The following is a 46,777-nucleotide window of genomic DNA, read 5'->3' as shown; positions in this document are numbered from 1 at the left end:
CAGCAGCCGGATCATGGCCAATACATGCCCGGAGGCTATGAGCAGGGAGGCGTCTGGCCGCAAGGCTTTGCGCCGCAGCCTTACGGGCCGCAGGCTTTTACGGCCGGTCTGGCGTCTATCCCTCCAATGACGGGCAAGAAAGATTGCGGCTGCGGCTGCGGGGGAGCCAAGAAAGGGCACGGTCGGGCACCGGAAGCGGCAAACTTCCAGACATTCCCGTCCGGCTTCGCTCCTTATGCCGGTGGCGCGCAACAATCGCCGTACACGCCGTTTACAAGTTACGGCCAGCCGGATTGGGAACGGATCTGCCCACCCGCGTTTCTTGCCCCGTACGGCTACGGGACCGAGCAGGAAGGAGCGGTGAATCCCTACGCCCAGTTTCCTCAGCCGGCTTACGCCGTTTCGGGTCCGCAGGATCAGGAGACCGCTAACCGTATAGAGGGCCTCCGGGAATCCGCACAGGGAACCGGAGAAAACGAAGCCCGGATTCATCTGGTCGATGAGGAAGAGGAATCGGGCTCCTTCTTCGAACCTGAGGCCAGGGCCAAGAAAACGTCCGCTCCCAAAAAGGCCAAAACTTCCAAGAGCTCCGCACGCACGGTCATCCGCAAAGCGGGCCGCAGTGCGCCCAAACAGGCGGTTAGTGCAAATGTTCCTTGGATGAATGTTTAAGACCTTTGCTTACAGGCTTTGCGTATCAAGCAATAGTGAGCTTCCGCTCCGGCGATTCCTTCTGGGACGCCGGAGTTTTTCTTTTATGCCTACAACGAAAAGGTCTTGGAATTTCCTGCCCGCAGCCTCGCATCCTGCCCGCTGGAAATACATGTATAAGCTTTTCGGCTGGGGGAACAATAAGGGAAAACAGAGGATAGAAGGGGATTGCCGTGATGGTTTTCAACTTGCTGAAGCAATTGAAGAAAAAAATCCGTCTTAAACGCAAACGGCTGATATTCGGCAGTTACGTTCTGCTTGCCGCAGCCGCATACCTGCTGATTGCCTATGAATTCCCCAAGCCGGCTTACCGGGAAGCCGGCGCACCGCTCGGACAAGCTGCCGCGCCGGAAATCGATCGGGTTCTGAAAGCGCAGCAGGAACAAACGCTGCGGCAAATCCGCTCTGAAGGCGGTCAGCGGCTGACTTATATACAGCGCTCGTATGTATGCGGAGAGGAACAGCAGGAGCTGGGGCTGAAATCCGCGGAGGAGATTACGGCTTTGAACGGAGAACACCCCGACTGGATTGTAAGCTTGAATTCCGGGGGAAGTGTCATCTTTACCCAGCATATCGACGATCTGTCGCCGAAATGCAAACAGAGCGCTTACTTCGGCGTAGACGAGAGCGGAAACTTGTCTTTGTTTGACGGACTGCCGGCCAATGATAAAGTGATCCGTACTTTTTTCCAGCTCAATATCCAATACCTCGAAAGTACCCTGCCCAAAGAAACGGTCCATCAGCTTCACGAAGGAATACGGGTGTCGGATGTGGCGGAGTTCAACAGTGTCTTGTCCACATTCAGCGATTATGCCGTACAGGAGAGCGAAAAGGCGATGTCGCCCAATTACTAAAGCTGTTACGGGACAGGCCGGCATTTTCAACAAATTCTTTAAAAGGTTCCGCTCTGAAGGCGGAGCTTTTTTGTGTGAATATATATTTTGTAAAATTATATTGTGTACAATGTAATAGTGTGTTATTATTCAATCAGACAACGAAGCGCCTCCTGCGGCGCCTCCACTTCAAACTTTTAAAGGGATGGTGTTTGACCATGGAACATTTATACACAGCGGTAGCAACGGCCCAAGGCGGACGGAACGGGAAAGTAACTTCGGATGACGGCGTGCTGAACCTGGAGGTCAAAATGCCCAAAGAGCTGGGCGGTCCCGGCGGAGCGGCAACAAATCCCGAGCAGCTTTTTGCGGCGGGTTACGCGGCCTGCTTCGACAGCGCCCTGAACCTTGTGATGCGCCAAAAACAGATCCGTTCCGAAACACAGGTGACGGCTCACGTAACGATCGGTAAAGACGAGGCGGACGGGGGCTTCAAGCTGGCTGTCGAACTCAATGTGAGCATTCCCGGGGTGGAAATGGGAACGGCTAACGAGTTGGTCGCCGCCGCACACCATGTCTGTCCTTATTCGAAGGCTACACGGGACAATATCGACGTGTTTATCGATGTTGTCCAAGCGTAAATTTACAGCGAAACGAGACGGCTTCCGCGAGGGAGCCGTTTTTATTGTTGCAAGAGCGGTAGGGTTGTTGCGGGACTTCTATTTAGTTCAGGATTGGACCGAAGATGTTCGGAACATACCTGTAATTCAGACGGCGGACAGACCGCGAACAAGTGGGAGAATATTTACGGTTTGTCCAGCCTTTAAACACGCTATCCCTTTCGGCGAGAATTTGCTATAATGGAAAGTGATACATATGTTCGCTTTTTGGGGCATACAGGGGATGGGAGAGAACTTCTTTTGCGTATTCTGGGAATCGACCCGGGCATTGCGATCGTCGGTTTCGGGTTTATCGACAAGACCGGCAGCAAACTAACGCCCGTTCAGTACGGCTGTATACAAACCGAGGCCCATACCGATCCGGGTCTTCGGCTAAAGCAGGTTTATGATGCGGCCTGCCAGCTCATAGACAAATATAAACCCGACGCGATGGCTGTCGAGAAACTGTTCTTCAACCGGAACGTGACGACGGCCTTCACCGTCGGCCAGGCGCGCGGCGTGATTATACTCGCAGCCGTTCAGCGCGGAATACCCGTCGGCGAATACACGCCGCTCCAAGTTAAGCAGGCCGTTGTCGGCTATGGCAAAGCGGAGAAAATCCAAGTGCAGGAAATGGTCCGCATGTTTCTTAAGCTGTCCGCGATACCGAAGCCGGATGACGTGGCTGATGCGCTCGCCGTAGCGATCTGCCACGCACATTCATCCACGCTGCACGATAAAATCAAAGAGGTTACCAAACGATGATTGATTTCTTAAGAGGCAAATTAGCTGCGCGTGAAACGGAATACGTCGTTCTCGACGTGAACGGAGTCGGCTACCGCGTTTTTTGCGCCAACCCGTACGCGTTCGGATTGAAAGAAGACGCCGATGTCACGCTGTATACGCATTATCATGTGCGCGAAGACGCACACCTGCTGTTCGGCTTCCCGACAAGGGAGGAGCAGATGCTGTTCCGGCAGCTTATCGATGTCAGCGGCATCGGGCCCAAAGTCGCGCTCGGCATTCTTGCCGGAGGCCGCCCGGAAACGGTAGTCGCGGCTATCCAGCAGGAGAATATCGCTTTTCTTACCAAGCTGCCGGGTATCGGCAAGAAAACCGCACAGCGGCTTATTTTTGATTTGAAAGAAAAGCTGGGCGCACTGCCGGTTACGGAGCGCGATCTGGCCGTTTCGTTCGGCTTAGTGGACCCGTCGGATGAATTCGGCACCCAGGGAGTCTGGGGCGAAGTCAAGCAGGGTCTGCTCGCGCTCGGCTACACGGAAGCGGAAGCGGACCGCGCGTGGTCCCGCATCCAGCCGAAGGTTAAGGATACCGATCCTGCCGATGTCATCATGAAACAAGCCCTCCAGGCTCTGTTTCAAATGTAAGTTTTGGGGGAGATGACGATGGAAGACCGTATTATATCCGCGAACTTGATGATGGAAGACGAGATCGTGGAATTTTCCCTGCGCCCCCGGTACCTGGCGGAATATATCGGACAGACGCAGGCGAAGGAAAATCTCAAGATTTATATCGAAGCGGCCAAAATGCGCAAAGAGGCGCTTGACCACGTTTTGCTTTACGGACCTCCGGGGCTCGGAAAAACGACCCTGTCGAATATTATCGCCAACGAGCTTGGCGTCAATATCCGCACGACGAGCGGCCCCGCTATCGAGCGGCCCGGCGACCTCGCTGCGATTCTGACGAATCTGCAGGAAGGCGACGTGCTGTTCATCGACGAAATCCACCGCCTCCACCGGACGGTGGAGGAAGTGTTGTATCCGGCGATGGAGGATTTTGCGCTCGATATTATCATCGGCAAGGGGCCGAGCGCGCGTTCCGTACGGCTGGATCTGCCGCCCTTCACGCTGATCGGCGCGACGACTCGCGCAGGGCTGCTGTCGGCTCCGCTGCGGGACCGCTTCGGCGTAATCAGCCGGCTGGAATTCTACACCGTCGACGAGCTGTCGTATATCGTCAGCCGCACCTGCGACATTCTCCAGGTGCAGATCGTCGGAGAGGCGTCGCGCGAAATCGGGATGCGCTCCAGGGGCACGCCGCGTATCGCGAACCGGCTGCTGAAGCGGGTACGCGATTTCGCCCAGGTCAAAGGAGACGGGATCATTACCGTCGATCTGGCCCGCGAATCGCTCCGGCACATTCAGGTGGACGATCTCGGCCTTGACGAGATCGACCACAAAATGCTGAGAGCGATCATTACTTCGTTCCGTGGAGGCCCGGTCGGACTTGATACGATCGCAGCCACCATTGGCGAGGAAAGCCAGACCATCGAGGACGTGTATGAGCCCTATTTGCTGCAAATCGGCTTTTTGCAGCGGACTCCCCGCGGACGGATGGTCACGCATCAGGCGTACAGCCATTTGGGGCTGCCGATTCCGGAGCAAAATTAACCGGTGCAGGCTGCTCTCGGGTGGATCGGCAATCAGAGTGATGGCTCCAACCTTGTGTTCCGGGAGCAAATCTATATGGGGCGTTAAGCTTAAGTCTTGAAGCCGCTAGGTCGTATGCTCGCCGGCAGTATAACCACACACATAACGTACATGCACAGACTGCGCGCCTTTGGTACAGGTCTGTGCGTGTACTTTTTTTCATACCTAAACCCTCGGATTGGCTTAAACTTGTTCCTCCTTGATGCATTGAAAATTTCCATCTGTAATTATTGGTATGAATATTCCCGGCGTTCGAGGCTGCCTGTCCCTTTGGGGGAGTATGGAAAACAAAAAAACAAACCCGGAGCAGTTGCACTCGAATGAGTCAACTTTCCGGGTTTATTCATTAACTAGTTCGTCGAAGCGAGAAATTTATTTCGTCCGAACGCCGTCAATTAATTCAGTTTTTTCCAGCATTCGATGAATGAGCACCGTGCTTTCGGCTCGCGTAATATCTCTCTTGGGCTGAAGTCCGGTATCTGTACCGTTGATCAGCTTACTTTTCACGGCTGCGCTAACGCCTTGTCTGGCCCATGCATCAACCGAAGCACCATCAGCGAATGAGGACAGAACGGATTTTATATCTGCATCATTAACGTTTGGCTCCAAACCCGCGAGTTTCATGGCTCTGACCATCATGACCGCTGCTTCCTCACGAGTAACCGTCTTCTCAGGCTGGAACCTGCCGTCTTCATAGCCGTCAATTATGCCGTATTCCTGTGCCTTTGCAATCGCAGGATTGAACCAATCGGTTGCAGCTACATCTTTAAAGGCCAAGGTTTTTCCTTTATTGTCCATGCCCAGTGCCCGGACGATAATTGCTGCGAACTCTGCCCGAGTGATTGGTGCGTTAGGCGCAAAGTGCGTATCGTCAACACCGTTTACCACCATCCGCGATGCCATGTCATGGATAATGTCTTTCGCCCAATGTTCTTCCACATCTGCGAATGTCTTCTGATGCGCGATCAGTAAATAAGTGCTGTTGGTTAAGCTCTTCACAACCGCGTAATGGATGCCACCGCGGGTTATGAAGCGCGTCGGTACTTGACGAATTGATCCATCGTCATTCAGAACGACTGCCGTCGTGATTTTACTAGGGTCGATGCCGCTAGGAATCGGAATTTCACGCTCAACAAATTTGCTGAATTGGTCCATACTTACCGTCTTGTCCTTATAAGTGGCTGAAACCGTAAAATCTACAGGCGCAACCATGACCGTGAATTGACCTTTATCCGCCGCTGATCCAATGAAGTTTACCTTGGTCGCCTCGCTCTTCGCAATATCCACGCGTATGGAAAGATCGCTAGGCTTCACTTGCTGGCCGAATTGAGCCGATAGAGCAGCAAAATCAATCTGTGCGGCAGGCAGCTTGTAGCTGCCGTTAGGCGTCTCAATAGCAATCACAGCTTGTTTGAAGTTGTCCATTGCTTTCACGGCGTCTCCGTTCAGAGTCACAGACACTTTATCCGCGTCTTGATTTACGGGGATGACGAATGTTTGTTTGTCTCCACCCTTCTCAAGCTGCTCGACCAGCTTGGCAGCATCAACGGATACGTTTATAACTTTTTGACCGTTTTCGAATGTTACGGTACCGGAAGCATTTTGATCAATCGTCGTCTGGCCGCCGCTTGGCGTACTCGGAGAATTGTCGGAACCGGACGAATTTCCTCCCGATGACGAGGATGCGGCCTCCCGTGTTACGTTAACCATATAAGTTTTCGTCGCTCCGTCCGCTGCAGTCACTTCAGCAGAGATGATATTGCTTCCTACAGCAAGATTAATGGGGCTGCTCTTTTGACCGCTCAGAACTGCCGCTCCATTCACCTTTAGCGTCGAAAGAGGATCGTAAACCGAAGCGGTCACCGTTAACGACGAGACGCTGTTCGGAACTTCGGCCGTGTAGGCGAGAGTCCTGAAATCGAAAGCAGGGGTAAGCGTTCCCTGAGACAAAGCCAATGTGTGCAAATCTGTTTTATGACCCGCCTGCGGCATGACACTCACTTCTGCCGAAAGCGGGCTGACTCCATCCGCATTGCCTGCCTGAACCGCAAAATAATAGGTTGAGGCATTCGAGAGGCCGGTAATGAGAGTAGAGTAAGTGGCTCCGCTCACCGTCACTGCCGAGGAGGAGCCGTAGCTGCCCGGTGATGTTCCTTGGTATACCTGATAATAAGTAGCGCCTGTAACACTATCCCACTGCAAGAACGCTTGTCCGTCTCCCGGTGTTGCAACAAGTCCCGTCGGGGGCGCCGGAATTACCGGATTAACCGGTGGTACCGACGGATCGGGCGGGATAATGGCTCCCGTATAACGAGCCATTCGTATTTGGTTAGACACCCCGTTATATTCAAACCAGGAAACGTAAAGATCACCGTTATGTACTTCCATAACAGGAGCTACTGCCCGTCTCGATGAATCCACATTTAGACCGTTCGCACCGCCGTCGTCAGCAGCATACCAACTTGTACCGTTAAACTGTTTAACGCGTACTCGTTCGGCCCGTCCAGTCCATTCCGTCCAAGTCGCAAACAGTGTATCGCCGTATACCTTCAGAGCAGAGAGACTTTTACCCCCGCTGGAATCCGCAATGTTCTCAACCGACTCCCATCTGGTTCCGTCGAAACGCTTTACTTTCAGAAGAATTCGATCACTGCTGTTCTCACCCCACACCACGTACAATTCATTATTGAACACGATTAAAGAGCTGGAAACGTCGTCGGTACCGCCAACCTCTCCGTTATCTGCATATACCCACTCTTGTCCATTAAACTTTTTAACTCTCGTTTGGTAACTGTTCCCGTTCAGCTCTAACCAAGATCCGTATAATTCGTTCTGGAACATGGCTAAGCTCGGATCGCCGAACGTATGCGAAGCGGCTCGACCAAGCGATCTCCAGGTTCCATCGAATTTCTTCACTTGAATGTCGTATCCCACACTGCCTGCTTCGGCCCATACCGCATACATTCCGTCATCCGTTGTCAATAGATTAGGGAACAAAGCTTCGTTGCGAGGATCGGCGTTTAATCCGTTTCTGCAACAATCCTCGTCGTTTATCCAAGTATATCCGTCCACGAATTTTTTGACACGCAGTACCCAGACGTTTGCATTGTCGCGTTCTATCCAGGATGCGTATAACTGATTTTGGAATACGGCAAGTTTCGGACTTGCAGCCTCTTTTGTCGGATCCACATTCAAGCCTTGGGACTCAGATACGGGCAAAACGATTCCATTGGAATATTTGTTAACTTTAATCTTCCCTGCTTCGACCCATGCGGCGTATAGTTCACCATTATATTCTTTTAAATCAGGATCATATGCGTCTATTAGATTTCCATTTAACCCGACATTAATCTCTTCATAAGCGGGTAACCATGTGGCACCATCATACTTCATGACCCTGACTTGGTTCTGATAGCCGTTAAATTCAATCCAAGCAGCGTATAGACTATCACGAGTTGCGGACAATTGGAGATGCATTGCATTAGGCTGCGACGTATTCATAGCGAAAATGCCCTGGCTAGCCTCACCCCAATTATTGCCGTCATATTTTTTAACCCGGATTTCTCCGCCAAAATTATTGCCGTTTACCTCCGACCAAATCAAGTAAAGTGTATTGTTGTAAACATCCAAAATAGGGAACCTTGCATTTTTCGAAGCGTTCACATTTAATCCGACACTGCCGCCGCCATCAGCAGATGCCCAACTCGATCCGTCAAACTTCTTTACCCGGAGTTGTTTTCCCGATCCGTTATCTTCAGAATATGCAGCATACAAATCGTTGTTAAATACTTTCAGACTAGGGCTTTCTGCATAGGAAGAATCGTTGTTATTCAAACCGTTAGGCCCGTCGACAAAAGACCAAGTTGAGCCGTCGTACTTTTTGACCCGCACTCGGGATTTAGGCCAGTCGCTTTCACTCCAAGATACGTATAAGTTACCGTTATATACAACTGACGCGGGGGAACCCGCATGCAATGAAGGGTTCGCATTTAATCCGTCGTCACCGCCGCCATCTGCCGATGTCCAGACCGAACCGTTAAATTTTTTTACTCTGATTTGATAATATCCATTGGTATCCTCGACCCATATAATGTAGAGTTCGTTTTTATAGACAACTAGATGAGGGATATACGCGACAGCGGGAGGATTCATATTCAGACCGGTGCTGCCTCCGCCGTCTACAAAGGTCCAATTAGAACCATTATACTTTTTGACTCTTATCTGATTACCTATGTTCGATAATTCATACCATGTTATGTATAGTTCATTATTGTAAACCGTCATGACAGGACCAGTTGCGGTAGCTGAGGGATTAGCATGGAAGCCAACGCCTCCGCCAACATAGTCCCATTTCGTACCGTCATACTTTTTGATATGAATCGTTTTCTGGGTGTAGCCCACAGATTCAGACCACGCTGCGTAAACTTCGTTGTTAAATTGAATGAGACTGGGACTTGACGTTTCTTGTGTAACGTCCACATTTAAACCGACTGTAGAGTTCCCAATCGGCTGCCAATTCGTTGCGGCCATAGCCTTGTTAATGCCAAACGGCACCGGCATAACAGATAAAAAGAAAAGCAGGAAAGCCAAAAACATAGGGGTTAATCTTCGTTTGCGCAATTTCAGGTTCATTGCTTCAACACCTTTCGCAGTATGACTGGATGATTATTCCAATAATTGATTCGCCTTTATCCAGCATTTTCCTCCAAAAAACGATAAAGTTCGACCATGAACGATACAATTGTGACGGAAATATGAATGGATTAGTAAACAAGCGCTTCTGGATCGTGCTTGCGACCGAGGCGGAATCGCTCATTCTTTCTCATGTAAACGTCGTTGCTCTCGGATTTATCCTTATTGTGCAAGTGAACGTGTAAAACGGAGTCAGTTACAAAGCACTCATTGATAGACAGAAATTTAGAAGGCCAGCCGAAAGCACCGGCTGGCCTTCATTCGTCCCAAACAGCTCTTGCATTTACGCATCCGTTAGCCGATATAAAAATATAGACACCCGGCTCGGTATTCGGACTTTTGCCGTATTTTGTCACAACTTATCGTTGAAAACTGCGTCTAATAGTTGATAGAATACTAGAGTTGGATTCATTTACCAGACTCATATCCCCAAACGGAAAGGATTGTTTGCACCTATGAAGAACAGCCGGATAAGCTGGAAAGTGGTCACGGCCGCCTTGCTGGCGCTGGTGCTGGCAGCGGGATTGTTCGGCAGCGCCGCGCTCCCGCTACAAGCAGCGGTTCCGAAACTCGATACGATTCGGGTCGGCCTTTTTATCGAACATGAAAGCTACCGTACTCCCGAGCAGGTGGTCACCCTCTCATCGGACAAAGGCTTTAAGCTGGGAGTGCGTACCCCCGCCGGGGTTGTGAACCTTGCGGCGGAGGGCGGCGCAACCCTGAAAGCCTCCCTGGACGGTTACGGGGTCCGCGTGCTGGAAACGGCGAACTGGAGTGAGGCGAAAGCCGCTTACGACAAGCTCCAGAGCTCGCCTTCCGATCGCGCCTACATCATCAACCGCTCCAAAAAGGGAGCTGCCGTGTATCAGGTATACTACGGCAGCTATGCGGCAAAGGAAACGGCCAACGCGGCGAAAGCCAAAGCGGTCAAGGCTACCGGTTCCGCGCAAGCGGTTCTGTCCGGGCCTCTGCATTGGTCTGCCGGCACGTATGCCACGGCCGCCGAAGCGGAGAAGCAGGCTGCGGCCGTCTCCCAGGCAGGAGCGGACGCCGACGTCGTCCTGACGTCGGACGGTTCGGGACAAGCCGGGTACAGTGTATGGGTAGGCGGCGAGGCGGACGAGGCCGGGCTGGCCGCCGTCAAAGCCGCTTTGCCGGGCGTAGCCCTGCAGCCGGCCGATACGGCATCGGCGTACCTGATCAAACGGGCGGACGCCACGGCCGCTGCAGCGGCGGTTCCCCATTATTTCTCGGGTGCGGGCTCGCAGAAAACCTGGCTTGACGGCAACGGTGCCGGAATCAAAGTAACCGAAAAGTCGAATCAGGTCTACCGGGGCAGCATGGAAATCAGCCGCTACAACGGCAAATTCGCACTTGTTAACGAGCTTCCGTTCGAAGAGTACCTGTACTCCGTGGTCAGCTCCGAGATGGACGGCAGCTTTCCGCTGGAAGCGTTGAAAGCGCAGGCGGTTGCCGCTCGTACGTTTGCGATTAAAAAAGGGATGAAATACGGCATCGCTCATCTTAGCGATTCGACTACAGACCAAGCTTATAGAGGAATGCTCCGCGAAGCCGAGATCGTCCGTCAGGCGGTCGATGCGACTAAAGGTGAAGTGCTGGTGGACAAGTCGGGGATTATCGGAGATCCTTTGTACTCCTCCAATTCCGGCGGGCAGACTGCCGACGCTTCCGAAATCTGGGGCAATGCGGTTCCCTATCTGAAAAGCGTAGCCAGTCCCGACGAGGGGGCGGCTAAAGGCAAGCCTGTCTGGTACCGGGTTGCTCTGCTTTCCGGAGAGACCGGCTATGTCAGCGGCACTTACCTGAAGAAAACGGGCGAGAAGAGCGCGGCCGGTCTTGAAATAGCCGCATCCACGCAAGGAGGCGTAAATGTCCGCACGCTGCCGAGCACGGACAGCGCCAGCTCTCCGGCAGTCGCCCAGCTTAAGGACAAGGAGCGTGTCACCCTGCTGGAACAGGTGACGGAGTCAAATTCCTACAGCTGGTTCAGGGTGTACGACCGCGCCCAGATGGAGAAGCTGCTCACAGGTGCGGGAGTCAAGCTGAACGGACCTCTCCAGTCGCTGGAAGTAAGCAAAAGAGGACCGTCCGGACGAGCTACCGAGCTGAAAGCAAACGGGGAAGTGGTGAAGGTCAAATACCCGAACGACCTGCGAAATGTTTTGGGCGGCCTGCCCAGTACCCTGTTTGAAATTGAGGAACCGGGAAGGTATACTATAGTTGGTGCAGACGGTAAACCGACCGCTCAAACGGCGGGTTCTGTCCAGGTTATCGGGGGAACCCAGGCCAAACCGCAAAAAGCGGGGGCCGACCTGTTCGTCATGGGAGCGGACAGCCAGGTGCGCAGCGTCGCATCGGGCGCGGCCGGCTTCGTGATCCGCGGGACAGGCAACGGGCACGGACTCGGCATGTCCCAATGGGGAGCCAGAGGTCTGGCGGAACAGGGGAAAACCTACACCGAAATTTTACAAACTTACTATACCGGAGTTTGGACGACTAAGGAATGAGAGACATAAATGGACGTACAAGATTTTGATTACGATTTGCCGGAAGAATTGATTGCCCAGACACCGCTCCTGGAACGGACGCAGTCCAGGCTGATGACGCTCGACAAGCAGTCGGGCGCCATCGCTCATCATACGTTTGAACAGTTGGCCGATTATTTGAAAGCCGGGGATCTGCTCGTGATGAATGACACGCGAGTCATTCCAGCCCGGCTTTTTGGCGTGAAGGCGGACACGGGGGCCAAAGTGGAGCTTCTGCTGCTCAAGCCGCTGGGCGAGGACCGCTGGGAAGCTTTGGCCCGCCCCGGCAAGCGGATTAAAACCGGCACCGAGCTGCTGTTCGGTGTACAGCCGGAGACGGCTGCGGACGGTACGCCGGTCGTTCCGAAGGAAGCACCGCTTTCGGCGGTGGTCGAAGCCGAAGGGGAGATGGGAGCGCGCACCGTTCGCTTCCGTTACGAAGGTATTTTTAACGAGATCCTGGATAAGCTGGGAGAAATGCCGCTACCTCCTTATATTAAGGAACAGCTGCCCGAGAAGGAGCGCTATCAGACGGTCTATGCCCGCCATGCGGGTTCCGCTGCCGCTCCGACCGCCGGCCTGCATTTTACCGGCGATTTTCTCGACAAGCTAAAAAGCCGGGGCATCCGTCTGGCCTTCGTGACTCTTCACGTCGGGCTCGGGACGTTCCGTCCCGTATCCGCCGACAAGGTGGAAGAGCACGAGATGCATGCCGAGTACTATGAGCTTCCGCAGGAAACGGCGGACCTCATCAACGAGACGACCGCCGCAGGCGGCCGCATCGTCGCGGTCGGCACGACCTCGACGAGAACGCTGGAAACCGCGGCCCGCCAGTCGCGGTCGGCATCGGAAGCGCAAGGCGGCTCCGTCCATACGGACAGCGGGAAGCCTTACATTCGCGCTTGCAGCGGGTGGACCAGCATTTTCATTTATCCGGGCGTGGAGTTTCAGCTTGTCGATGCGATGCTGACGAATTTCCACTTGCCTAAATCGACGCTGCTGATGCTGATTTCCGCCATGGCCGGCCGGGAGAGCATTTTGAACGCTTACCGCGAAGCCGTGGAGCGGAAGTACCGCTTTTTCAGCTTCGGCGACGCGATGTTTATTTATTGAATCCAGAAGGGAAGACAACTATGGCTGCGGTTACTTATGAACATATCAAGACCTGCAAGCAGACCGGGGCAAGGCTCGGTCGCGTACATACTCCGCACGGTGTGATCGAAACGCCGGCTTTCATGCCGGTAGGCACCCAGGCGACGGTAAAAACGATGAGCCCGGAAGAACTGAAAGCGATGGACGCTCACATTATTTTGAGCAACACGTACCATCTCTTCCTCCGGCCGGGCCATGAGCTTGTGAAAAAAGCAGGCGGCCTTCATAAATTTATGAACTGGGACCGCCCGATTTTAACGGACAGCGGCGGCTTTCAAGTATTCAGCCTAAGCGATATCCGTAAAATTACGGAAGAAGGCGTGCAGTTCCGTTCCCACCTGAACGGGGACAAACTCTTTATCTCGCCGGAAAAAGCCATGGAAATCCAGAACGCGCTCGGCTCCGATATTATGATGGCCTTCGACGAATGTCCTCCCTACCCGGCGACTTACGAGTATGTGAAAGACTCCCTGGAGCGTACGACCCGATGGGCGGAACGCTGCCTGAAGAGTCATGCCCGTCTGGGCGATCAGGGACTGTTCGCGATCGTGCAGGGCGGCATGTACGCCGATTTGCGCAAGCAGAGCGCGGAGCAGTTGACTTCCATGGATTTCCCGGGGTATGCTATTGGAGGATTGAGCGTAGGCGAGCCTAAGCACCTCATGTATGAGATGCTGGAATGCACGACACCGCTGCTTCCGACCGGGAAGCCCCGCTACCTGATGGGAGTGGGTTCACCCGACGCACTGATCGAAGGCGCTATCCGCGGCGTGGATATGTTCGACTGCGTACTGCCGACACGGATCGCCCGCAACGGCACCGTGATGACGAGCGCCGGACGTCTCGTTATCCGCAACGCGAAACACGCCGACGATCTCGGACCGCTTGATCCGGAGTGCAGCTGCTACACGTGCACGAACTACAGCCGCGCCTATATCCGTCACCTGATCAAGGCTGACGAGACCTTCGGCATCCGGCTGACCACGTACCACAATCTGCATTTTTTGCTTGAACTGATGAGGGGTGTCAGACAAGCCATCCGCGAAGATCGCCTCGGCGATTTCCGGGACGAGTTTTTTACAAAGTATGGTCTTCACGACAACGACAAAGGTTTTTAACTGAAGGAGGATCTCAACGATGTCCAATCTGGCCGCAGCAGCCAATGCTAGTCCGTACGGAAGCTTAGTGACGTACATTCCGCTTATTTTGATGTTCCTGGTTCTTTATTTCCTGCTGATCCGCCCGCAGCAGAAGCGGACGAAAACCCGCAACATGATGCTGGCTAACTTGAAGAAAAACGACAAGATCGTTACAATCGGAGGCCTGCACGGCACGATCCTGGAGATTACCGATGACATCGTCGTTCTGCGCGTTAACGATGCGACCAAAATGACATTCGACCGTTCCGCGATTAACACCGTTGTAACGAGCAGCGCGGTTGCAGAAGAGAAAAAATAAGAGCGAATCACATACACAAAAGGCGAGTTCCTCGACCGACCGGTCTAAGGAACTCGCCTTTTTTACGTATCCGCAAGCTACTTCACCAATTATTCGCTGACTTCCTGCTTCTGGAGCCTGCGCTGCGGCAGAAGAACTCTACTGAAGAACGGACGCTCTTCGCTGATGCTCAGGCCGAGACGGGCCGCGAACACACCGAGAAGGACACCGCCGCACATGTCGGTCAGCCAGTGGATTCCCAGGTAGAAGATCGAGAAGATAATCACCACGCAGCTGAGGAGGGAAAACCATTTCCAAAGCCGGTTCCGGGAACGGCTGGCAAGCAGCGCCATGGAAACGGAAATGGAAGTGTGCAGGCTCGGGAAACAATTGTCGAGCCCGGACAAAGGCCGGTATTCCGCTTCGAATTTAGGAAATACTTCCAAGATCAGCAGCTTTACGTTGGGATGGAACGCCCACACTTCCTGGACGGGGAAGAACAAATAAAACGGAATGGCGATGATGTAATTGATCATGACCGTATAGCAAAGCGCATAAAAAAGACGGTATTTCTTCTGGTACGTATAAATCAGAATCGATACGATCATGAGACAGGGAAATACGATCACATAAAAAATACTGGTAACCAGAGTGACGGTATTGTTATAGAACAAGTGCTGGAAACCTGCTACGAAGTCTCCTTCCAGCCCGTGTATTTTTGCCGTGAAATCGGCTGTGTAGTGCATTTTGGATTCAATCCAAAGCTCGACTTTGTTGAAAAAGAGAATAGCCATGACCGCCGCAAAATGAAAGAAAAACTTCCGCTTTGTGAAAAAGTCCTGTACGAATGCTCCTGCGACAAAAAACGGATTTTTCCGCAAAGACAAGTACAGGAGAACGTAGATGGAAATCACAATATATACGGTTGCGTGGGTCATGGATTGTAACGGATACATTGCATTTCCCCCTAAAATTCAAAAAGGTATAAGAGAACTAAGATATTATATCATAGTCGGAGTAGTAGGTGTGCAATTTCAGGGGTCGCTCCATTATTTACTGCTGGAATTAACGCCGATCATACCGCCGAGCGCACCGGCAACGAAAGCGAATCCGGCCAGGACTAGCGTTTTCAGATCGAATGCGGTATCAACCGCAAGGAAGCCGATAGTCCAGACGATCAGCGCATAGAAAATGCCCAGCATGCCGCCGTAATACCAGCCTTTGCGGCCCGCGCGTTTACCCGCAACCCAGCCTCCTACAAAAACGGAAAGCCCGTGTGTGATATAAGCCAGGGTGGAAAGCGAAGACTCTTGCGTACGGCTGAGAAGCAGGATCAGCGACGTTAATACAGTTCCCGCAACCAGCATAATGAACGCATAGAGAAGGCCGGAAAGAAATGGCGAAGATAGACGGACCTGGCTCACCTTATTAATCGGAATCATGACATAATCCTCCCTTTCCCTTAAGAACATTTCGGTATCATCATTCTATGGACCTGTTCATAAGAATAGTACAGGTTCCGCTTGTACGCGGTTCCGTGGGAAAGGGGGACGGGAACAAGATGCATGAAGCTGTGCAGAATGCCGGCTGGCAGGCAGCAGCGGCTGCAGTCGTCGCCCTGATGGCGGTAGGTCTGGGTCTGAAATTTGTCCGCTGCCGCGCCTGGTTTCCGCTGGCGGGAGCAGCTGTTTTATTGGCGGCCGGAATTGCGGGTCCCCCAGCCGCCGTGATAGAGACCGTCCCGTGGAGGGCGCTCGCGCTTGCGCTGACCATGGGAATAATCGCCGCCGTAATCGAAGAAGCGGGATGGCTCCAACTGACGGCGGTAAGATTTTACCGGCTGACTTCGGCGAATCCGCAAAAGATGCTGGCCATGTCCATGATGCTGGCCGCCGCCGCGTCGGCACTTCTGGACGGATTAACCGCCATGGCGGCTCTTCTACCGCTTCTCCTGGCTTTTACGAGAGCCTGGAAAATACCGCCTTCTCCGTTCGTAATCGGCATGATGCTGGCCTGCAACCTCGGAAGCGGCCTCTCCGTTGCCGGAACCATGCCGGCGCGGCTGATCGGGACTGCAGGCGAACTTGGCCTGACGGGCGTCTGGCTCGTGCTGGGTCCCCTCCATGCCGTTCTGCTTGTTCTCGCTTATCTGATGATCCGGACGGTGTATGCCGATAAGCTGAAGGTAGGCACGGAAAGGCTCCGGGAGCTTCAAACCGCGGCTTCCGGTATGGATGGAAGCAAGGGGGATATCCGCAATCCGGCCATCGCCCTGGGTTTGATCCTGCTGGCATATATTTGTGCCGATCTGTCGGGTCTTGACCTGATTTGGATTTCCGGAGCTGGTGCAGCCCTATTGTTCCGATCGGTAATTAAACGACGGGGAAGCCTCAAAAGTTTCGCGGCCGGCTTTGTCCCGCTCCTTGCGCTGACTGCCGGCTGGCTTCTTATCGCCGGTGCTCTCGTCCAGACAGGCGTGCTTGAGACCGCGGCCGGGTGGCTGATGAAGGCAAGCTCGGGAGACGATCAGCGGGCCGTGCTGGCCGTTCTCTGGATGTCCGCCGTCGGCGCGGCTTTTTCGGACGGGACGGCCTGGACCGCATTTTCCGTTCCCGTCGTTCAGATTGTGAGTGAACAATTGCAGGCCGTCTCTCCGGATCATGCGGGAAGGCTCTGGTATGTCCTGCTTTCGGGCATCCACTTAGGCGCCAATGCGACCAGCTTCAGTTCTTTTTCCAGTCTTCTGGCCTTCGGAGTCGCTTGCTCGCGGAAAAACGGGCTGACCTTCCGGGAATATGCACGGATCGGGGTGCCGTTTTCTCTATTTTCACTTACCCTGGCGTCCCTGTATTTAGTCGGATTCTGGTTTGGCAACAATTGAGGGACTTCGGGGCCGCATGAAGGGGAAGAGGGGCGGTCAGACTACCAGGTAAACTCCGAGAACGGACCTTCCGGGAGGATACCATGGAACTGCTGACGATTTTTTTACGCACCGTTATGATCTATTTTGTCGTTTTCGTCATGCTCCGTATTATGGGGAAACGCGAAATCGGCAAGCTTTCGGTTTTCGATCTGGTAATTTCGATTATGATTGCCGAAATTGCCGTATTTGTACTGGAAGACATACGCATGCCCATGGCTAACGGAATGGTGCCGATGATTACGCTCGTGCTCATTCAACTGCTGATGGCGTTCATTACGCTCAAAAGCCAGCGTTTCCGCACGTTATTCGAAGGCCGTCCCAGCGTCCTGATCGAACACGGGAAGCTTAACCGCGAAGAAATGCGCAAACAGCGCTACAACCTCGATGATCTGATGATGCAGCTGAGACAGCACAAGGTTATGAACGTGGCCGATGTCGAATTCGCTATCCTGGAGCCATCCGGTAAGCTGAGTGTGGTCGAAAAGTATCATCCCAGCCGCAAGCCCGAAATGGGACCGGTCGAGAGCGGGCGCATCCGTTATGCGGGGCTGCCCGTAGCTCTGGTCATGGACGGTAAAGTCCAGGAAGATAATTTGCAAAAAGTGGGCCAGACCCGTTTCTGGCTCAAGAGCGAGCTTAAGAAGAAGGGGATAGCCGATTTCAAGGAAGTTTTCTTCTGTTCCGTCGATCACCGGGGTTATTTGTATGTGGATAAAAAGGACCGGGTTTAAACAATGAAAAAGCCGGACTGCACAAGAATCTGTGCGTACCGGCTTTTCCGTATGGGGCGGCGGATCAAGGTTTGCGGATGATTTTCCGCCCGAGTGTAAGCAATCGGGACAAGTCCGATCTGTTAACGATTTTGAGCACCGTTACGGCCGCCAGATAGGCCGTTAAGGCGGCAGCCGAGGCGAGGAGGAAACTGACACCGGCGGGCAGGCTGCCGATGGACCGGTAAACGGCGTAGCAGCATAAGGAGGCGATGCCCATGGCGGCGGACACTTTGGCCACATCGCTGCCGCGCAGTGTAAACTTCAGATGCCGCAGCACACTTAACCCGTGGAGGAAGGTGACCAGGACAATGTTCACGCAGCTGGCCATAACGGCGCCGAGTATGCCGAACTCCGGTTTGCTCGCCAGCCATACGATCAGCAGAAGCTTGATGAGGGAGCCGATCAGCGTGTTGATGAGCGCGCTGCCGGGTTTGTCCAGCGCCTGCAGCGCGGCTTGAAGAGGAGCCTGCAGGTAGATGAAAATCGCGACCGGCGCCAGCATTTTAAGCATGACTGCGATGTCCTTCTGCCCGTACATGAGCAGACAAAGCGGGTCGGCCAGCACATACATGATGACGGCGAAAGGAGCGCCCGTAACAAGCGCCAGGCGTAACGACTGATGCATGCGTTTGTGAATGGTCTTCAGATCTTTGCGCGCCGCCGCCTCGCTGAGCGACGGAACGAGCGAAACCGAGAGCGAGGAAGTCAGGGCGCTCGGCAGCAGGATGATCGGAATGATCATCCCTTGGAGGGCGCCGTACTGCGCGGTCGCGAGTGCGGTGGCGATACCGGCGGCCGCAAGACTGTGCGCGATGAGAATGGATTCGAGCAGGTAGGAGCCTGCCCCCACGAGGCGGCTGGCCGTAATCGGCAGGGAAAGCGTCAGCAGACGGCGCAGTTGGGTCATCCGGCCCTGCGCGGCGCTTGTGCCGATCTGCGCCTTGTTCACGGGCATGTTATTCTTGCGTTGCAGCTTGTAATGGATGAGGAGCACGAGCATGCCCGCGATTTCACCGATGGTGACGCCGATCATGGCGCCGGCGGCCGCCCATGAAATGCCGTAGGGAAGCAGGGCGAAGGAGCAGAGAAGAACCATGACGATGCGCACCAGCGTCTCTATGGTCTGGGAAGTCGCCGTGGGGATCATGTCCTGCTTTCCCTGAAAATAGCCCCGGAGAACCGAGGATACGGCGATAATCGGTATAATCGGGCTCATGCAGAGAAAAGTAAAATAGACGCGCTCGTCCGTCAGCAGATGGGAGGTTATCCAGCGCGCCCCCAGTATGCAGACTGCGGTAAAGATCCCCGATATGCTCACGGAAAGCGTGAGGGCGAGCTTAAGAATGCGCGCCGAACGGCGGTAGTTGCGCTCGGCTTCCGCCTCGGCCACGAGTTTGGATACGGCGAGGGGAATGCCTCCCGTTACAATCGTAAGAATAACGATCAGGAACGGCCAGCCCATCTGATAGAGGCCGACACCTTCGGCGCCGATTACCCGGGGAAGCGTGATCCGCGGGATGAAACCGAGGATCCGGTTTACGATGCCTGCGGCCAGCAAAATCATCGTCCCTTTTAGAAAAGACTGCTTGGTCAACGTTCACTCCCTCTTCCGTAACGGGTTCTACTAGAGGATATGCGGGCAATGGCCAAGCTCATGCCAAACTTTTTGGGGATAGGGGCCGGGCGATGCAGGAAAACCCGTTTTTGTAAGCGAATATAGCAAGTAAGGAACAGAACGTGTACGTTGCCGTTACAGCAGCTAAGGGGGGAATAAATATGAATTCGGAAACGGACAAATTGGAGACGGCATCAGCCGCGGCAGAGGAGCAATCCGGGGCCCCGGAAGACGCCAAAGAAAAAACGGAAGCCCCGCTGTTGCCGGAAGGACTTCTTGAAGCGGAAGCGCTGGCCGAAGCGGAGTCCCTGGAAACGATGCTGGAACCCGAAGAGATAATAGAAGAAGACAAAGAAGCGGATGTCGCGGACGGACGGCCAGAAAGCCGCGGAACGCTGCATGAATCCGGGCGTGAAGCCGAAACAGACGAGGCGCCAGAAACGTCAACGGTTGTGGAAATCAGCTCCATGGATGAAACGGCGGCTGCTGCCGAACCCGTGCAAGCGGTCGTGATCGATCCTGCCGATTCGTTTGAAGTGGAAGCGGAGCCGGCATTCGACATGGCGGTCGAAGGGGAAGTTGATACCCCGGTTGTGCCAAGCACGGAAGAGGAACCCGAACCCGAGCGTCTCACCGACCGGGAACTCAACGAGATGATCGAAGGCTTATGCCTCAGCAAGGCGGAGGAGTTCCAGATGATCGGTTACGAGCATGTCAAGGGGGAAGAAATCTGGGAGTGCATAAACGACAGGTATAAGAAGAAAGGTCTGCCGCCGCTTCATCAGGTTGTCAACGATATTTTGTCGCTTAAACCTAATCAGTTTATGAATTATTTGACGTTAAGCATGTATCGAAGGTCCTGATCGGCTTTTCGGGCCTTTTTTTGTTTGGTGTGGTAAAAAACGTCAAATTGACTCGTTTTTCGCGTGTGGGTATAATAGGAATATTGAGTTGGGAAGGGAGATTATCAAGGCATGAATGTAAAACGGATCTCGGCGTTTTTCATAACCGTCATTGTCACGCTGGCCGTGATCGCAACGACGAGTCCCGGGCTTCTTGGCAAGATCAAGCTCGGTTTGGATTTAAAAGGAGGGTTTGAGATCCTCTACGTGGCTGAGCCGTTTACGGCCGGTCAGAAAGTAACCCCCGCGACTTTGAAGAAAGCGGCGGAAAGCATCGCGCAGCGCGCGGACAAGCTCGGCGTAGCGGAGCCGGAAGTTCTCGCCGAAGGCGAAAACCGTATCCGCGTCCGTCTGGCGGGCGTACAGAATGAAGACGAAGTGCGCCAGAAAATCGGCAAACCGTCTTCCCTTACGTTCCGCGATCCCGATGGCAACAACATGCTGATCGGTACCGATTTTGTCGAAGGCGGAGCCTCGGTCGGTTACGATTCTACGAACCAGCCGGTGGTACAAATCAAGCTGAAAGACCGCAGCAAATTTAAAGATGTTACTACAAAAATGGTAGGAAAGCCCCTGTCGATTTTTCTCGATGAGGAAAAGCTGTCCTCGCCCATGGTTAACACCCCGATCGATAGTGACGTAGCTACGATTACAGGCAGTTTCAAGTTCGAAGAAGCGCAAAAGCTGGCCGACACGATCAACCTCGGTGCCCTCCCTCTGAAATTGACGGAGAAGTACACACAGGTAGTCGGCGCTTCCCTTGGACAAATGTCTCTGGAGCAAACGATCCGCGCGGGGATTATCGCATCCGTTATCATTCTGGTCTTTATGATTCTCCTTTACCGTTTGCCGGGTATTATTGCGGCCTTTACGCTTATCACGTATACTTGGCTGCTTCTTGTGCTGTTCGATTGGATCAACGCGACACTGACCCTTCCGGGAATTGCGGCACTCGTGCTCGGGATCGGGATGGCGGTCGACGCCAATATCATTACGTACGAACGGATCAAAGAAGAAATCCGCAGCGGCAAGAGCATTCCGTCTTCGCTTAAAGCGGGCTCCAAAGCTTCGTTCCGCACGATTATGGATGCGAACATTACGAACATCATTTCCAGCCTTGTTCTCTATTACATCGGTAACGGGGCTATCAAAGGCTTTGCTTTGACCACGATGCTCAGTATTATCGTGAGTATCTTGACGAACGTGTTCTTCTCGAGATTCCTCATTCACCTGCTCATTAAGGGCAATGTGTTTAAAAAGCCCGGTTATTTTGGCGTGAAGGAGGCGGAAATCCGTGAACTATAGTAACAAATTCAACTTTGTCAAACACCGGAATATTTTCTTCGCAATCTCCGGTATACTCGTATTGGCCGGAATCGTGACGCTCCTGCTGTTCCAAATGAACTACGGCGTCGACTTTAAAGCAGGTACTTCCATCGACGTTTCGGTAGGACAAGCGATTACCAAAGAGAAAGCGCAGGAGATTTACAAAGGCGCGGGCTTTGATCAAACGGTCACGGTCGGCGGAGCCAACGGCGACCGCGTTTCCACCCGTTTCGATGAAATTTTGGGCAAAGAACAGGTCGATAAAATCAAGGCGGCTTTCGAAGCCCCTTATAAAGATAAGGTGTCCATGGAAGTGAACACCGTATCGCCCGACATTGCCAAGGAACTTGCCATTAAAGCGATCATCGGTATTCTTATCGCGAGTGTGGCGATCAGCATCTATGTGAGTATCCGGTTTGAATGGAGATTCGCGGTAGCTGCCATTATTTCCATTCTTCACGATGCGTTTATCGTCGTCGCGATGTTTGCCATCTTCCGTTTCGAGGTCGACTTGCCGTTCGTAGCCGCCGTACTGACTACCGTCGGTTACTCCATTAACGACAAGATCGTTATCTTCGACCGGATTCGCGAAAACCTTCGTTTCGCCAAGCTGAAAACTCCGGAAGATCTGGAGAAGCTTGTTCATGACAGCACCTGGCAAACGATGGCCCGGAACATCAACACGGTCCTTACCGTATTGATCGCGGCTGTCTGCCTCTTTATTTTCGGCAGCGAATCTATTAAATTATTCGCCTTGGCGAAAATCATCGGTCTGACAAGCGGCGCATACTCTTCCATCTGTATCGCGAGCCCGCTGTGGTACCTGCTCAAAAGAAACTCGCTCGGCAACAAGCGCAAAGCCGCTCCTGCCGCAGCCGCAAAAGAATAAGCTCACTGCCGCGTGAATCCTTGTTCCCGCGGCTTTTCCTTGACATGAGATAGAAGCGTCACCCAGCAAACTATTCATTAGGAGAGTCGACATGTCAGACGAACGATTTCAGAAAGCCGAAGTCGCCGCGTGGATTGGAATAGGTGGCAACATCGGTCTTACGGTTCTTAAAGGTGTGGTCGGTGTGATGGCGGGAAGCCGGAGTCTCTTGGCGGACGCCGTGCATTCCGCTTCGGATACAGCGGGTTCATTCGCTTCGCTGCGGAGTCTGAAAGCGCCGGGAACTCCCGTCGACCATGGCCGCTCCTACGGTCGTGACAAAGCGGAATCCATAGCCGCGATTCTAATTGCGGTCATTATGACGATCATTTCCGTGGAAATCAGCATGAACGCGGTGAAGGATATGGTTTCCGGCGTACATAACGCGCCCGAGAGCTATGCGCTTATTGCCGTTATCGCTTCCCTTGTTTGCAAAGAAGTCATGTTCCGGTACAATTACTGGGTCGGGAAAAAGCTCGGCTCACGCGATCTCGTGACCGGCACCTGGGAACACCGTTCCGGCGTGTATTCCTCGATTATGGCGCTGGCCGGGGTAGGAGGCGCTCTGATCGGTGAAAAAATGGGCTGGGGGTTTATGTATTACCTCGACCCGGCAGCGGCCGTCGCCGTTACCCTTCTTATCGTTAAAAACAGCTACGGGGTTATTACCGACGCGCTGCAGAAAACGATGGACCGTGCCCTGCATCAGGAAGATGCGCGGGATATGATCGACGCCGTACAAGGCGTAAAGGGCGTTATTTCCGTAGAAGACCTCCGAGCCCGGGAACACGGGCATTATGTCATTGTGGAGCTCAGAATCAGCGTGAATCCTCGCATTTCCGTTCTGGAAGGCAACGATATTGCAAGATCGGTCAAGTACCAGCTCATGAAAAAGTTTATACACCTTTCGGATGTCACGATTCACGTATTCCCTTATGATTCGGGTTATCCTTACAAAAACGGTATTGATGCCGCTGCAAATGACAGCGAGCAGATGCTTCATTAACGAATGAACAAAGAAATGATTATGCAAGTTTAGGAGGAACAACGTGCTGGAATCCAAAGCAAGATGGCGGTTGGGCGCTGGAGACGAGGCCGTTGCCGGGCAGCTTTGCGATGCTCTCGGGATCGATCCGCTGCTTGCCAGGCTGCTTGTGCTGCGCGGAATTAGCAGCGTTCCCGAAGCCGAACAGTTTCTCAGCGGAGGAAGCGGTCATTTTCACGACCCTTTCCTGATGGAAGGCATGGAAACGGCGGTCAGCCGGATCCGATCCGCCCTCAGCAGCGGAGAAAAAATTCGTGTCTACGGCGACTACGATGCGGACGGGGTCAGCTCGACGGCGCTTATGGCTCACCTGCTCCGAGGTTTGGGCGCCAATTTCGACACCTACATTCCGCATCGAGTCAAAGAAGGCTACGGTTTGAATAAAGGGGCCGTTGATCTCGCCAAAGAGCAAGGAGTATCTCTGATTATCACGGTCGATACCGGTGTAAGTGCGGTAGAGGAAGTCGCTTATATTCAAGAGCTTGGCATGGACGTCATCGTGACGGACCATCATGAACCGCCCGGTACGCTGCCTCAGCCGCTTGCCCTGATCAATCCCAAGAAAGAAACCTGCCCCTATCCGTTTAAGGGGCTTGCAGGTGTTGGGGTCGCTTTAAAACTGGCCCAGGGACTGCTGGGCCGTCTGCCCGAAGAACTGCTGGAGATTGCCGCAATCGGCACCGTAGCGGACTTAATGCCGCTGCATGACGAGAACCGGCTTATCGTTAAGCTCGGACTGGAAAGAATGAGAAAGTCGGCTTATCCCGGACTGCGTGCCTTGATGGACGTCTCGGGTGTCGACCGGAGCGGAGTGAATGCCACGCACATCGGATTCAGTCTCGCGCCCCGGATCAATGCCAGCGGCAGGCTGGAGCATGCCTCGACGGCTCTCAAGCTTCTGGTGACGGAAGACGAAGCCGAAGCGGTATCAATCGCGGAAGAGCTCGATCTGCTGAACAAAGAACGCCAGTTCATTGTAGACGAGCTGACGGGACTGGCTAAGGCCGCCGTGCAAGAAGAACAGGACGGGGCTTTGAAGCGGGGAGAAACGCCCAAAAACTTCCTCGTCGTATCCGGCGAAAAATGGAATGTCGGCGTCGTCGGTATCGTTGCTTCACGACTGGTCGACACTTATTACCGGCCGACCATCGTGCTCAGCATAGATCCCGATACGGGCATGGCCAAAGGTTCCGCCCGTTCCATCGCGGGTTTCGATATGTATCAGGCGCTGACGCACTGCGCCGATCTCCTGGATCATTACGGCGGGCACCAGGCTGCAGCCGGCATGTCGCTGCGCAGGGAGAACATCGCCGAGTTTGAACGGAGGCTGAATGTTCTGGCCGGAGAATGGCTCAGCGCGGAAGATTTTATCCCGCTGCTTGCCGTCGATGCGGAATGCAGCCTTAGCGAGGTGCCTCTCGAATGCATCGAGGAGCTGGAGAAGCTGGCGCCGTTCGGAGTAGGCAATCCGGCGCCGAAGATTTTGTTCAGCGGCCTCCGTCTCGATGAAATCAAGCTGATGGGCCGTGAGCGCCAGCATCTCAAGCTGGTTCTCACGGATGCCGCCGCCGAGATCGCGGCCGGAGTCGAGGCCGTGGGCTTCGGCAAGGGCTGGCTTGGCAGCCTGATGACGCCGCAGGCGCCCGTTGACATTGTCGGAGAGCTCTCCGTCAATGAGTGGAACGGCGTGCGCAAGCCGCAGCTCATGCTGCAGGACTTGCGCATCCCGGCTCTCCAGGTCTTCGACTGGAGAGGTAAACCCGCCGCGCGCGTCGGCGAAGACCTGGCCGCGCTCGGCGAGCGGCTCGCCGCCCTTCCGGGGCGCGGCTCCGCCCGGCCGCCGGCCCTTGTCCTCTTCGGCGAAGAGGACCGGGCGCCCGGCGCCGGCGGGCGTCCGGCAGGCCCCGTGTGGCGGTGCCTGCCGGACGGGAGCCTGGCAGCGGACAATGAAGCGGCCCGGGAACTTCAGTTCCCGGAGATGACCGACATTGTCCTCTGCACGGCTCCCCGCTCGCTCGCGCAGCTGGAGCGGGCGCTCGCCCAGGCGGACGGCATACGCCGGTGCTATGCCGTCTTCGCCGATCCCGTGCCGCAGGACGGCGGCGCGATGCCTACGCGTGACCAGTTCAAAGCGGTCTACGCGTCCGTCAGGCAGCAGGGCATGTGGGACTTGCGCAATCCCGCCCTGCTGCAATCGTTCAGCCGCCGGTCAGGCTTATCGGCGGCGATGATCTCTTTCGTCCTCGATGTGTTCGAGGAACTGGGATTCATCGAGAAAGCCGGAGGCGTCGTCCGCCCGGTAGCCGCTCCGTCCAAGCGTGACCTGACGACCTCGAGAAAATACCAGGAACGTCTGTCGCGCGCGGAAGTCGACCGCGTCTGCGTGTATACGTCCGCCAAAGAATTAAGCGACTGGATTGCAGGCTGCCGTTCATCGCAGCAGCTGTCGTCCGCGCAACCCACATAAATGGAGGAATCCCCATGAATTTCAAAGAGTACATCCGCGTCATCGAAGATTTCCCGCAGCCGGGCATCCGTTTTAAAGACATTACGACCCTGCTGCAAAATGGGGCTGTATACAAAGAAGCGATCGACGAGATCGCCCGTTTCGTTAAAGACAAAGAAATCGACCTGATCGCGGGTCCGGAAGCACGCGGGTTCGTCGTGGGCGCTCCTCTTGCCTATGCGCTTGGAGTAGGTTTCGTGCCGATCCGCAAGAGCGGCAAGCTGCCGGGCAAAACCATTGAAGCGGACTACTCCCTGGAGTACGGCAAAGACAAGCTGGCGGTGCATGACAATGCGATCAAACCGGGCCAGCGCGTGCTGATTGCCGACGATCTGCTTGCAACCGGCGGCACCATCAAAACCTGCGTCAATCTGATCGAACAACTGGGCGGAGAAGTCGCGGGTTCGGCATTCCTGATTGAGCTGACTTACTTGAACGGCCGCGAGCAGCTGCCTGCTGGCAAGGATGTCTTCACTTTGATCCAGTATTAAGGTTAAGTTCCGAACAAAAAAAAGCCTGTTCTCCTTGCGGAGAGCAGGCTTTTTTTAAGGACAATTTTTTTTAACGAAGATGAACTAATCATTCGAAAGCTTCAGCACCTCGACCAGCTTAAAGAAAAGGCTGAGCACGATAGCCGATACGGTCGCCAGCGCCATGCCTTTCAGCTCGAAGGAACCGATTTTGAGGGCCGCGCCGCTTAGGCCGATAATAAGCACGATGGAAGTCAAAATCAGATTAGTCGCCTTGGAATAATCGACTTTGCTTTCGACCAGCATACGGATACCGGATGCGCCGATAACTCCGAAGAGCAGGAGCGAAACGCCGCCCATCACCGGAGTCGGGATGGTCATGATCAGTGCGGCAAGCTTCCCGGAGAAGGAGAGCACGATGGCGAAGCAGGCCGCGCCGCCGATGACCCAAGTAGAATATACACGGGTCAGGGCAAGTACGCCGATGTTTTCGCCATAGGTCGTATTCGGTGTAGAACCTACGAAACCGGACAGGATAGTAGAGATCCCGTTGCCGAGCAGCGACCGGTCCAGTCCGGGGTCCTTGGACAAGTCCTTGCCGACGATGTTGCCGGTTACGACGAGATGGCCGATATGCTCGGCGATCACGACAAGGGCCGCAGGCAGGATGAGCACGATGGAAGTCAGGTCGAACTGCGGCGTGTACACCTGGGGCAGAGCGAACCAGCTCGCTTCCCAAACTTTCGCGAAGTCGACGATTCCGACTTTGGCGGCTAAGATATATCCGATTACGATCGAGACGAGAATCGGAATGATTTTCATAAAGCCGCGGAACAGGACGTTGCCCAGCAAGGCGATCAGCAGGGTAACGATGGAGACGAGCAGCGCTTTGCCGTCGAGGGGAGCGCCGTCCTTCGGCAGAAACCCGGCCATTCCTGCGGCTGTCGGTGCCAGCTCAAGCCCGATAACGGCGACGATGGCGCCCATGGCGGCCGGCGGGAAGACGACGTCGATCCATTTCGTCCCGACTAGCTTGACCAGGAGGGCGACAAGAACGAAGACGATTCCGACAATAATGAAGCCGCCGAGCGCGGAATTGTAGCTCTTGGTGGCGAGCACGCCGAGCACCGGCGAAATGAAAGCGAAGCTGGAGCCCAGATAGGCCGGAATTTTTCCTTTACACAGAAAGATGTAGAGCAGGGTCCCGATCCCGTTCATCAGCAGCACGATGGCCGGATTTACTTGAAAGAGCGCGGGTACGAGAACAGTGGAGCCAAACATGGCGAACAAATGCTGCAGGCTCAGCGGAATGGTTTTGCCCAGGGATGGCCGCTCATCAACCCCGATGGTACGGTTACTCATGTCCGAACATTTCCTCCTTTATCGCGTTTAAGCGATGATAGCTAGAGTTCCATCGACAAGTTTAGCAGATTTTCGGGATTCGTCTATAGCTTTTTTCGGACCGGAAGGAGAATTTGCGGAAAAAGGTCGTCATTTCCCGAATTTTCTTGTTTTGAGCGGGCTTGACAGTTGACGCAAGGCGTACAATTTAGGCATAATGAATAGAAATATCCATGTTTCGTAGAAAGGGTTTATTCATGGGAATAGAGCAGTTGCTGGAAAAGGCGGCACAGTACTTTAAAGAGACAGAACTCAACCGAATCAAAGAGGCGTACGAGTTCGCGGAACAAGCCCATCACGGGCAGGTGCGCAAATCCGGAGAGCCTTATATTTTACATCCTCTGGCCGTTGCCGACATTCTGGTCGACATGCAAATGGACGTGACGTCCATAATTGCGGCTCTGCTTCATGATGTCGTGGAAGACACTACGGTTTCGCTCGAGGCCGTCCAAGATAAATTCGGCAGAACCTGCGCCATGCTGGTAGACGGTTTGACCAAGCTGGAGCGGATCAAGTTTAAAACCAAAGAAGAGCAGCAGAACGAGAACTACCGCAAAATGTTCGTGGCGATGGCGCAGGATATCCGCGTCATTCTTATCAAACTGGCCGACCGGCTGCATAATATGCGGACCCTCAAGTACCAGTCCGAAGAGAGCCAGCGGCGGATCGCCGACGAGACGCTCGAAATCTTCTGTCCGATCGCCCACCGGCTCGGTATTTCCGCCATAAAATGGGAAATGGAAGATATCGCGCTCCGTTATCTGAACCCGCAGCAGTATTACCGGATCGTCAATCTCATGCAGAAGAAGCGGACGGAACGGGAGAAGTATATCGAGGACGTCATCCGGAATATCCAGGACAAGCTCCGCGAAATGGGAATCGAAGGCGATATTTCCGGCAGGCCCAAGCACATTTATTCCATTCACAAAAAAATGTCTTCGCGCAACAAGCAGTTTAACGAGATCTACGATCTGATGGCCCTGCGCGTCATCGTTGACAATATTAAGGATTGCTACGCCGCGCTCGGGATTATCCACACGCTGTGGAAGCCGATGCCGGGGCGTTTTAAAGACTATATCGCCATGCCGAAGCCGAACATGTACCAGTCGCTCCATACGACGGTAATCGGCCCGAAGGGCGAGCCCCTCGAAGTCCAGATCCGGACTTGGGAGATGCACAAAACCGCCGAATACGGAATCGCGGCCCACTGGGCCTACAAAGAAGGCAACGGCTCCCCCGAGGGAACGTTCAGCGACAAAATGCAGTGGTTCCGTGAAATTCTCGAGCTGCAGAAAGAAACAGACAACGCGTCGGAATTTATGGAATCCATGAAGATGGATTTCTTTACCGATCTTGTTTTTGTGTTCACTCCCAAAGGGGAGGTTATCGAGCTTCCGGCGGGCGCGGTCCCGCTTGATTTTGCGTACCGCATTCATACCGAAGTCGGCAACCGCACCATCGGAGCCAAAATCAACGGCCGGATCGTGCCGCTGGACCACAAGCTCAAAACGGGCGATATCGTCGAAATTTTGACGTCGAAGCATTCTTACGGACCTAGTCAGGATTGGGTAAAAATCGCCCAGTCCTCGCACGCGCGCAGTAAAATCAAACAGTGGTTTAAGAAAGAGAAGCGCGAGGAGAACGTGGCTAAAGGGCGCGAAGGCATCGAACGCGAGCTGAAGCGGCTGTCTTTCGATCCGCAGGCGCTTATGACGGACGAGAAGCTGATGGAAGCGGCGAAGAAGTTCGCTTTCAACGATATCGAGGATATGATGTCGGCTATCGGTTTCGGGGGGATCACAGCAGCTCAGATCTGCACGAAGCTTACGGAGAAGCTCCGCAAAGAGAAGGAAGCGGAAGAAGCCCAGGCGCTGGAATTGACCAACGAGGTCAAGGAAGTCAAGGCGGCTCCGCCCGAGAAGAAAAGCAGACCGGTCAGCGGCGTAAGGGTAAAAGGGGTGGACAACCTCCTGATCCGCTTCGCGAGATGCTGCAACCCGGTGCCGGGCGACGACATTATCGGCTACATCACGCGCGGCCGCGGGGTGTCGGTTCACCGGACGGACTGTACGAATATTCCGGGAGAGAACACGGAGGAAGGCAACCGCGTCATCGAGGTCGAGTGGGCGGATTCCGTGGAATCGAATTTCCACGTGGAAATCGAAATCACGGGGCATGACCGCCGCGGTTTGCTGAACGAAGTGCTTCAGGTCGTTTCGGAAAGCAAAACGATGATTTCCGCGGTTTCCGGTCGTTCCGACAAGAACAAAATGGCCATGATTCACATGACCATCCTGATCCGCAACATCGAGCACCTACATGCCGTTGTGGAGAAGATCAAGCGGGTGGAGGACGTATATTCCGTTCAGCGGATTATGCAGTAAGCACGTCTGGCAAGGAGAGTGGAAGTAATGAAAGTCGTGGTACAGCGCAGCAAGGAAGCGCAGGTTACGGTAGACGGGGAAATCGTCGGCCGCATCGACAGGGGCTTGATGCTTCTGGTAGGCGTGGGCCATGAAGATACGGAAGAGGACGCCAAATATTTGGCGGACAAGATAGCGGGCTTGCGCATTTTCGAGGATGAACAGGAGAAGATGAACTTTTCCGTGAAGGATATCGGCGGCAGCGTGCTTTCCGTTTCGCAGTTTACCCTGTACGGGGACTGCCGGAAAGGCAGAAGGCCGAATTTTATGGGGGCGGCCCGGCCCGAGCAGGCAGAGGCCTTGTACGATAAGTTCAACGGCCTTCTACGCGCACAGGGCCTTCATGTGGAAACGGGGGCGTTCGGACAAATGATGGATGTCGCCTTCACCAATTGGGGACCGGTCACGCTTATTCTCGAAAGCAAAGCTTAATCGGGCGGGGGCAGGGCTGGCATAATGCGGCAGCTCTTTGGACACGCTAAAAGTCGAAGCCGCCGGCCGGAGGGCCGTCTCTTCGGAGAAGAACTTCCTCCGGATCGCCATTAGACAGAGGAGCTTTCCTACACCATGCGCCGATCCCTTAAAGAAAAGCAAATGACCCAGCCCGAGAGCCAGCTCGCTCATTCCGCTTACTCCGAAAGAATACGAGCCGGAGCCGAGCAGTCCGGGATGGAAGCGAGCGGGGAAATCGCCCCCGTGCAAGGAAGATTCAAACGGACGGCCAGAATGCCGCCCCGTTAACGAGACCGGCCTCCCAGCGGAAGGCCGGTTTTCATTTTGCGCAGAGAAGGCAGGCGCAAGAGCGGGCCAGCTTTAAACCTTTGTCCCCCTTGCAAAATATGTTACACTAGTCATGGTCATTTTTAGGAGGAAATGAAGCTATTTGCCGTTTGACGGAGACCGATCGGCTTCATTCCCGTATAAGAAGAAGTGGTGCTTGAGCTTCCCGCTTTTCCGGGCGTTCCAATAAGTTCACGACCCTACAAAACTTCCAAGGCGGATAACGGGTTCAACTCCCCTACTCTCCGCTGTCCCGGCCGTAATCGCCTTTGTGCGGCAATCCGTAAGGCGCCGGATCAATCCGGTACGCTTCGGTGCATGCCGGGACGCAAGCAGTAAAGAAAGCAGTTGGAATACAATGAGGAAGGTGCCCCATGACAAAGAGTAAGAGCAACCATTCGAAGCATGCCGCATCAAAATCCTGGATCGTCTGGATGTGCCTGCTGATCGTGCTGACCGTAATCGCAGCCGCAGCCGCACTTTACTGGCAGTACCGCCACCACAACAAACCGAAGCCGATCGCTCAGCATACGCTGTCCGAAGTGAAATCGGCGGCGAATCTGGAGAAGCAGTACGATGTGATCGTCGTCGGAACGGACCCCGAGGGGGTAACGGCAGCGGTGTCCGCCGCCCGCAACGGGCAGAAGACTCTGCTGGTGGACGGGCACGACCGGGAAATCCTCGGCGGCCTGATGACACTCGGCTGGCTGAACAGCATCGACATGAACTATGTGCCGAATCCGTCCGTGCTCAATCCGCACGACGTGCTGAACAAAGGCCTTTTTTCCGAATGGTACAGTAAAATCGAAGGCGATTCCTTCAGCATCAACACGGCGGCGAACGCATTCTACGACATGGTGCGCGGCGAAAAGAATATCGATCTTATGCTTAAACTTAAATCCATCGAGCCGCTCTTGTCCAATCAGGGACAGCAAACCCGCGTAGAAGGCATCACCCTTACAAAAGAAGACGGAACGAAGCAGGAAATCCGCGCGAATGCCGTGATCGATGCGACACAGGACGGCGATATCGCCGCCGCGGCCGGCGTTCCTTTTACGTATGGCTTGGAAGACCTGGGCAACAAAAACGCCAAAATGGCGGTCACGCTTGTATTCAAGCTGAAAAATGTGACGCCTGAAGTCTGGTCCCAGATCAGCAAGCATTTGAAAACGGACGACGATCCGATGTCCGATGCCAACGAAGTCAGCGCCTGGGGCTACAAAGAGCTATACAACTACCCGGCGCTTAACCCGGAACGCGTGAAGATGCGCGGTCTGAATATCGGCCGCCAAGACGGCGACATGGTGCTGATAAACGCTTTGCAGATTTTCAATATCGACGGTCTGGACGCGAAGTCGCGCGCCGAGGCGTTTGAAATCGCGAAGAAAGAAATTCCGAACGTGGTCGGTTTCCTGAAAAAGAACTACCCCGAATTCGCGGGTGTCGAACTGGCAGGGACAGCTCCGGAGCTGTACGTCAGAGAGACGCGCCATATTCAAGGGGAATACCGCCTGAATATCATCGACCTGCTCGAAAACCGCGACCAGTGGGACCGGATCGCGTTCGGCTCGTATCCGGTCGATATTCAGCGTCTGGCTCCGACGGACACCGGAATGGTCGTCACGCAGCCGGAGCAGTACGCGATTCCTTTCCGGAGCATCGTGCCCAAGAAGGTGGACGGGCTGCTCGTCATCGGGCGGGCGGCTTCCTATGACACGCTTCCGCACGGCAGCGCCCGGGTCATCCCGGTCGGCATGGCCGAGGGTCAAGCCGCAGGCGCCGCAGCCAAGCTCGCCAAAGATGCGGGGCTGAGCTTCCGCGAGCTTGCCGCTTCGAAGGAGAATATTGCGAAGCTCCAGGACATGCTGAACAAACAGGGTGTGGATCTTAAGCCTTTCAGCATGAAGCCGCAGCCGTTTATGACCCACAAGCAGTATGAAGGTCTCAAAGCAGCCGTGTCCATGTCTCTCGTAGGCGGCGGCTACAAGAACGAGTTTGAGCTGGACAAAGTGTCAAACCCGCAGCGCATGGTGAACTATATCACCCGGATGAAGAAAATCATCCCGTCGGCTTACGGCGGCGACCCGAGCGGTTCGCTGAAAGGAATCGACGAGGAAGCTCGCAAGAAGTCCGCGCTGACACTCGATCAGGCTGCCTATACGATGACGCAGGGACTGGGCATCGCGGTTTCGAAGGATGCCGCTCTAGCCGAGCTTTCCAAGCGCGGAATTGTGCAGGAGTCGTCCCTCGCGACGATCAAGGACAAGCAGAGCTTGACCAACGGGGATACCTTTATGCTGATCCTGGATTTGCATAAATACGCCGAAAGCAAAGGCGCGAAACCTGCGTCGCAATAAGATTGTCCGAGATTGTAACGAAATTGTAACTTGATTTTCATCTGGGATTAATGTTCGCGCTCTATACTAAATATCGACCCCCTTTACGATATAGATATCCATGGACAGTCTGCAGCTTTGTGCTGCAGGCTATTTTCTTTTTACGGCCGGATTTCCCAGAGAAACGGGTTGTCAATGCAGGGCAATCATCTGATAGATTTGCCTCTTGTCGCCCGGCAGGGAAGCCTGAGCCACCTTGAGCTGGGAGGAGCCGTTTCCGTCCAGGAATACGCCGTCTACGAGTCCGCTTCTGCCCAGCGATCCCGCGATTGCGGCGCGAAACTGCTCGCCGGTGCACGGCGTCGGCGTTACGACGAGCCAGACGGCGTTGCTTTTGTCGTACACGATGCCGGTCCGCATGCGGGCTTCGTTCAGGGCCGGCATATTCTCCTCCTTGGCGAGCTTGCGCCAGTCGGCTTCGTTTTGCAGGCTCATGGAGATCCCGCCCTGGGCCCAGTAGCGGCTGCGGTCCGCTACCTTCAGCTCGGCCGCGTCGGACGCCTGCTGGACCGTAAACTGCCGGGCCGCGCCGTCCCAGACGAGGGTTCCCCGCTTATGGCCGGTATTGAACCAGCCCGATCCGTATTCGCCTTGCGCCCCCTTGACCGGCTGATCGTTCATAACGGCGATGCTGAGCAGATTGCCCTGCCAGAAAAAGCCGCCGTTGATCCCGAACTCCGACAGCTCCATGATGTTGCCTTTTACGGCTTTGAGCGCGATCCGTTCGGGTTTGGTTTTCGCCACATGCAGCTCGACCCCGTTGGGCGCCGTTATTTGCGCATAGGCGTAAGCAGGAGGGGGCGGGCCTTTTTCTCCGGACTGATGGGCGAAGAGCAGGGTGACGGCAAAACTGGCGGCCGCAACGGCGCCGTAAATCGCAAGCAGCTTGTCTATTCGGGTGAAAAACCGGGGAAGCATAGCCAACCTCCTGTCTGTTCGGCTCTATGATTCTGAACTCTATGATCCTATTCTATGAGGGAGGCGCTAGAGTAGAACCCGCATTTTTCAAATGTCCGAAAAAGGTTTAAAGAAATGACAGCCCGGCGGCGGATGCGCAGGTGAAGGCAGAAACCGGGCCATCGGCGGGATATTAGCTGAATAGACTTACTTTTGACAAGTCACTATGGTAAGATGTAACTAAGGAGATGATGTCGCATGGCAGATTTTCATTTGTGTCCCAAATTCGAGAATGCGTTTGAACTGCTTGGAAAACGTTGGACAGGCTTGATCATTCGGGTCCTTTTGAGCGGTCCCAAGCGTTTTAAAGATATATCCGATATGATTCCGAGCATGAGCGACAGAATGCTGTCCGAACGCTTCAAAGAGCTGGAGGCGGCGGGCATTCTGATCCGGCACGTTTACCCGGAGACGCCTGTACGGATCGAATACGAACTGACCGAGAAAGGCAAGGGCCTCGAACCGGTTATGGACGAGCTGCAAAAATGGGCGGAAACTTGGTAAGGGAAAAGCTTGACTTTGCCGGAAGAGCCGTTTACAATCATCTCTAATACAACCCTGAAAAACTTTGATCCGCTGAAGGGATGAAGTCGTTCGACTCCACGTACTCAGAGAGGGAAGCCCTGGCTGCAAGCTTCCTTATGATGGCCGAGCGTAAGACCTCCCGGAGGACAATCGGTGAACAGAGGGCTGCTGGTGTTTGTTCCTTGCAACATGCCGTGCAGACCGTATCTCATTAGCCGATTTGCGTAGACGGGCGTTAACCGTATGAAGCGAAAATCAGCCGGGCCGGACTTTCCGCGCCGCAGGCCGCCGATTTTCGGAATGTGGGTGGCACCACGGGTGATGGTTAGTTACTGACGTCTCTCGTCCCTTTGACCGTTTTTGCGGTTTTAGGGATGGGGGACTTTTTTAATGGCAAAAAAGAACCAGCCGTAGATGTCAAGACGACGGGGAAGTCGACAAGGAAAGCAAGGAGGAAGCTCGCATGAGCATGCAAAAGCCGAAGGGCACCCAGGACATTATGCCGGGTTCCGTAGAAAAGTGGCAGGCGCTGGAAAGCAAAGCCCGCGACCTGTGCAGCCGGTTCCGTTATCGGGAAATCCGTACACCGATTTTCGAACACACCGAACTGTTCTCCAGGGGTGTCGGGGAGACGACGGATATCGTGGAGAAAGAAATGTACACGTTCCAGGACAAAGGCAACCGCAGCATTTCGCTCCGTCCGGAAGGAACGGCCGGCGTCGTACGCGCGTATGTGGAAAACAAACTGTACGGCGAGCCGGATATCAGCAAGCTGTTTTACATCGGACCCATGTTCCGGTATGAGCAGCCTCAGGCCGGACGCTACCGGCAGTTTCACCAGTTCGGGATCGAAGCGTTCGGCTCGGAGGATCCTTCGCTGGATGCCGAAGTCATCGCGTTCGGTTACACATTTTACCGCGAACTGGGGATGACGGGCGTGTCCGTCGAGATTAACTCGGTCGGAACACCCGAGATCCGGGGAAATTACAAACAGAGACTGCAGGCGTTCCTGGAGCCTTTCAAGGATAAGCTCTGCAAGGACTGCCAGTCGCGGTTCGACCGCAACCCGATGCGGATTCTGGACTGCAAAGTCGACCAGAAGTATTTCGACGGGGCACCCGAACTGCTGGACGATCTGGACGAAGCGTGCCGGAAGCACTTCGAAGCGGTGAAACGCCATCTGACCGCGATGGAGATTCCGTTTACGATCAATCCCCGCCTCGTGCGCGGGCTCGATTATTACACGCACACCGCTTTCGAATATAAAGCGGCGGGCATCGGCTCCATCGATACGATCGGCGGCGGGGGCCGGTATAACGGCCTCGTCTCCGAGATCGGCGGTCAAGATCAGCCCGGCGTCGGATTCGGACTCGGCCTCGAACGCGTTCTGCTCGTCCTGGAATCCCAGGGCGTGCAGCTTCCTCAGCCTCCCGGGCTGGACGTGTACCTGATCGGACTCGGTCAGGCGGCCGAGGACGAGATCGTGAAGCGGCTCTACGAGCTGCGTGCGCACGGCATTCTGGCGGAGAAGGATTACCAGGGCCGCAAAATGAAAACGCAGATGAAATCGGCTGACCGCTCTGCGGCGCGTTTTGTCGCCATTCTGGGGGACGACGAGCTGGAGCGCGGTGAAATTACGGTCAAAACGATGGCCACCGGCGAGCAGGAAACGATCAAGCTGGAGGATTTTGCGGAAGCGATTTTGAAACGGACAAGATCCAGAAACGAAAATGGAGGGGTTCAGTCATTATGATGCTCAAAACACATCATTGCGGGCAATTAACGAAAGCGAACATCGGAGAAACGGTTATTCTGAACGGTTGGGTACAGCGCCGTCGCGACCTGGGAGGCGTCTTGTTCATCGACCTGCGCGACCGCAGCGGTCTTGTGCAGATCGTCTTCAACCCGGATTTCTCGGGAGAAGCGCTGGCGATCGGCGACCGCGCCCGTAACGAATACGTACTGGCCGTAAAAGGGACCGTCGTCGAACGGGACGCCGAAACGGTAAACACCAACCTGCAGACCGGTGAAATCGAAGTCCGGATCACGGAAATCGAAATTATGAACGCCGCTAAAAATCCCCCGTTCTTCATCGAAGACGGCATCGAAATCGACGAGACGCTGCGCCTGAAGCACCGCTACCTGGATCTTCGCCGTCCGGAAATGCAGCAGACTCTGATGCTGCGTGCCAAAGCGGCCCGGATTTTCCGCAACTTCCTCGACGAGAACGGGTTCCTTGATATCGAGACGCCGATTCTTACGGGCAGCACGCCGGAAGGCGCGCGCGACTATCTCGTGCCGAGCCGTGTGCACCCGGGCGAGTTCTTCGCGCTCCCGCAGTCTCCGCAGCTGTACAAGCAGCTGCTCATGGTGAGCGGACTGGAGCGGTACTACCAGATCGCGCGCTGTTTCCGCGACGAGGATCTGCGGGCCGACCGTCAGCCGGAGTTCACGCAGGTGGACATCGAGACGTCCTTCCTGTCCCAAGATCAGCTTCTGGACATGATGGAGCAGTTGATCGTGCGTCTGTTCCGCGAAACGGTCGGAGCGGAGATTCCGACACCGTTCCAGCGTCTGACGTACGCGGAAGCGATGGACAAATACGGTTCCGACAAGCCGGACCTGCGCTTCGGTCTGGAGCTGTCCACGGTGACCGATATCGTGGCGGACAGCGACGTAAAAGTATTTAACATGGTCGCCAAAAACGGCGGCATCGTTAAAGCCTTGAACGCCAAGGGCTGCGGCGCGACGTGGAGCCGCAAAGAACTTGACGATCTTCAGCCGTTCGCATCCCGCTACGGCGGCAAAGGTCTCGCCTGGATCACCGTGAAGGAAGGCGAGTGGAAAGGGCCGATCGTCAAATTCTTCAAGGAAGAAGAGATCGCCGCGCTGACCGAGCGTCTGAACGTGGAAGAGGGAGACCTGCTCGTCTTCTCCGCCGACAAACCGAAAGTCGTATACGACGTATTGGGCAACCTTCGCCTGAAAGTCGGCCGCGATCTGGGTCTGATCGACGACAAAGCCTACAAATTCCTGTGGGTCGTCGACTTCCCGATGTTCGAGTACGACGAAGACGAGAAGCGTTATGTCGCCATGCATCACCCGTTCACCCGTCCGAAGGACGAAGATCTGCATCTCTTCGAAACGGACCCGGGCCAAATGCGCGCCCAGGCCTACGATATCGTGCTCAACGGCTACGAAGTAGGCGGCGGTTCCATGCGGATTTACCAGCGCGAGGTGCAGGAGAAAATGTTCGCGGCGCTCGGATTCACGCCTGAAAAAGCCAAAGAAAAATTCGGCTTCCTGCTCGAAGCTTTCGAATACGGCACGCCTCCGCACGGCGGAATGGCATACGGCTTCGACCGTCTGGTGATGCTGCTTGCGGGACGCACGAACCTGCGTGAAACGATCGCCTTCCCGAAAACGGCAAGCGCGTCCGATCCGCTTACCGATGCGCCGAGCGAAGTCGACGAGAAGCAGCTTGAACAGCTTTCCATCCGCATCGCGTTGAAACAACCGGCAGCCAAAGCTTAAGTTCGGCAGCCGCCACGCTCCCCGGCCGTGTAAATTTTACAGGCCGCAGGGTAAAATAGACGAAACAGGGAGGGACCTTCGGGTCCCTTTTTTCGGGTCGCAGAGGTAAAACCAAGCGCACGACTTGACATTAGCCACCGAATCAGGTCAAACTTAGCGTAAACCTATCATATTGTTAGCTGACAGAGGAGGAAATTCCGAATGCTTCATCAATTCTCCCGGACGGAACTTGCCATTGGACCCGAAGGCCTTGAGGTTATGAAAGGCAGCACAGTAGCCGTTCTCGGTATCGGCGGAGTCGGTTCCATAGCGGCCGAAGCCCTGGCCCGGACCGGAGTCGGACGAATTATACTGATCGATAAAGATGTGGTGGATATTACGAATGTGAACCGTCAGATCCATGCCCTTACGACGACGGTAGGACAACCTAAAGCCGAGCTTATGCAGGAGCGGATCAAGCTCATCAATCCCGAATGCGACGCCATCGCTCTGCGGATGTTCTATACGGAGGAAACGTACGAGCAGCTGTTTGACTACAAGCCGGACTATGTTCTGGACGCTTCGGATACCATCTCCTATAAGATTCATCTCATCAAGCAGTGCCTGGACCGTAAAATCCCGATGATCTCCAGCATGGGCGCGGCGAATAAAATGGACCCGACCAAGTTCCAGGTCGCGGACATTTCCAAAACGACGATGGATCCCATTGCCCGGGTCGTCCGGACGAAGCTCCGCAAGGAAGGCATCAAAAAAGGCGTGAAAGTGGTTTTCTCGACGGAAGAGCCGAAGAAACCGCGCGAAGATGTCACTCAGCGCATTGTTCCGGAGAACGCGCCGGAAATCCGCAAAGCGCAGCAGCCTCCGGCGAGCAACGCTTTTGTGCCGCCCGTTGCGGGCCTGATCATGGTCAGCGTATGCGTCAAAGACCTGCTGCACAACGCCGGTATTGACGTTTAACTACCCTTGCGAAGTCACAATAGCACCTAGAGAGGCAGGAAAGGTATGGCTTGGAAAAAGGTTCTCCTCACTTTATCCGCGGCTGCCGTGCTAACTTCGATAGCCGGACAGGCCTTCGCGGCGGAGCACCGGGAGGCGGAACGGGCCGGCGGGAGCCGGGCCGAAGCGCCGCGGGAGGGACAGGCAGCGGGGGCGGAAGTCGGCCCGGCCGCAGGCCGCCTCTTCGCCGATGTGGCCCCGGATAACCGCAACGCGGACGCGATTGCGGATCTGGCTGCGCGGGGCCTCATCGAAGGAACGGCATCCGGCCGGTTCGATCCGGACGGGGCACTGACCCGCGAGCAGTTTGCCAAGCTGCTCGCATCCGCCTTCGGACTCCGAACGTCCGAAGGGCCGACCCCCTTCGTCGACCTCGTGTCCGCGTGGTCGACGCCGTATATTTCGGCTGCCTATGCGGCAGGCCTCGTTGACGGCGTAACGGCCGTCAAGTTCATGCCCGCGCAGCCGGTAACCCGCCAGGCCGCCGCCGCGATGGTGTGGCGCTGGCTGGAGGCCCGGGGCGTCGAAGCCCCGGCGGCTGCACCCGGCCCGAGCGCGAGCGATGCCGATGCGTGGGCACAGGCGTCCGTGCACAACATCATGGCGCTGGGGCTGCGCAGCGATTCGGGCGCGAGCTACGAACCGAAGCGCGTCATGACCCGCGGCGATGCGGCTGCGCTTGTTTCGCGGGCGCTGGCACTCCTGGAGGCGACGGCCGGGGAGCGCGCGGCTAAAGCGGCGCAGCCCCTGACGGCGGACAAGGCGGCAAGCCTGATCAGGTTTAGCGAGCAGAAGACGGCGGAGCTGTTTCTGAGCCTCTTCGACCATGAACTGGCTTCCCGTACGAAGCCGCCATTTGAAGCGATCCAGCCGGCCCTGAGCCGTTATTATGCGGACCCGGGAAGCTGGAGAACATTCTATGAGCGTCATCTGGGCGGGATCTACGAAGCCGTGGCCATTTTTCCGGCTGTATCGATGCCCGTGCCTTCGTTTAAAATCGTCAGTGTGACGGACGACAGGGTCAAAGTCCGGGGCAAGAGGCCGGAAGGGGCCTACACGGATTCGGCCTTTCTGACGTATACGCTGCTCAAACGAAACGGGAACTGGGTCATCGGCGGCCGCGAGGAAGAGAAGCTTACGGAGCCGTTCACCCGCGAAGAGGCGGAGGGAATTGTGGTCCGGTATTACAAAGCGGGCTCCGGTCTGTTCGAGCGGGAGGAGAGCGACCGCTACCTGTTTACCGTGACGGACAAAGGGGAGAAGCTGCGGTTATCCGTCAGCAAGGCCAAGGGAATTCTGGCGCTGGAAGAAGACTGAGGGCTTCTCCGTCAGCTTCTCTTCTCCTAAATAAACCTGTTGAATACGTTCGAATGTTTTGAAGCGATTAGCCTTCGTTCCGCTTTCCCGGCGGGGTGAGGGCTTTTTTGCGTTCCGCCGCAAGGCGGACGCAGGGGGACACTCGGTTTTTTTGTGCGCGTACAAAGACAAACGGCCGGAAATACGGTCTGCCCGGAGTGTTCGGTTATGCTTGTTCGGCAGGTTGCAAATACGAAGCCTTGGAATGACATGGAAGTAAGCTGGGCAACGTAAACCAAAGAACCGTTCGGATAAGAGAGGAAGGGAGGGGAATAACGGATGACCGGCACGAATGCGACGACGGAGCAGATCGAACAATGGTTGGCTGAGAAGCTGGCGCTTTCCGCCGATCTGGAAAATTGCGAGCTTACTTCGGATGGCAGGACGATGCGGCTGATTTACATGAAAAGCTTGTGCGATTCGAAAATGATACGGAGATTTTTTATCGCCCCGTTTTTTGAAATCCGTTCGATGGACCTCTATGTGCAGTATATTTCGTCCCTGCCCAGCGGCATAGAGTTTACGAATGTGGTCAGAGCGCTCGATTTGATTCTATCGGGGTCAGTGGCTCTGTTCGTAGACGGTAAAATATACCTGCTGGAAGCCTTGCAGGACGTCAAGAGCAGTGTGGGGGACGCCACGGTGGAAGCGATCGTGCAGGGCCCTCAGGACGCCTTTACGGAATCCATTTTTACGAACCTGAACTTGGTCCGCCGTCGTTATAAATCTTCCAATCTGAAAATCGAAAATTCAACGGTCGGCTATTTGTCCCAAACCGCGGTCTCGCTCGTTTACGACGACCGAAAAGTCGACAAGGGTATCCTTACCGACGTTAAAGATAAATTTTCGCAGCTGAAGGTAGACAAGATTCAATCTTCCGGCGAGCTGGAGAAAGCGCTGAGTCCGCAAGGCTTCCGGCTGGTGCCTACGATGATGACGACGGAACGGCCCGACCGGGTCATCGATAACTTGAGCGAGGGCAAAATTATCATTCTGATCGATACGAGTCCCTTTGCGCTTATTCTGCCGTCCACCTTTTTTGACTTTTTTACGGCTATGGACGATAAAGTGCAGCTCCCGTTCGTCGGTTTTTTTCTGCTCATTCTCCGTTACGTCGGCCTGTTTATGACCTTGACCCTGCCTGCTCTTTACGTGGCCTTCACTTCCTATAATCCCGAAATTTTGAAAATGAACTTGACGCTGCTTATCGCAGGAAGCCGGGCAAGCGTGCCGTACCCTTCTTTTGTCGAGGTTCTGATTATGCTCGTTATGATGGAATTTCTGATCGAAGCGAGCTTGCGGCTGCCGAAGGCCATCGGACCTACGGCGACGACGGTTGGCGGTCTGATTCTGGGGACGGCTTCCACGGAAGCGGGACTGGTCGGAAGCATCATGATTATTCTCGTGGCCGCGGTTGCCATCTCCAACTTTGTTATTCCGATCAACATGATGAGCTTTTCGGTCCGTTTCGCGAAGTACTGGTTCGTCTTGCTGGCCGCTATTTTCGGACTGCTCGGCGTAGTCGTCGGGGTCATCGGCAGTATTTTATACTTATGCAATCTTCGCAGCTTCGGGCGCCCTTATATGCGGCTGTTTCATATACGCGAGCAGCGCAGCGGAGGTACGGATGGTCACCAATAGATATGTGTACTGCTTGATCGCCATCAATGCTTTAATCAGCATTATCATTTATGTGCCGAGAATTTTGCTGCAGCACCGGTTCGACGGCGCGTGGACCTCGATTCTCCTCTCGGTCGTCATCAGCTACCTGCTGATCCGATGGTTCACGACCATGCTGGCTTCTTTCACCCGGCAGGGGTTTCCGGAAATGATGAAGCAGTATCTGCCAAATTGGGTGAACGTGTCCGTCCAGCTGCTTATGATCGGGCTCTGGTTTTTTGCCGGGGCCATTACGCTTTTGTCATTTGTGGATATCACCCTCCGTTACATAAGTCCGGACGTTCCCGCCTTTTTGGTTATGATCGGCTATTTGATTGTGGTGTGCTGGGCCTGTACGCTCAATCCCGCTTCCATTTTGTTCGGGCTCGAGATTTTGCTCGTGCTGAATTGTCCGATTGTCGCGTTCTTCATCATCCGGGCCATAACGTCCCCCATGTTCGACTGGGACGCGGTGCTGCAAACTTTCACATTCAGTCTGCAGTGGCCCTCGTTTCAGGCGGTGGCTGCGGCGACTTTTCTTTTTACCGGTTATATCAATCTGGTTGTATTTAACCGGGTATTCGAAAAGTTTCATATGAGAGGCTATCTGCTTATTTCGCTGTCGGGTCTGCTACTTCTGCTGCTTACGATGATCGTGCCGATCGGAATGCACGGTTCCATGGGCGTATCCACGTACGTGTATCCGTGGTTTTCATTGGCGGATTCCATCCGGATCGATATGTTCCTCGTCGAACGGCTCGTTTTCGTTTTTTACCTGGTTTACATTTCCCTTTTTCTGATCAGCACGATCGTACATTGGCATGTGGCGCAGAACCTGGCCAGGGGGTTGATCCGGTTTCCCGCCGCTGCGCGCGGGTCTAAATATATTCCATTAGGAATCGTTGTCGTTTTCGCTACAGCCAGTATGTGGATGCTCAAATTCAATCAGGAAGGGCTGATAAGATCCGGAGAGATCTTTCTTGAAATCAGGCTCGTGGCTGAATTTATTTTCGTGCTGCTGATTTTCTATATGTATCGGAAGGAGAAAAAGAAGTGAGGTACAAGCTGCTGCTGTTTATTCCGGCTCTGCTGTTCCCGCTGCTCCTCGGCGGCTGCAACTTCAAAGACATCGACAAACGCATTTTTGTGATCTCGATGGGGATAGACAAGTTGGATGATCAGAAAAACAACCTTCGGGTCAGCCTGAAACTGGCCATTCCCCAAGGGAATCCCAAAGAAGGGACCGAGCAATTCGACATTATAGTCGAGGAAACCAAGACGGTTGCGGACGCGGTAAGGAAAGCCAAGTCCAAGGTGGACAAAGAGCTGGATTTCGGTCATATGAAGGTGTTTCTGATCGGGGAAAATATGGCTCACGATGATATTTATCAGATTATCAACTGGGGGGTGCGGCGCAGGGATATTCAGCTCATTACGCTGCTGGCCATTGCCAAGCCAACAGCCTTGGACGTCCAGAAAATCAAGCCCCAGTCCGAGCGTATTCCCTCCAACGCCCTAATACTCGGCCTTTCCAAAAGCGGAACGGAATCGCCCTACATCGTAACGGAGTATTTATTCGATTACCAGCGGCGGCTCGAGGAAAGAGGAATGGATCCCATTCTTCCGATCGTCAAAGCCGAAGGAGATCATTTTAGAATCGATCAGCTGGCGCTCATGAAAAAACACCGGATCGGAATTGAGCTGAGTCCCAATGAAACGAAATTGTATAACCTGCTGACAACCAAAAACTTAAAAACGAACCTGAGCGGTAAAATGGAAGGAAACTTGTACGAACTGAATCTGGAAAGCTCGCGGGCTTCTTATAAAATAAACGCACGGCCGGGAGAAGAGCCGGTACTCGCGTACGAAATTCACATCAAAGCGACTTTGGAAGAAAACGAGAGCCATGAGAACATGACCCGGTCTGTTCTGGATACTATCGAAGACGCAACGGCAAAGGAAATAAACGGACAGGTGGAACGATTCCTGAAGAGGCTCCAAAAACATGAGACGGACCCGATCGGCTTCGGCCTGCATTATATGTCCCGCCGTTGGGATAATGCATCGGAATGGGAAGACTGGCAAAAAATATACCCTAAGCTGACATTCAAAGTGGACACTCATGTCCGTATCCACTCCGCGGGAACGGCGCATTAGGCCGGGTACTTCGACAAATAAGAGGCGTCAACAGTATAATAGGTAGATACTCTACATGCTGTTGAAAGGCGGAATTGCAGATGGAAATGGACTTATTCAGTGCCGCTGCCGAGAACGATTCCCGCGGAAAGCTTCTCGCGGACCGGATGCGGCCCCGCACTCTTGATGAATATATCGGCCAGGAACATATCGTGGGTCCCGGCAAGCTGCTGCGCCGGGCGATCGAGGCCGACCAGATCACGTCGATCGTGCTGTACGGGCCTCCCGGCTGCGGTAAAACCACGCTCGCGCACATTATATCGGAGAAGACGTCCGGCGATTTCGTAAGATTGAACGCCGTGGACGCTTCGGTCAAGGATGTCCGCGAGGTGATCGAGCAGGCCAAGTCGGCCAAGGCGCTGTACGGGCGGCGGACGATCCTGTTCCTCGACGAGGTCCACCGTTTCAACTCGGCCCGTCAGGACGCTCTGCTGCCCGCCGTGGAGCAGGGCACGATCGTGTTCATCGGAGCGACGACCGAGAACCCGTTCCACTACGTGAACGGGGCTCTGCTCTCCCGCTCCACGCTGTTTCAGCTTCACGGCTTGACCGAGAAGCATGCCCGCATCGCGATGGAGCGCGCCCTCTCCGATGAAGAGCGCGGACTCGGCTTTCTGAACATCGAAGCCGAAGAAGAGGCGCTTGCGCATATCGCGTTCATGGCGGGCGGAGATATCCGCCGTGCGCTCAATGCGCTGGAAATCGCCGCGCTGACGACCTCGGCGGATGCGGACGGCGTCGTCCGCATCACGCTGGACATCGCGGAGGAATCCATCCGCCGCCCGACCGTCAAAGCGGACGAGTCGACGCAGTATGACGTCCTCTCCGCGTTCCATAAGAGCGTTCGGGGGTCGTCCGACGCTGCTCTCTTCTGGTTCCTGTACGCCGTGGAGAAGCTCGGCATGGACCCGATGACGTTTATCCGGCGTCTGACCGTCGCCTGCAGCGAAGACATCGGCCTGGCGAATCCGCAGGCTATGGTTCAGGCGGTTTCGGCTATGGAGGCCTATCACAAGATCGGCTGGCCGGAGGCGAAATATATCGTCTGCCAGGCGATTCTGTTCGCTGTGGAGAGCCCGAAATCCAACTCCATCCCGCTTGCCATCGGACGTGCGATGTCCGCCATGGACAGCATCGGAAAGGCGGAGGTTCCGCTGCATCTCAGGGATACCCACTACAAGGGAGCGGAACAATTAGGGCATAAAGGCTACATGTATCCCCACAATTATCCGGGTCATTACGTGAAACAAGCGTATTTGCCGGAACAATTGGAGGGCGAGGTGTTTTTTAATGCCACGGAACAGGGTATGGAAGAGAAGATGAAAATAAATCAGCAGCGCCGGAACCGATGACCCTTCTAGAAGAGCCTGCGGCTTCCGGCAGGAACTGCAGGTAGCTGAAGGAGACCGATTATGACGGAGAAATATATTTTTCTCATTGCCGTCCTGCTGTTCGCCGGCGTGCTTATGTCCAAATTTTCGTCCCGTTTCGGACTTCCGGCTCTCGTCTTTTTTATGCTGGTGGGCATGGGGCTCAATCGTTTTATTTATTTTGACAACGCCCAGTTGACGCAGTGGTTCGGTTTG

At 54.7% G+C, this 46,777-nt stretch carries 40 protein-coding genes (1 of these 40 cut by a window edge); 34 read left to right on the top strand and 6 right to left on the bottom strand.

All coding sequences use genetic code 11. The features are described 5' to 3' along the window. The 7 genes from HMPREF1207_RS06210 to ruvB all read left to right on the top strand — a co-directional run. On the top strand, positions 1-672 hold a 672-nt coding region (locus HMPREF1207_RS06210; RefSeq protein ID WP_016423507.1), incomplete at its 5' end, for a hypothetical protein. 85 nt (positions 673-757) lie between these two features. Further along, positions 758-934 (top strand): hypothetical protein, encoded by a 177-nt coding sequence (locus tag HMPREF1207_RS29660; protein ID WP_170318603.1) that lies wholly within the window; start codon positions 758-760, stop codon positions 932-934. Further along, the gene (locus HMPREF1207_RS06205; protein WP_009671929.1) at positions 888-1,565 is read left to right on the top strand and encodes a BofC C-terminal domain-containing protein; all 678 of its coding nucleotides are present in this window, start codon (positions 888-890) and stop codon (positions 1,563-1,565) included. Before HMPREF1207_RS29660 ends, HMPREF1207_RS06205 begins: the two co-directional genes overlap by 47 nt. Before the next feature lie 197 nt (positions 1,566-1,762). After that, a complete protein-coding gene (locus HMPREF1207_RS06200; protein ID WP_009671928.1) occupies positions 1,763-2,185 on the top strand; it encodes an organic hydroperoxide resistance protein in 423 nt (140 codons plus the stop codon). Positions 2,186-2,464: 279 nt separating this feature from the next. Continuing rightward, positions 2,465-2,968 carry a crossover junction endodeoxyribonuclease RuvC gene (ruvC, locus tag HMPREF1207_RS06195; RefSeq protein WP_009671937.1) on the top strand — a complete coding sequence of 168 codons (504 nt, stop codon included), beginning with the start codon at positions 2,465-2,467 and terminating at the stop codon, positions 2,966-2,968. Then, entirely contained in the window at positions 2,965-3,591 is a 627-nt protein-coding gene (ruvA, locus tag HMPREF1207_RS06190; protein ID WP_009671933.1) for a Holliday junction branch migration protein RuvA, read from the top strand. The genes ruvC and ruvA overlap by 4 nt, the downstream gene beginning before the upstream one ends. 18 nt (positions 3,592-3,609) lie before the next feature. Next, positions 3,610-4,614: a Holliday junction branch migration DNA helicase RuvB gene (gene ruvB / locus HMPREF1207_RS06185; protein ID WP_009671941.1), complete on the top strand. Its 1,005-nt coding sequence runs from the start codon at positions 3,610-3,612 to the stop codon at positions 4,612-4,614. Between the two features lie 411 nt (positions 4,615-5,025). Here the strand turns inward: ruvB and HMPREF1207_RS06180 are convergent, their stop codons facing one another. Continuing rightward, positions 5,026-9,285, bottom strand: coding sequence for an S-layer homology domain-containing protein (locus HMPREF1207_RS06180; RefSeq protein ID WP_009671942.1), 4,260 nt, complete (start codon positions 9,283-9,285; stop codon positions 5,026-5,028). Positions 9,286-9,407: 122 nt separating this feature from the next. On the opposite strand from HMPREF1207_RS06180, the gene HMPREF1207_RS30535 reads away from it, so the two are divergent. The 5 genes from HMPREF1207_RS30535 to yajC all read left to right on the top strand — a co-directional run bounded on the left by HMPREF1207_RS30535 (position 9,408) and on the right by yajC (position 14,501). Beyond that, positions 9,408-9,530: a hypothetical protein gene (locus HMPREF1207_RS30535; RefSeq protein WP_269212165.1), complete on the top strand. Its 123-nt coding sequence runs from the start codon at positions 9,408-9,410 to the stop codon at positions 9,528-9,530. Between the two features lie 270 nt (positions 9,531-9,800). Next, positions 9,801-11,873: a SpoIID/LytB domain-containing protein gene (locus HMPREF1207_RS06170; RefSeq protein WP_009671938.1), complete on the top strand. Its 2,073-nt coding sequence runs from the start codon at positions 9,801-9,803 to the stop codon at positions 11,871-11,873. Positions 11,874-11,882: 9 nt separating this feature from the next. Beyond that, positions 11,883-13,004: a tRNA preQ1(34) S-adenosylmethionine ribosyltransferase-isomerase QueA gene (queA, locus tag HMPREF1207_RS06165; RefSeq protein WP_009671925.1), complete on the top strand. Its 1,122-nt coding sequence runs from the start codon at positions 11,883-11,885 to the stop codon at positions 13,002-13,004. 20 nt (positions 13,005-13,024) lie between these two features. Next, on the top strand, positions 13,025-14,161 hold the full coding sequence (gene tgt / locus HMPREF1207_RS06160; RefSeq protein WP_009671939.1) for a tRNA guanosine(34) transglycosylase Tgt: 1,137 nt from the start codon (positions 13,025-13,027) through the stop codon (positions 14,159-14,161). Between the two features lie 19 nt (positions 14,162-14,180). Then, positions 14,181-14,501, top strand: coding sequence for a preprotein translocase subunit YajC (gene yajC / locus HMPREF1207_RS06155; RefSeq protein WP_009671943.1), 321 nt, complete (start codon positions 14,181-14,183; stop codon positions 14,499-14,501). Positions 14,502-14,590: 89 nt separating this feature from the next. Here the strand turns inward: yajC and HMPREF1207_RS06150 are convergent, their stop codons facing one another. Further along, positions 14,591-15,436, bottom strand: coding sequence for a phosphatase PAP2 family protein (locus HMPREF1207_RS06150; protein ID WP_009671935.1), 846 nt, complete (start codon positions 15,434-15,436; stop codon positions 14,591-14,593). A 93-nt stretch (positions 15,437-15,529) separates the two neighbouring features. Beyond that, positions 15,530-15,922 (bottom strand): TIGR04086 family membrane protein, encoded by a 393-nt coding sequence (locus HMPREF1207_RS06145; RefSeq protein WP_009671936.1) that lies wholly within the window; start codon positions 15,920-15,922, stop codon positions 15,530-15,532. Positions 15,923-16,041: 119 nt separating this feature from the next. Between HMPREF1207_RS06145 and HMPREF1207_RS06140 the strand changes: the two genes are divergently transcribed. Further along, positions 16,042-17,361: an SLC13 family permease gene (locus HMPREF1207_RS06140; RefSeq protein WP_009671945.1), complete on the top strand. Its 1,320-nt coding sequence runs from the start codon at positions 16,042-16,044 to the stop codon at positions 17,359-17,361. A gap of 83 nt (positions 17,362-17,444) precedes the next feature. Further along, positions 17,445-18,134, top strand: a complete 690-nt coding sequence (locus tag HMPREF1207_RS06135) for a DUF421 domain-containing protein (RefSeq protein ID WP_009671932.1) — start codon at positions 17,445-17,447, stop codon at positions 18,132-18,134. A gap of 64 nt (positions 18,135-18,198) precedes the next feature. Here HMPREF1207_RS06135 and spoVB read toward each other — a convergent pair whose 3' ends face one another. Then, positions 18,199-19,770, bottom strand: a complete 1,572-nt coding sequence (gene spoVB, locus HMPREF1207_RS06130) for a stage V sporulation protein B (RefSeq protein ID WP_009671924.1) — start codon at positions 19,768-19,770, stop codon at positions 18,199-18,201. A 182-nt stretch (positions 19,771-19,952) separates the two neighbouring features. Between spoVB and HMPREF1207_RS30645 the strand changes: the two genes are divergently transcribed. From HMPREF1207_RS30645 to HMPREF1207_RS06100, 6 genes are all read left to right on the top strand, one after another. Next, the gene (locus HMPREF1207_RS30645) at positions 19,953-20,654 is read left to right on the top strand and encodes a post-transcriptional regulator (protein WP_009671934.1); all 702 of its coding nucleotides are present in this window, start codon (positions 19,953-19,955) and stop codon (positions 20,652-20,654) included. A gap of 111 nt (positions 20,655-20,765) precedes the next feature. Next, positions 20,766-21,998 (top strand): protein translocase subunit SecD, encoded by a 1,233-nt coding sequence (secD, locus tag HMPREF1207_RS06120; protein WP_009671946.1) that lies wholly within the window; start codon positions 20,766-20,768, stop codon positions 21,996-21,998. Beyond that, positions 21,988-22,908, top strand: coding sequence for a protein translocase subunit SecF (secF, locus tag HMPREF1207_RS06115; protein WP_009671926.1), 921 nt, complete (start codon positions 21,988-21,990; stop codon positions 22,906-22,908). Before secD ends, secF begins: the two co-directional genes overlap by 11 nt. 91 nt (positions 22,909-22,999) lie before the next feature. Beyond that, on the top strand, positions 23,000-23,953 hold the full coding sequence (locus tag HMPREF1207_RS06110) for a cation diffusion facilitator family transporter (protein ID WP_009671940.1): 954 nt from the start codon (positions 23,000-23,002) through the stop codon (positions 23,951-23,953). 43 nt (positions 23,954-23,996) lie between these two features. Then, a complete protein-coding gene (gene recJ / locus HMPREF1207_RS06105) occupies positions 23,997-26,459 on the top strand; it encodes a single-stranded-DNA-specific exonuclease RecJ (protein ID WP_009671931.1) in 2,463 nt (820 codons plus the stop codon). Positions 26,460-26,473: 14 nt separating this feature from the next. After that, on the top strand, positions 26,474-26,989 hold the full coding sequence (locus tag HMPREF1207_RS06100; protein WP_009671930.1) for an adenine phosphoribosyltransferase: 516 nt from the start codon (positions 26,474-26,476) through the stop codon (positions 26,987-26,989). 84 nt (positions 26,990-27,073) lie between these two features. On the opposite strand, the gene uraA is transcribed toward HMPREF1207_RS06100, so the two are convergent. Then, complete coding sequence (uraA, locus tag HMPREF1207_RS06095) at positions 27,074-28,330, bottom strand: uracil permease (RefSeq protein WP_009674279.1); 1,257 nt, start codon at positions 28,328-28,330, stop codon at positions 27,074-27,076. Positions 28,331-28,566: 236 nt separating this feature from the next. Between uraA and HMPREF1207_RS06090 the strand changes: the two genes are divergently transcribed. The 4 genes from HMPREF1207_RS06090 (at position 28,567) to HMPREF1207_RS06080 (ending at position 33,929) form a co-directional block, all read left to right on the top strand. Further along, entirely contained in the window at positions 28,567-30,753 is a 2,187-nt protein-coding gene (locus tag HMPREF1207_RS06090; protein WP_009674274.1) for a RelA/SpoT family protein, read from the top strand. A 27-nt stretch (positions 30,754-30,780) separates the two neighbouring features. Next, positions 30,781-31,224 (top strand): D-aminoacyl-tRNA deacylase, encoded by a 444-nt coding sequence (dtd, locus tag HMPREF1207_RS06085; RefSeq protein ID WP_009674275.1) that lies wholly within the window; start codon positions 30,781-30,783, stop codon positions 31,222-31,224. Between the two features lie 135 nt (positions 31,225-31,359). Continuing rightward, positions 31,360-31,533: a hypothetical protein gene (locus HMPREF1207_RS29655; RefSeq protein WP_009674290.1), complete on the top strand. Its 174-nt coding sequence runs from the start codon at positions 31,360-31,362 to the stop codon at positions 31,531-31,533. Positions 31,534-31,946: 413 nt separating this feature from the next. Beyond that, a complete protein-coding gene (locus HMPREF1207_RS06080) occupies positions 31,947-33,929 on the top strand; it encodes an FAD-dependent oxidoreductase (RefSeq protein ID WP_009674283.1) in 1,983 nt (660 codons plus the stop codon). A 171-nt stretch (positions 33,930-34,100) separates the two neighbouring features. On the opposite strand, the gene HMPREF1207_RS06075 is transcribed toward HMPREF1207_RS06080, so the two are convergent. Then, positions 34,101-34,886: a phosphodiester glycosidase family protein gene (locus HMPREF1207_RS06075; RefSeq protein WP_009674286.1), complete on the bottom strand. Its 786-nt coding sequence runs from the start codon at positions 34,884-34,886 to the stop codon at positions 34,101-34,103. A gap of 237 nt (positions 34,887-35,123) precedes the next feature. Between HMPREF1207_RS06075 and HMPREF1207_RS06070 the strand changes: the two genes are divergently transcribed. The 10 genes from HMPREF1207_RS06070 to HMPREF1207_RS06025 all read left to right on the top strand — a co-directional run. After that, positions 35,124-35,429 carry a winged helix-turn-helix transcriptional regulator gene (locus HMPREF1207_RS06070; RefSeq protein WP_009674280.1) on the top strand — a complete coding sequence of 102 codons (306 nt, stop codon included), beginning with the start codon at positions 35,124-35,126 and terminating at the stop codon, positions 35,427-35,429. Positions 35,430-35,913: 484 nt separating this feature from the next. After that, positions 35,914-37,203: a histidine--tRNA ligase gene (gene hisS / locus HMPREF1207_RS06065; protein ID WP_009674281.1), complete on the top strand. Its 1,290-nt coding sequence runs from the start codon at positions 35,914-35,916 to the stop codon at positions 37,201-37,203. Then, positions 37,200-38,984, top strand: a complete 1,785-nt coding sequence (aspS, locus tag HMPREF1207_RS06060) for an aspartate--tRNA ligase (protein ID WP_009674288.1) — start codon at positions 37,200-37,202, stop codon at positions 38,982-38,984. The genes hisS and aspS overlap by 4 nt, the downstream gene beginning before the upstream one ends. A gap of 201 nt (positions 38,985-39,185) precedes the next feature. After that, positions 39,186-39,941, top strand: coding sequence for a tRNA threonylcarbamoyladenosine dehydratase (locus tag HMPREF1207_RS06055; RefSeq protein ID WP_009674276.1), 756 nt, complete (start codon positions 39,186-39,188; stop codon positions 39,939-39,941). A gap of 45 nt (positions 39,942-39,986) precedes the next feature. After that, positions 39,987-41,297: an S-layer homology domain-containing protein gene (locus HMPREF1207_RS06050; protein ID WP_009674289.1), complete on the top strand. Its 1,311-nt coding sequence runs from the start codon at positions 39,987-39,989 to the stop codon at positions 41,295-41,297. A 318-nt stretch (positions 41,298-41,615) separates the two neighbouring features. Then, the gene (locus tag HMPREF1207_RS06045; RefSeq protein ID WP_009674287.1) at positions 41,616-42,977 is read left to right on the top strand and encodes a spore germination protein; all 1,362 of its coding nucleotides are present in this window, start codon (positions 41,616-41,618) and stop codon (positions 42,975-42,977) included. Beyond that, positions 42,964-44,052, top strand: a complete 1,089-nt coding sequence (locus tag HMPREF1207_RS06040; RefSeq protein WP_016423505.1) for a GerAB/ArcD/ProY family transporter — start codon at positions 42,964-42,966, stop codon at positions 44,050-44,052. The genes HMPREF1207_RS06045 and HMPREF1207_RS06040 overlap by 14 nt, the downstream gene beginning before the upstream one ends. Continuing rightward, positions 44,049-45,152, top strand: a complete 1,104-nt coding sequence (locus tag HMPREF1207_RS06035; RefSeq protein WP_009674291.1) for a Ger(x)C family spore germination protein — start codon at positions 44,049-44,051, stop codon at positions 45,150-45,152. The genes HMPREF1207_RS06040 and HMPREF1207_RS06035 overlap by 4 nt, the downstream gene beginning before the upstream one ends. A gap of 86 nt (positions 45,153-45,238) precedes the next feature. Further along, positions 45,239-46,543: a replication-associated recombination protein A gene (locus HMPREF1207_RS06030; protein WP_369994063.1), complete on the top strand. Its 1,305-nt coding sequence runs from the start codon at positions 45,239-45,241 to the stop codon at positions 46,541-46,543. Between the two features lie 60 nt (positions 46,544-46,603). Then, on the top strand, positions 46,604-46,777 hold the 5' portion of the coding sequence (locus HMPREF1207_RS06025; RefSeq protein ID WP_009674277.1) for a potassium/proton antiporter. It continues 1,305 nt past the right edge of the window; 174 of the gene's 1,479 nt are visible here — the first part of the coding sequence; it begins with the start codon at positions 46,604-46,606; the stop codon falls past the right edge of the window.

It is taken from the genome of Paenibacillus sp. HGH0039 (assembly GCF_000411255.1).
GTDB lineage: Bacteria > Bacillota > Bacilli > Paenibacillales > NBRC-103111 > Paenibacillus_F.
Note: the sequence above shows the minus strand (reverse complement) of the source record. Positions and strands in the feature narration are given on the sequence as shown.

What these genes read in the sequence shown, in the direction of transcription:
- HMPREF1207_RS06040 (WP_016423505.1), top strand. Translation starts at nt 42,964, where the DNA reads ATGGTCACCAATAGATATGTGTACTGCTTGATCGCCATCAATGCTTTA.
- HMPREF1207_RS30535 (WP_269212165.1), top strand. Translation starts at nt 9,408, where the DNA reads ATGAATGGATTAGTAAACAAGCGCTTCTGGATCGTGCTTGCGACCGAG.
- HMPREF1207_RS06135 (WP_009671932.1), top strand. Translation starts at nt 17,445, where the DNA reads ATGGAACTGCTGACGATTTTTTTACGCACCGTTATGATCTATTTTGTC.
- HMPREF1207_RS30645 (WP_009671934.1), top strand. Translation starts at nt 19,953, where the DNA reads ATGAATTCGGAAACGGACAAATTGGAGACGGCATCAGCCGCGGCAGAG.
- HMPREF1207_RS29655 (WP_009674290.1), top strand. Translation starts at nt 31,360, where the DNA reads ATGCGCCGATCCCTTAAAGAAAAGCAAATGACCCAGCCCGAGAGCCAG.
- HMPREF1207_RS06150 (WP_009671935.1), bottom strand. Translation starts at nt 15,436, where the DNA reads ATGTATCCGTTACAATCCATGACCCACGCAACCGTATATATTGTGATT.
- HMPREF1207_RS29660 (WP_170318603.1), top strand. Translation starts at nt 758, where the DNA reads ATGCCTACAACGAAAAGGTCTTGGAATTTCCTGCCCGCAGCCTCGCAT.
- HMPREF1207_RS06145 (WP_009671936.1), bottom strand. Translation starts at nt 15,922, where the DNA reads ATGATTCCGATTAATAAGGTGAGCCAGGTCCGTCTATCTTCGCCATTT.
- aspS (WP_009674288.1), top strand. Translation starts at nt 37,200, where the DNA reads ATGATGCTCAAAACACATCATTGCGGGCAATTAACGAAAGCGAACATC.
- HMPREF1207_RS06070 (WP_009674280.1), top strand. Translation starts at nt 35,124, where the DNA reads ATGGCAGATTTTCATTTGTGTCCCAAATTCGAGAATGCGTTTGAACTG.
- HMPREF1207_RS06050 (WP_009674289.1), top strand. Translation starts at nt 39,987, where the DNA reads ATGGCTTGGAAAAAGGTTCTCCTCACTTTATCCGCGGCTGCCGTGCTA.
- yajC (WP_009671943.1), top strand. Translation starts at nt 14,181, where the DNA reads ATGTCCAATCTGGCCGCAGCAGCCAATGCTAGTCCGTACGGAAGCTTA.
- HMPREF1207_RS06045 (WP_009674287.1), top strand. Translation starts at nt 41,616, where the DNA reads ATGACCGGCACGAATGCGACGACGGAGCAGATCGAACAATGGTTGGCT.
- ruvB (WP_009671941.1), top strand. Translation starts at nt 3,610, where the DNA reads ATGGAAGACCGTATTATATCCGCGAACTTGATGATGGAAGACGAGATC.
- secD (WP_009671946.1), top strand. Translation starts at nt 20,766, where the DNA reads ATGAATGTAAAACGGATCTCGGCGTTTTTCATAACCGTCATTGTCACG.
- hisS (WP_009674281.1), top strand. Translation starts at nt 35,914, where the DNA reads ATGAGCATGCAAAAGCCGAAGGGCACCCAGGACATTATGCCGGGTTCC.
- HMPREF1207_RS06110 (WP_009671940.1), top strand. Translation starts at nt 23,000, where the DNA reads ATGTCAGACGAACGATTTCAGAAAGCCGAAGTCGCCGCGTGGATTGGA.
- HMPREF1207_RS06090 (WP_009674274.1), top strand. Translation starts at nt 28,567, where the DNA reads ATGGGAATAGAGCAGTTGCTGGAAAAGGCGGCACAGTACTTTAAAGAG.
- queA (WP_009671925.1), top strand. Translation starts at nt 11,883, where the DNA reads ATGGACGTACAAGATTTTGATTACGATTTGCCGGAAGAATTGATTGCC.
- dtd (WP_009674275.1), top strand. Translation starts at nt 30,781, where the DNA reads ATGAAAGTCGTGGTACAGCGCAGCAAGGAAGCGCAGGTTACGGTAGAC.
- HMPREF1207_RS06030 (WP_369994063.1), top strand. Translation starts at nt 45,239, where the DNA reads ATGGACTTATTCAGTGCCGCTGCCGAGAACGATTCCCGCGGAAAGCTT.
- uraA (WP_009674279.1), bottom strand. Translation starts at nt 28,330, where the DNA reads ATGAGTAACCGTACCATCGGGGTTGATGAGCGGCCATCCCTGGGCAAA.
- HMPREF1207_RS06075 (WP_009674286.1), bottom strand. Translation starts at nt 34,886, where the DNA reads ATGCTTCCCCGGTTTTTCACCCGAATAGACAAGCTGCTTGCGATTTAC.
- ruvA (WP_009671933.1), top strand. Translation starts at nt 2,965, where the DNA reads ATGATTGATTTCTTAAGAGGCAAATTAGCTGCGCGTGAAACGGAATAC.
- HMPREF1207_RS06180 (WP_009671942.1), bottom strand. Translation starts at nt 9,285, where the DNA reads ATGAACCTGAAATTGCGCAAACGAAGATTAACCCCTATGTTTTTGGCT.
- HMPREF1207_RS06205 (WP_009671929.1), top strand. Translation starts at nt 888, where the DNA reads ATGGTTTTCAACTTGCTGAAGCAATTGAAGAAAAAAATCCGTCTTAAA.
- HMPREF1207_RS06140 (WP_009671945.1), top strand. Translation starts at nt 16,042, where the DNA reads ATGCATGAAGCTGTGCAGAATGCCGGCTGGCAGGCAGCAGCGGCTGCA.
- HMPREF1207_RS06200 (WP_009671928.1), top strand. Translation starts at nt 1,763, where the DNA reads ATGGAACATTTATACACAGCGGTAGCAACGGCCCAAGGCGGACGGAAC.
- HMPREF1207_RS06080 (WP_009674283.1), top strand. Translation starts at nt 31,947, where the DNA reads ATGACAAAGAGTAAGAGCAACCATTCGAAGCATGCCGCATCAAAATCC.
- tgt (WP_009671939.1), top strand. Translation starts at nt 13,025, where the DNA reads ATGGCTGCGGTTACTTATGAACATATCAAGACCTGCAAGCAGACCGGG.
- HMPREF1207_RS06170 (WP_009671938.1), top strand. Translation starts at nt 9,801, where the DNA reads ATGAAGAACAGCCGGATAAGCTGGAAAGTGGTCACGGCCGCCTTGCTG.
- HMPREF1207_RS06055 (WP_009674276.1), top strand. Translation starts at nt 39,186, where the DNA reads ATGCTTCATCAATTCTCCCGGACGGAACTTGCCATTGGACCCGAAGGC.
- HMPREF1207_RS06100 (WP_009671930.1), top strand. Translation starts at nt 26,474, where the DNA reads ATGAATTTCAAAGAGTACATCCGCGTCATCGAAGATTTCCCGCAGCCG.